The sequence below is a fragment of the Cryptosporangium minutisporangium genome (genome assembly GCF_039536245.1).
Taxonomy (GTDB): Bacteria; Actinomycetota; Actinomycetes; order Mycobacteriales; family Cryptosporangiaceae; genus Cryptosporangium; species Cryptosporangium minutisporangium.
In genome coordinates this window covers 111422-167289 of sequence record NZ_BAAAYN010000011.1, presented here as the reverse complement: position 1 = coordinate 167289, position 55868 = coordinate 111422, and the positions used below count along the sequence as shown (strand labels likewise).

The window sequence follows — 55868 nt, the reverse complement described above, 5'->3', positions numbered from 1 at the left end:
AACACTTCGTGGACGACCGGCAGATCAACGTCACCACGGCGCGGATTCGTGAGAGTGCGCAGCAAGACTTCCTCGAAAGCTACGTCCGGGTGTCGTCGTGGGACGCGATGACGCGCGCGTTCGGCGGCGACGAGCACTTGGTCGTCGTGTACGGGCCGCCGGGAAGCGGGCGGCACGCCACCGCCGTCAACTTGCTGAACACGGTGCAGGTAGGCGGTTGGCTCGGCCTGCTGGAGACCGAGCCAGACGCGCTGGGTGCGCTCTTCTCGCGCAGCCCGGGAGCGGACGCGCCTGATTCCCCGATCGCTCCGGACGATCGGCTCATCATCGATCTGCAGGGCCGACCCCCGACCGAGAACCAGTGGCGCACGATCGCGAACGAAGCGCGCACCAACAAGGCGTATGTCGTCGTGGTCGCTTCGGAGGCGACGGGCCCTTACCCGCTCGACCTGACGGCCTGTGCGAACGTACCTCCAGCGGTCGAGACGGTGTTCGAGAAGAACCTCGCTTACCGGCTGAAGCAGCACCGCGAGTCGTGCACCCGGGAGACGTGTCCCGCGGATTCGGACGACTTCTTCGCCAAGCAGCACACGAATCCGCAGGCGATCCGGTTGGCGCAGCTCGCCGGGGCGCTGCACGAAATCGGGGAACTCGCCCGTGAGCTGGTCAGGTACGTGCACGAGCCCCCGGAGAAGATTACGGACCTACTGGCGCAGTGGCGGGTACGGCTTCGGCGTAGGGCCGCCGATCTACTCGCGGTCCGCTCACCGGCGGTCGGGGTTGAGGCAGGCGGGGCAGCGCAGCGTGGCGAACGCAGTGATCGTCTTCTGTTGCGGCGACAAGTGTTCCGGCTCTCGTTCGCGGTGTTTCAGGAACATCCGCTCAGCGATGTCTTCGCGGCGGGCAGCAGCTTGCTGGCGCACGTCACCCAGGTGCCGCAACGACGGGTGACGCTCGCTGAGATGCCGCTGCTCATCGTTGACGGGGAGGTCCGCGAGCTCCTCGGCGAGGACATGGCGCCGACCGAGGCGGTAGCCGCTGACACCGGACCGCGGCGAGCTCAGCTCATGGAGAGGGAGTTGGTCAACGCCATCCTGGACGTGGCCTGGCACGACTACAGCACCTTTCGCGAGCCGCTGGTTGCTTGGCTGGACGAGCTGGTCCGCTGGCCCAACGTCCGGGTGCGGGTCCGCGCGGCGCAGACCGCCGGGCTGCTGGCCCAACTCGACTACGACGAGGTCCGCCGACGGCTGATTGCCCGATGGGCAGCCGGCCCGGCGTACACCCGCGCAGCCGCGGCGGATGCGTTGGACATCGCGGCGCGGGAGGAGTCGATCGCACCGCGGGTCCGCGATCGGATCGCCGATTGGGCGCAGACGGGCTCACCCCTGCTGCAGGACACCGCGGCCCGTGCGTACGGCAGTGCGTTCGGGGTGGTCGGCACCACCAAAGCCATCGCCGAGCTGCGCGACCTGGGCTCGCGGCGGGCCCTGATCGGGTGGAACTCGGTTGCGCTCGCGCTGGTGCAGCTGTCCATCGCCGGTGCGTCGGACGAGGTGGTCGGGGCGCTCACCGAGTGGATCGGCTCGACGGAGCCCAATTTGCGCAGCCACGCTGTCCGCGCGTTCTTGATGCTCGTTCACCTAGACCTCGAGCTCGGCCGCGATCGGACGCTCGACGAGCTCGCGCATACCCGGGACGGTCGCGAGACGTTGGTCAAGCTGTGGCGGGGGGCGTTGGTGGACGGGCGCACCTCCCGTCGAGCCTGGCTGGACCTCGGCAAATGGCTGAGCACGGTGGACGAACGGCCGGAGCTCGCGGAGTACACCGAGGCTATCGCCGCGGCGGTACTCGCGGACTCGGGCGGCCGGGCTCGGTTCTGGCTGCGGGTATGGGCCGGCCGACATCCACACGCGTCGATCTTCGGTCGCATCACTCTTCCGCGCTGAGCGTCCGCGAGGGTTGCTCCGGTCAGAAAGGAACGTCCCGTGGCGGACACAGGAGGCTTGCGAGGCTGGCTCCGGTCGATCTGGCGTTCACAGGGGCCCTCCGAACCGGTGACTGACACGGTTTGCGACTCGCCCGATCCACTGATCCCGCTGCTGGTGCCGGCGGGCGGTCAGGTCTTTGACTTCTGCCTCTTCGTCTACCTCAGGTGGTCGAGCCCGACCCACACCTACGGTCAGCTGCAGTCGTTTGGCCATCAGCATGCGGCTACCGCCCGTTCCACCGTCCGGCGGTCGGCCTGGGAGATCGGGCGCCGACACGAGCCCACCTCCATCGCCGATGTGGAGCGGGAGATCAACCGTTGTTTCGCCGGTGGCCTGTGCTACGAGGACGACAGGTACGGCACCGTCCGCTGCGAGCCGACCGTACGAGTCCTGATGGACCAGCGGCTCCGCCAGCATCTGGAGCCGCTGGGCCTGTCCCGCGCCGAGGAGGAGGAACGCCACCGCGGTGAGATGGCGCGGGCGGCGTTGGCCGAGGAGCGCACTCGCTTCTGGCTCGACACCCTTCGAACGTTCGAGGGAGCTCCGCCACTCGCTGAGGAAACCGACGCAGATCCCGTCCGGCGGGCGGAACTGGAGAGGAAGCGGGCCCGAGCTGAGATGAGACGACGGCGCTTCCTGTTGCCGTTCGCGGCCCAGCTCGCCGATGAGCGTCTCGCCCAGGTGGCCGATGCGCTCTCCCAGTTCCGATGGCAGCGCGGCGCGGACCTGGTCACGGTGCTGGGGAGCGCGCGGGACGATCACCGGCGCGTCGGACTCTACGAGTTCGCCCAGGCCTACGACCGGGCCATCGAGCTGTTCTGCGAGGAGTTGGGCCTCAGCGTGGATGACGTCTCGGTGCCCGTGCAGCTCGACGCGGCAGCCGACGGATGACCGCCGCGCGATGGTTGGCGGGCGCTGTGCTGCTGGCGGTTTTCGTCGGGACCACCGGCTGCGGGATCGGTGACCTGTCGAAGCAGTCGGAGACCGACCGATGCCGATGGATGAGCTCGCCGACGCCGGCGGCGGGCCGCACGGTCATTCTCGTGGACGCTTCGAACTCGACGCGGGGAAGCGCAGCGGGCAATCCGGAGACGGGCGGTCCAGCTCCGCACTATCGCCAGGCTTTTCAGAAGGTCGTGCAGGACGCCGTCGGGCGGCGCGACGCCGTGTCGGTGGCAAGCTTCAGCGGCACGTCCCGCGACCTCGCCTGGGTGGTGACCGGCCGGTCGACCGATTGGCAGCGGGACGTGGGGAACGAACACAATCAGCAGCGCAGGCGGTCGGACGCCGTCGACTGCCTCACTCGCGAGGCCACGCCGGCGATTGGGGCGACGCCGCTGGCCGCCGGAACCGACGTGCTCCAAGCGATCCGATTCGGAGCCGGTGCGATCGATCGAGGTTCACGCGGAGGGCACCTGGTGATCTTGACCGATGGCCTCTCCACCGCCGGTTGCGCCGATCTGACCGCGATCGACCGGTGGACGGACGCAGAGATCACCGCCATCGGCGAGAGGTGCGCGAGGAAGAAGTCACTGCAGCCCGGAGACCTCTCCAGGATCGACCTCTCGATCATCGGCGTCGGGCACTCGGGCCCCGGCTATCCGATGTCACCGGACGCACGTACGGACTGGCTGACGACGCTGTGGAAGACGCTGTGCGTACGCGGGACCGCCCGGTCGTGCCGAGTCGAGGATCAGCCGGTGTCCGGGACGGGGTCGACGCCGGCACCGAGCCCGACGGTCGACGATCCCGTCGTTGCGCTGGCCGGTCGGGTGAGGGTTTACCCCGTTCCGGGAGCGGCGCTGTTCGACGGTGACTCGGCCACCCTGCGGCGGGACGGTGAAGCCGAACTGACGAGGATCGCCCGATCGATCCGGGCGGCCGATTGGGTGCAGGTCAACGGCTATGCCGCACCGCACGGGGAGCCAGGGTTCCTCCAGCGACTCTCCCAAGGGCGCGCCGAGCGCGTCGGCGATTTCCTCCGGGGTCATGAGGTACCGGTGGTCTCCAGCCGTGGGCTCGGCGTCACCCGGAGCTGTCCGGATGCGGCGCTGTCTCAGCGACTTAGTCCCGACGAGTGCTCCCGGCGGGTCGACATCGTGGTCGGGACCTCCTGAGAGGCGGACGGATGAGCGAAACGGTTACACAGGACGGCTGGCGCACTCGGACGAACACGACGTGGGCTGCTCCGCTGCCGTGCACGAGCCAGGCCCTGAGTGCGCTGCCACCTGAGCCGACCGTCGAGCAGGTCGATGACGCCGAAGCAGCTGAGCTACTCCGTGCCTTCACTCGCGCGAACTCCTCCCTCGCTCGCGCGCATGAAGGGCTACGCGCCACATCGCAGGCCATGTCGGCGACCTACCAGGACGCCGCGCACGCCATCGACGGCGTCACTCGGTACTCGGCCGACTCGGCGATTCGACGCGCCGTCGCCTTGGATGAAAAGGTCGCCCGGCGGCACGCGGCCGACGGACCGGAGAGCCGGCAGCGCCGACGAGTTCCTTCGTGGCTCGTGTGGCCTGCCTTGATCGCCAGCGCCATCTTCGATGGAGCCTTCGTAGGTCTGGTGGTGCAGCAGATTCTCAACGTCGGGTCCGACGACGCGGTCTACTACCTGGCCTACTTGCCGGGCATCGGCATGGCCCTGGCACTTTTCGTCACCGGCACGATGCTGGCCGAGAACCTCTTCCGCCACCGCGAGCGGGTAATCCGACGACCGTTCCGTGGACGCCTCACGCCCTGGACCGCCACGAAGCGGCTGTTCTGGGAGTGGCGCCCGGAGCGCGAGGAGCGGGCTGATGAGGACCTACCCTGGCCCCGACTGGCCGTGCCCTTCCTGCTGACCATCGGGCTGCTCGGGCTGCTCGGCCTGTTCGGCTACATCCGGGCGGCACTTGCGACGCGCGATTTTCCGGAACTCGGCAGGATTATGCCGATTTTCGTTTTGCTGCTGCTGATTCTTAGCGTGGCGACGGTTGCTCTGAAGGTGCTGGCGCACAATCCGTATGCGGACAGCAGAAGGGAGGCCGAACGCCTCATGCGTCGGGTGCACCGTGAGGCGGCGACAGTTCGGAAACGCGCCAACGACGCGGTGGCCGCTCACACCGTCGAGTGGCATACCTATCGGGCCGCCGTGGTCCAGGCCGAGAATGAGGCGCGGCGCATCTTGGACGAGAGTTGCGCAGGCATGCTGGACGAACGTGGACAGCGCGGCTACCGCGGGACCTTGAGACTGCCGCTGGACGGCCCGGAGTGGCCGCCCGATCACTGGTCGGGCCGGGCCGGCCGCGGGCCGAAGCTCGACCTGACGATTCTGGGCCCTGCCCGGGACCTAGTCCGACGTCGCCATCCCAAGCTGCTCGAGCGGCGACTCGCGAAGGCGATCGCGGCGCAGAACGCCCAGTTTGGCCGAGCCGAACAGCGGGCGGGCGTCAGGGCTGGGCAGCGGTCGTGAGGCGGTCGAGGCCGACCAGGATCTCCCGGGACGCCTGGGACGCCGTGTTCAGCTGACGGGTGACCTCCGCGAGCGCCGCGCCCTGCTCGTCGACCGCGCTGGCGATGTCGTCCTGCAGGGTCTTGACCGTTTCCACGACGGCGGCGGTCGAGGTGAAACTCTGCGCCACGGCTTCGGTCTCACCGACGATCGCGGCGATCACCCGGCTCACCTCGCCTGCCGACGACGCGGTCTCGTTGGCCAGCTGCTTGACCTCGCTGGCGACCACGGCGAAGCCCTTGCCGAGGTCCCCGGCGCGGGCGGCCTCGATCGTGGCGTTCAGCGACAGCAGGTTGGTCTGCCCGGCGAGCTGCGCGATCAGCGCGTTGACCTCCGCGATCTCGCCCACCGACCGCTCCAGGTTCTGGACCCGCTCGCTGGCGGCGGCGGCCGTCTCCTGGCCGGCCGCAGCGGTCCCGGACGCGTCGGCGGAGCGCCGGGCGACGTCGTGGACCGTGCCGGACAACCGCTCCAGCTCGGCGCCCACCGCTCCGAGCGCGTCCAGCGCCAGCTGGGCGCCGGCACCGATCTCCGCGGCGTCCGCGGCGAGACGTTCGGAGAGCGCGACCGCCTCCAGGCCGTGTTGCCGGTCGGCCTCCGCCTGGCGGGCGGCGGACTCCTGCGCGGCCAGGTCGCGGTCGCGGCGCTCCTGGTCGGCGACGGCGGCGATCACTTCGACCTCACGCTCGGCCTGCTCGGCGAAGTGCCAGAAGATCACGATGCCGGCGATCTCCAGCACGGCCAGACCGGCGTGGACACCGACCATCAGGACGGCCTCGCCGGTGTGGGTGTGGGCGCCGAACACCCGTTCCGGTGCGAGCAGGCCCAGCGCGCCGTGGTGGATCAGGATGACCAGGACGGACCAGAGCAGCGGCGTCCACTGCTGGTAGAGCGCGACGAAGATCAGGATCGCGTAGAGGTGGATGTGGGCGGCCATCTCGCCGCCGGTGAGCTCGATCGCGACGAACGTGCAGGCGATGAGCCCGACGCTGGTGAGCGCGGCGCGCGTCTTCGGTGCGTCGGCGCTGCCGCCGCCGACCGCGAGTGCCGCGATCGCTGCGGGGAGCGCGAACGCCTCCCAGGTGGCCATCGGCCCGAGGAGGCCGACCAGTACGAGTACCGGTACGTGGCCCCAGAGCAGGCGGAGCAGGATGCGGTGGCGGGCGGCCCACGACTCGTCGGAGAGGCGTCCTCCTCGCGGGAGTTGTCCCAGCAGCGAGGTCATACCCGTGTGATCGGCGTCACCGGGGTGGTGCTGAGCATCCCTGCGCTCCATTCGCCATGGACTGTTCGACGGCGTGTCATACTACGGCAAATAGGTTGAATTGGGTCGTATTTATCCGTCGCATCTCCGGGTGGAGGAACCTCTCGATGGCCGCGCCGCCGCGATCGTCCGACGGGCACGAGTCTCCCGCGACCTCCTACACTCGCCCCGGCACGCTCTACGGGCGATCCGCGACGGTCTACGGGCGCACGGTCACCGATTCCGATCTGCCCTCTACGACCGACCGCGAGACGTCGGACGAACTTTCCGACGAGTCCGGGTTCCTGGGGTTCACCGGTGTGTCCGACACGTCGTCCGGGCGGCACTTCGCGTCCGGCGAGGAGCCCGAGCGGTGGTCCGGAACGACGCCGGCCGGGCTGCCCGCGGTCGCCCTGGGCCTCGCGGTCCTCGCGCTGCTGATCGGCGGCGTCGCGACCGTCGCCGGGGTCGTCGCCGTCGGGCGGGCGAGCACGGCGCAGGTCGCCGCCGAGCGGGCGGCGAGCGAAGCCGCCAGCGCCGCGGCCGACGCCCGCGCGGCACCGACGTCGGGCGCATCGCAGCAGGCAGTGGTGCCTGCCCCGGCCTCCGCCCCACCGTCCGCTCCCGCGGCCGGGTCGACGCTCGACCCGGACCGCCTGGATCCGCGATCCAACTACGAGCTGGCCTACACCGAGCAGCTCGTGCGGGCGCAGCCGAGCAGCTGCGAGGGCACCGACGTCGATCTGGACGAGCCGCGGGTGCTCCCGCCGACCGGCGCCGACGCCGCCTACCGCAACTGCGCCGACGGGTTCCACCTCGACTTCGACGAGTCGTCGCGGTTCGCGGTGGTGACCGACCCGCAGGCATCGGCCGGTGAGTGCGCGAACGCGATCCGAGCCGACCCGGGGGTCGGCTGGGTCTCGCCGACACCCGGCACGACGGTCTGCGTCCTCACCTCGCGGCTCGCCGCTGAGCCGCAGGGCCTCTCGACGAAACTGGTCCGGCTGCACGTCCAGACCGTCGAGGCCGACGGCACGCTGGCTGCCCAGCTCACCGCCTGGGTCGTCCCTTAGCGGTCCGGCGTGCAGGGCGTCCGGTCAGACGTGCAGCGCGTCCCGGGCGCCGACCATGCCACCGAGCATCGCGGCCGCCTTGTTGCAGGCTTCCAACAGCTCCGGCAACTGGCTGTGGCAGGCCAGCAGATCGCCGGTCTCGGCCGCCGCGCCGATCCGCGTGCAGGCACGCGCCACCCGCACCGCACCGACCGTGATGCTCGCCGACCGCAGTGAGTCGGCGGCCGCGACGGTCTGGCGGGTGTTGGACCGCCGGATCGCCGCCTGCAACCGCAGTCGTCGGCCGGGCAGCTCGGTCAGGTACGCGCGGAGCAGCGTCATCGCCGCGTTCCGGTCCCCCTCCAGCTCCTCGGTCAGCCGGGTGATGACGGCGACGTCGACCTCCAGCTGGGCCGGCAGGGGCGTGTTCGGCAACTCGAGCTCGGCCGGTGCGGCGGAACCCTCCGTCCCGGGGGTGACCGCGGCGAGCGCGGCCCGCAGCCGCTCCAGGTCGACCGGTTTCGGCAGGAAGCCGTCCATGCCCGCGGCCAGGCACTCCTGCTGGGTGTCGGACGAGACGTCCGCGGTCACCGCGATCACCCGGACCCGGCGGGGGACCGCCATCTGGTCCTCGGCCGCGCGGATCCGCCGGGTCGTCTCGATCCCGTCGATGTCGGGCAAGTGCCGATCCATCAGGACGACGTCGTAGTCGCCCTGGATCGCGGCGGCGATCCCGGCCGCACCGGTGGTCACCGTGTCCAGCGCGTGCCCGAGCCGGGCGAACTGCCGCTGCGCGAGGATCCGGTTGACGGTGTTGTCCTCGACCAGCAGCACCCGCAGACCCATCCGGCTGGCCACCGCCCGCACCGCCGCCCCCGGCACGGCGGTGTCGGCCGGCTTCAACGCCACCGAAAGGGTGACCGCGGTGCCGCCGGCCGAGCCCCGGGTGGCGGTGACCCGCCCGCCGAGACGGTCCGCGAGCAGCCGGGCGAGGTACAGCCCGAAGCGGCGGCCGTCCGCGGGCGGCGTCGGCCGGGCCGAGTGCAGCCCCGCCCAGACGTGAGCCGGCAGTCCCGGCCCGGCGTCGGTGACCGAGAACCGCATCGGCAGGCCGTCCGGACCGGCGTGCCCGGCCCGCTCCACCGAGATCGCGATCGGCGACCGGCCGTGCGCCACCGCGTTCGTGACCAGCTCGGACAGCGCGTCCGACAGCGCGTCCCGGTCGCCGGAGAGCGCCGACGGGATCCGCGGGTCGATCTGGATCCCCACCCCCGTGGTCGTGCTGACCGCGGCGGTGACCTCGCCCAGGAGTTCCGGCAGATCGAAGGTCCGGGCGGCCGGTGCGGACGTCCCGCGGCCGGTGGAGAGCACCCCGAGCAGCGCGCCGATGCGGTTGCACGCGGCCAGTACCTCTTCGGCGCCGCTGATCACCTGCTCGGCCAGCTGACGCTGGCTCTCGTCGAGACCCGACATGACCAGCAGCTCACCGAAGCCGAGCAGCGAGTGCAGCGGCGTCCGGATGCCGAACGTGAGGCTGTTGGACAGTAGTCGGGCGATCGAATCCGCGGATGATTCCGCGGACGTGTCGGGGTTCATGGGTCCTCGTTCCGGGTGTCGGGCGCCGAGTGGATCAGGCGGCCTGGGTGGCGATCGCCTCGGTGAGCTGGTTCAAGACGTCCGCCTGGTACTGCTCGGTCGGCTGCAGGTAGACCACGCGACGGCGGGATCGCGCTCCGAACCGTGTCTTCTGCAAGTCGGCGCTCATACCCAGCAGCAGCCGCTTGGCGCCGCGACGCTGCGCGCTCCGGAACGTCTGCCAGAGCGTCTGCTGGTAGCTGCGGTGCGACTTCACGTAGGCGTAGTCGAGGCCGACGAACACCGGCGCGAGGTGCTCCGGTCCGACGTACAGCAGCGCGAACGCCACCGGCCGGTCGGTCGGCCCGTCGGCACCGTCGGTGAAGTGCAGCAGGGCCAGCTCCCAGCACGGCGCGGCCAGCACTTCGTCGAACAGCCGCCGCGGCAGCGGGAACACGTTCAACTCGAGGTTACGGGCGTGGACGTTCCGGTAGAGGCGGTAGAGGTGGTCGCGCTCGGCGGTGGTGAGCGCGGCCGCGGCCTCGGTGCCGCCGACCACGTTCGTCACCCGGTACCGGCCCTCCCAGCCCAGCACCGCGGTGCGCTGGTGGTACCGGGCCTTCTTGGCCAGCCCGGCGAGGAACTGCGTGTCGTCGGCGAAGTCGAGCTCACGCTCCCAGGTCGGCATCGTGGGCAGCCGCAGGAAGCCCTCGCCGACCAGGAAGTCGTGCAGCTCCTGCGCCTCGGGCGAACCGTCGTCCTCCAGATCGCGCAGCGCCAGCGCCGAGGCGGCGTTCTTCTCTTCCTCGGTGCGAGCGGCGGTCAGGATCAGCCGGAGGGCCGCCCGCCAGTCCGCGCGACGGTCGAGCCAGAGGTGGTCACCCTCGGTGATCAGGGTACCCATTCCGACCACGGTAGACGTCAGGTACATGGGGAAGTCCGCGCGCCGCCGCTCGACCTCGGTCGAGACCTCGACGGACGAGAGCATGTCGTCCTTCCAGCACGCCGCGGTGAAGAACGTCGCGGCGACCGGGGCGCCCGAGGAGTCCCGCACGATCCAGTAGGTGAATCGCCAGCCGTGCGGGTCGGACGCCGGGTCGCCGTCGAACGCGCGCTCGTACGTCCGCAGCGCCGCCCAGCCGAACGCGCCGCGCCCGGCGAGCATCCGGTCCCACTCGGCCGCCTCGATCGTCTCGATCGTGTCGTGCCGTTCCAGCCGCAGCTCGGCCTCGTCGGACGGCGCGGGCTCCGCGATCTGGAGCAGGACCGGCGGTGCGGCAGGCACCGACCGGAGCCGCACCGGACGCCCGGCCAGCTGCCGGGAGAACACGCTGACCAGCTCCTCCTGGGAGCTGCCCTCGTCGGCCAGCGCGGCCGGCAGCGCGGCCGCGATCGCGTCGACGAGCGCGACGATGTCGGCGTCGGTGTGGTGGTAGGTCAGCGTGACCCGGGCGCCGGAGCGCTTCGCGGCCACCGCCGGGTAGGACGCGGTGTCGACGAAGAACCCGGCCTCCAGCAGCCGGCCGGTGAGGTTGTAGGCGACCGGCGGCCCGCCGGCCGCGATGTACCGGATCGGCGACTCGTCGACCGAGACGAGCGGGAGCTCCTGCTCCTCGGCCAGCTTGTTGAATAGGCGGATCGACGCGGCCAGGCGCTCCTGCCGCTCGGCGAGGGCGGGCGAGAGGTGCCAGCGGGCGGACGCGATCACGGCGCCCAGCATCGGGGGCTGCACCGGGCCGGCGAAGATCATCGGACCGCCGACCGTGCGTACCCGGCGGAGCAGCTCCTCGTTCGGGAACGTGAGCGCGCCACCGGCGGCGGCGAACGACTTGTTCAGCGACGCGGCGACGAGCGTGCGCTCCGCGGCCGCCGGGGTGAGCCGGTCGAGCACGTGGCCGCTGCCGTTCGTGCCCGTCCAGGACGCGCCGTGCGCGTCGTCGAGGTAGAGCCAGAGCTTGGGGAACTCCTCGACCAGCCGGCACAGCGCCGCGACCGGCGCGAAGTCGGCGTACATGCTGTAGAGCCCGTCGCCGGCGTACCAGATCCGGTCGTGGGTGCGGGACAGCTCGGCGACCCGGGCGGCCAGGACCTCCAGGTCGCTGTGCGGGACCAGCTCGACCAGCGTGCCCTGGGCCTGCGCCAGCTTCGCGGCGGTCTGGACGCTGGCGTGGACCTGGTGGTCCAGCAACAGCGCGTCGTTCGCCCCGATCAGCGTCGGCATCGCCGCCAGGTGCCCGAGCGTCGTGCTCGGCGTGATCAGCGTCGGCCGTCCGAACACCTCGCTGAGCAGCGTCTCCGCCTCGGTGTACGCGGGGGAGGAGAGGTAGGCGCGGGACGACGAGAACTGGGTGCCGTACCGCGTGACCGCGTCGGTCACCGCCTCGGCCAGCGCGGGGTGGGTCTCGAGCCCGAGATAACTGCAGGAGCCGAAGTTGATCAGTCGGCGCCCGCGGACGGTGACGATCCGGCCGTCGAGCCGATCGTCCTCGGCGACGTTGTGCAGCATCCCGCGGCGAACGCCGTCGGAGATGACGTCGTCAACGGCGCGCAATACGTCAGCGGCGGTCGGCATGGCGATCTGGCTCCCTTGTCGTCTCGGTGATTGCTTCGGCGCAGATCGGCGGCCCCATTTGGGGATTGAGGGGTATAACCAGGTCGCAACCCGCTCAGCAACCGTGTGCGCTTGCCGATCGGGTGGATGTGACGAACCGGACAACGGAACCGGCTCCTTCGGCTGCGGCGCACGGCGCCGACGACCGAACGGGCGTCGAGCTACTGGTCGAGGTCGGAACGCTGCTCTCCGCGTCCTCGGTGGCCGCGCTCGACAGCGGGCTGGAGCTGTCGGTGGTGGCGGTGGCCGCCTTCGTCGGCGGCCGGAGGGGTGAGCTGGTCGTCCGCCCGGCGACGAACCCCGGTCCGACGGAGCCGTTTCCCCTCGCCGACGCGGAGCCCGCGCCGGAGCCCGCCAGCCTGGCGGACGCACCGGGGCTCACCCCCGGCCTGCCGCCGGTGCCCGCGTCCGGCGTCCACGCTGCGTCGGTTCCTCCGCCGCTCACACCGGCGGCCGGACCGGCTCCGGTTCCCGATCTGCCGGCCGGCTCACCCGGCATCGGCGCCGCGCCGGGCCTGAGTGACAAGCAGTGGCAGCGCCTGGACGAGGGGCGCCCGATCGTCGACGCGACCAGCCTCGGCGGCCCGGCCGTCCTGGTACCGGTAGCGAACGGAGGACTGGTCGTCGCCGCCCTGCGGATCGGTGGCCTGCTCAACGAGAGCGCGGTCGTCGAGAACCTCAACTCCAGCGAGCGGGGGGACATCGTGGTGGGCGCCGGCGCGCTGATGGGCGCCGCGATCGCCCGCCGCCGTACGCTCGCCACGGACGCGACGGCGGAGAGCCAGGCCCGCGCGATCCTGGACCAGATCGGGTCGGTGGTCGTCCAGGTCGACATGCTGGGCCGGATCTCCTACATCAACCAGGCCTGGAGCAAGCTGACCGGCATCCCGGCCGAGGAGATGATCGGCCGGAACGCGATGGACCGGGTGCACCCGGACGACCACCAGGTCGCCGCAGAGCACCTCGTCGAAGGCATGCGCGACCAGGCTCAGCGCACGATCAAGGACGTCCGGTTCCTCGACAAGGACGGCCGTCCGCGCTGGATGGAGGTGCAGGGAAAGGCGATTCTCAACGCGGCCGGCGAGGTGATCGGCTTCGGCGGGACGCTGCACGACGTCACCGAGCGCCACCAGGAGACGTTGAACGCGAACGCCGCCCGCGACCGCGCCGAGCAGGCCCGCGATCGCGCCGAACGCTCGAACCGGGCGAAGAGCGAGTTCCTCTCCCGGATGAGCCACGAGCTGCGCACCCCGCTCAACGCGATCCTCGGATTCGCCCAGCTCCTCGAACTCGTCGAGCTGGAGGATGAGGACGCCGACAACCTCAACCAGATCGTCCGGGCCGGCCGGCACCTGCTCGCGGTGATCAACGACGCGCTCGACGTCGCCCGGATCGAGACCGGGCGGCTCTCCCTCTCGGTCGAGGACGTCCGGGTCGAGGCGGTCGTCGACGAATGCCTCAACCTGATGCGTCCGCAGGCGGACGAGACCGGCGTCGCGCTGGTCCGGCCGACCACGGCCGACGTCGGCATGATCGCCCGCGCCGACCGGCAGCGGCTCCGTCAGGTGCTGATCAACCTGCTCTCCAACGCGGTGAAGTACAACCGGCCCAACGGCCAGGTCACGGTGGAGTACCACCCGGCCGACGACCGCGGGAACCGGGTCGCGCCCGAGCTCGCCGACTGGCTGCGGATCACCGTCGCCGACAGCGGCATCGGTATCCCGGCGGACCGGCTGAACGAGGTCTTCGTGCCGTTCGAGCGGCTGGGCGCCGAGCGGACCGGCGTCGAGGGCACCGGCCTGGGCCTGTCGCTGGCCAAGAGCCTGATGGACGCGATGGGTGCCCGGATCAGCCTCAGCAGCATCGAGGGTATCGGCACGACGTTCTACCTGGACCTGCCCGCGATGGCGGCGGTTCCGGACGGCGACCAGCCGGTCGTCCTCGACGCCGGCCCGAACGGACCGTCGCTCGCCACCACCACCGTGCTCTACGTCGAGGACAATCCGGCGAACGTCACGCTCGTGCAGCGGGTGCTCAGGAAACGCGAGAAGCTCCACCTGGTCGTCGCGCCCGACGGCGCGTCCGGTGTCCGGCTGGTCGAGGAGCTACGACCGGCGCTGGTCCTGCTCGACGTCCACCTGCCGGAGATGAGCGGCGACGAGGTGCTGGCGGCGGTCCGCAACCACGCGGACCCGGTGCTGCGCCGGACCCCGGTCGTCGTGGTCACCGCCGACGTCTCCGGTGGGGCGGAGCGGCGGCTGAAGGCGGCGGGCGCGGACGCGTTCCTCGCCAAGCCGATCGACGTCCACGCGTTGCTCGGCGAGGTCGACCACCACGTCGGCTGAGGTACGTCAGCCGCCGGAGAGACGGGGCGGGGCTGCCTCGGTGGGGGCGGCGCCGTGGGCGTCGTACCAGTCGAGGAGGCCGCGTACGTCGACCCCGTGCGGTGGTGCGTCGGCGTACGGACGCAAGCGGGCCACTCCCCGGGCGAGTAGCCGGGCCGACCCGTCCCGGTTGCCGCGCTGTGCGTGCGTGAGGCCCACGCAGAACTGCGCCAGGCCCTGCCAGAGCTCGCGCTCCGGTTCCGGCGCGGCCTTCCAGGCCGCCTCCAGCACCTCGTGGGCGGAGAACGCACGCCCACTCGTCAGCAGTCGCTGGGCCTCGGCGAGCGCCTGCGGCGGCGGCAACGGCTCCTCCGACACCGGAGGGACGCCCCGCGGGTCGCCGTAGGGGAGGGGACGCCCCAGCGCGTCCCGCGGCCGGGCCTGCCGCGGTCGCCCCAGGTCGTCGCGATCCCGGTCGTCGCTAGTCATGTCACCATCCTGCCGCGCCGCCGGATCCGGCGTTCGCGCGCTGTCCGCGACGACAGCGCGCTCGCGCCGGCGGCCGGTGCGGAGGGGTGGCGCTACGCCTCGGGCTGGGACGCCGATCGGGGCGGCACCCCCGCCACGCCGGACGCGCCGGTCGCGGAGTCGGAGCGCAGCTTCTCGTAACCGGGTGCGACCCGCGTCGGGTCGAACTCCACCACGGTGTAGTCGGCCAGGCAGTTCTCCGCGAACGGGTCCAGGGCGAGGCGCCGGTTCAGCTCCTCCCGCTCGACGCCGACCGCGAGGATCACGCCGCCGTGGCGCGGCACCCGGCGACCGGACGCGACAAAAACCCCATCGGCGAACTGACTGTCGAGCCATTCCAGGTGGGCGTCCATCTGGGCGTCCACTTCGGAGACATCAGCGACGTACGTAAGTGTCACAACGAACATTCGCGCACCCTATCGGCTGTCCGCCACCCACCCGACCGCGATCGGCGAATCCTGGTCGCCGCTACCCCCGGTTGGGCGGAAGCCGTCATCGTCCGCGGGTGAGCTCGGCGACGCCGAGCAGGAGCCGATCGACGTGGTCCTCGGTGCTGCCGAGACCGACGCTGGCCCGCACCGCGGACGCTCCCAGGCCCGCGCCGACCCGCACGGACGCGTCGGCGAGCAGCCGCTGCGACAGCGGGTGAGCGCAGAACAGCCCGTCCCGGACGCCGATGCCGTGCCGGGTCGCCAGTTGCGCCGAGACGTCGGCGGCCGGCACTCCGGCGACCGCGAAGCTGACGATGCCGACGCGGTCGTGCCCAGCCGGGAACGTCCGCAGCTCGCCCACGCCGGGTAGCGCGTCCAGCCCTTCGCGGAGACGCCGCACCAGCGCGTCCTCGTGGGCGGTCAATGCATCCCGGTCGGCCTCGCCCAGCGCTTCGCAGACCGCGGCGATCGCGACCGCTCCGAGCAGGTTGGGGGTGCCCGCCTCGTGCCGCGCGGGCCCGGTGTTCCAGTCCACGGCGAAGGATCCGTCGGCGTCGGCCGCGACGAACGCGGTGGCGCCGCCCCCGGCGAGGTACGGGTCGGCGGCGTCCAGCCAGTCGGCGCGGCCGACCAGCACACCTGCGCCGAACGGTGCGTACAGCTTGTGGCCGGAGAGTGCCAGGTAGTCGACGCCGGACTCGGCCAGAAGGACGGGGCGGTGCGGTGCGAGCTGGGCGGCGTCCACGGCGATGCGAGCACCGTGCCGGTGCGCCACGTCGGTCAGCTCGGCGAGCGGCCAGACCTCGCCGGTGACGTTCGAGGCGCCGGTCACCGTGACCAGCACCGGACCGGACAGCCCGGTCAGGGCGGCGTCCAGGCCGTCGACCGCCTCGCCGGCCGTCCGCGGCACCGGCAGCGACCGCGCCGTGCCCCGCGCCGTGCCCCACGGCAGCAGGTTCGCGTGGTGCTCGCCCGCCCACCCGACCACCGTCGTCCCGGTCGGCAGCGCGCGAGCCAGCAGGTTCAAGGCGTCGGTGGTGTTGCGGGTGAAGATCACGTGATCGTCCGGGCGGGCGCCGAGAAAGTCGCCGATCGTCTGGCGGGCCCGCTCGTAGGCCAGCGTGCAGCGTTGCGAGGCCGCACCTGCGCCGCGGTGCACGCTCGCGTACCAGGGCAGGAGCTGGTTCACCGCGTCCGCGGCGGCGGCCAGGCAGGGTGCGGTGGCCGCGTAGTCGAGGTTGACGTGCTGGGTGACGGTGCCGTCGGTGAGCGTTACCGGCAGGTCGTCACCCAGGACGCGAAGTGCCTGGGGGTGGGGGGCGAGAGTCACCGTGGCGAGCATAGGCGTCACTCCGAGTACAGGGGACCCCGCAAGGTCCGCGCTTGCCCGCCGCAGGAACGCGGCCGGGCCAGGTCTTCACCCGGGGCACCCCACCGCGAACCGAGGAGGGTTGCCGGCCAGCGAGCCGGGGCTTGGCGCTGGCGCTCATGACCTGCCCGGACTGTACCCGACGGCGATCAGGAGTCCCGCTCCAGCAGGAAGTAGTAGTGCCGGCTCCGGTGGAAGACCAGCGGCGACTTGCCGTTCATGATGCCCATCAGCGTGCGGTCGTCGACCCACTTGAAGTGGTCGAACACCGGCTGGTTGTCGTAGACCATCGTGGCGGTGACCTCGCCGCGGAACTCCACCTCCCACAGCGACGCCTCGCCGCCGCGCCCGAGGGCGGTGTTCGAGTAGAGCCGCCCGTTCTCGTCGCGACACATCAGTGGTTTGGCGTCCATCGGGCTGACGAACGTCTTGCCGTACCAGCGGGCGTCGATCAGGCCCTGGTGCAGGGGGTGCCCGGTGGCGAAGTCGGCGCCCTTCCAGGTGCCGAGGACGTCGTCGACGCGCGCGGTCGGTAGCGCCGCCCAGATCTCGTCGAGGTCGTCCGGCTGGACGCCTTCGGTCTGCCTGCGCAGCGCGGCGAAGCGGGCTCGTGCATCGGTCAGCAGCATGGCCGCGATGTTAACGACGATTCACATTGACAACCAGAGGGCGTCGTACGTACAACGTACGTGGGACGTACACAGTACGTCTGCTGCGGAGAACCGAGGCCCGGGAGGCCCGATGACGCTAACCAGCGACCAGCCCGCGGTGCGGACCGACCGCACGCCCGGACGCGTGCGGTCGGAACTGCTCGCAGCCGGTACGTGGTCGGCGCGGCACGGCGTCGCCCGGGTGGCGATGAAGCGCGCCCGCAAGCAGGGTGACCTGCAGGCCCAGCTGTTCTCCGACCCGGCGGTGCGCGCCGATCCGTTCCCGCTCTACGCTCGGATCCGCGAACGGGGTCCGGTGGTCAAGGGCTCGTTCCTGGCCGCGACCGCCAGCCATGCGGTGGCCGGGGCCACCCTGCGTAGCGACGCGTTCGGCGTGGTGTCGGACCCGGAGGCACTCCCACCGCTGGCCCGCTGGTTGATGACCCGGCCCAACCGGACGATCGGTCCGGTGACGCCGCCCTCGATGCTGGCCGTCGACCCGCCCGACCACACCCGCTACCGGCGGCTGGTCTCGAAGGTGTTCACCGCCAGGGCGATGGCCGCGATGCGCGGGCGGGTCGGCGACCTCGCCGACGAGCTGCTCGACCGGGCCGAGCGGGAGAGCCGTGCCGATCGGGCGCGTGGAGGCGCGCCGGTCGACCTGGTCAGTCGGTACGCGAGCCTGCTGCCGGTGACGATCATCGCCGAGATCCTCGGGGTGCCCACCGAGATGCGATCGACGTTCATCGCGTGGGGTGGCACCGCGGCGCCGGTGCTCGACATCGGGCTGTCCTACCGTGAGTACCGCCGGGTGGACCGGGCGATCCGTGAGCTCAACGAGTGGATGGCCGGCCACTTCACCCGGCTGCGGCGGGACCCCGGCGACGACCTGCTCAGCCAGCTCGTCCGGGCCGAGCACGAACTCACCGAGACCGAACTGCTCGCGATCGCCGGGCTGCTGCTGGCGGCCGGCTTCGAGACCACCGTGAACCTGATCGGAAACGGTGCCGCGCTGTTGCTGAAGCACCCCGACCAGCTGGCCGACCTCCGCGCGGACCCGGCCGGGTGGGGCAACGCGGTGGAGGAGATCCTCCGGTACGAGTCGCCGGTGCAGAACACCGCCCGGCGGGCCCTGCGCGACACCGAGGTCGCCGGGGTCAGGGTGCGGGAGAACACGTTCCTCTCGGTCCTGATCGGCGGCGCCAACCGCGACCCCGAGGTCTTCGACGACCCGGACCGCTTCGACGTCCACCGGGCGAACGCGCGGGAACACCTGGCGTTCTCCAGCGGCGTGCACTACTGCCTGGGTGCAGCGCTGGCCAGGATCGAGGGGGAGGAGGCGCTGCGACGGCTGTTCGAGCGCTATCCGAACCTCGCGGCGGCGGGGACTCCGCGCCGACGTCCCACCCGGACGCTGCGCGGCTACGACGAGCTGCCCGTGCGCCTCGGATAACGTCATCTCCGTGCGGAAGACCCCGGAGCCCGTGGTGCGGCTGGTGCTCACCCGGGAGCGGATCGTGCACGCCGCGGTCGAGCTGATCGAGCGGCACGGCGCCGAAGCGCTGTCGATGCGTGCGGTCGCGGCCGAGCTCGGCGTCGCGGTGATGTCGCTCTACAACCACGTCCCGAACAAGGCCGCGCTGATGGAGGGCGTGGCCGAGTACGTGGTGGCCGGCCTCGACACGGTGCCGTCCGGCACCGGCGACTGGCGGGAGGAGACCCGGGCGCTGGTGCGCGCCTTCCGGGCGGCGGCCCAGGATTACCCCCAGGCCATCCGGGTGGTGCTCACCCACTCGATCGACAGCACCGCCGCCTCCCGGCTCGCCGAGCGGGCCCTGTCGCTCGCGGCGAAGGCCGGGTTCGAGGGAGCCACCGCGGTCCGGATCGTGCACGCGCTGATGGCCTACGCGGTCGGCTCCCAGCTCCAGGCGCTCTGGCTGGGCCAGCTCATCGACCGGGTCTCCGAGGGCTCCGCGCCGGCCCTGGCGCGGGTCGACCCGGCGGAGTTCCCGCACGTGGTGGCTTCGGCGCCGGCGCTGCTCGCGCACGACCCCGAGGCCGACTTCGAGTTCGGCCTCGACCTCCTCGTCGCCGCGATCGACGCGCTGCCCCGTAAGTAGTCCCCGGAACGGCACGCGGACGAGCGTCGCCATACTGGTTGAACCAGTGAACCAGCAGACGTAGTCTGCTCGCATGCTGGAATACGTTCTGGTCTTCGCCGTACCGGTGTTCGTGCTGTTCGTCGCACTGGAGATCGCGTCCTACCGGTTCCTGAGCGACGAGAGCGAACTCGGGTACACCGCCTGGGACACCGTGACCAGCCTGTCGATGGGCCTCGGTTTCCTGATCGTGGAGGCCGGGTGGAAGCTCGTCACGCTCGGCGCGCTCACCGGCGTCTACCTGCTCACCCCGTTACGGCTGGACCCCACCTCGGTCTGGACCTGGGTGCTGCTGTTCTTCGCCGACGACTTCGTCTACTACTGGTATCACCGGTCGCACCACGAGGTCCGGATCCTCTGGGCGTCGCACGTCGTGCACCACTCCAGCCAGCGGTACAACTTCTCGACCGCGCTGCGCCAGCCCTGGACGCCGTTCACCGCGCTGCCGTTCTGGCTGCCGCTGGCCGCGATCGGCATTCCGCCGTGGATGATCTTCTTCCAGCTGTCGGTCAACCTGATCTACCAGTTCTTCCTGCACACCGAGCGGATCGGCACGATGCCGCGGTGGTTCGAAGCGGTGTTCAACACCCCGTCGCACCACCGGGTGCACCACGGCAGCCAGCAGGTGTACCTGGACCGCAACTACGGCGGCATCCTGATCCTCTGGGACCGGCTGTTCGGCACGTTCGAGCCGGAGGGCGAGCGGGTCGTCTACGGCCTGACCAAGAACATCAACACGTACAACCCGGTGAAGGTCGCGTTCGGCGAGTACGTGGCGATCGGACGGGCGCTGCGGACGGCGTCCGGCTGGCGCGACCGGGCCGGTCACCTGCTCCGCGGCCCGGGATGGGTGCCCGCACCGAAGCCGTAGAGTCGGGGCCGTGGCAGAACCGGTGGTCTTCGGTCCGATCGCCCGGAGCGGCGTCTCCGACGCCGTGTACCGGCAGTTGCGCGACGCGATCCTGACCGGCGCCCTGGCGGCCGGGACCTCGTTGCCGGGTGAGCGGGCGTTGGCCGAGCAGTTCGGGGTGGCAAGGCACGGGTTGCGTGAGGCGATCCGCCGGCTCCAGCAGGCTCGGCTGGTCGAGGTCAGCCACGGAGGCGCCACCCGGGTGCTGGACTGGCGGACGCACGCCGGTCTGGAGGTGCTCGGCGACCTCGCGGCCTCGGGTGAGCTGCCGGGCGGGGTGATCCTGCGGTCCGCGCTGGAGATGCGGCTCGCGATCGGGGTGGACGCCGCACGGCTCGCCGCGCTGCGAGCGGGACCCGTGGCCGCCGCCGAGATCGAGGAGTTCGTCACCGGGTCGGTGGGCGTGTCCGATCCGGTGGTCCTCGCCGAGCGCTACGAGCAGTTCTGGCGCTTGATCGTCGTCGCCGGGGAGAACCTCGCCTACCAGCTCGCGTACAACAGCCTGGTCACCGCCATGAACCAGAACGTGGCGGCGACCCGCGAGCTGAGCGCGCCGGAGGCGGCCGACCTGGCGACCCAGCGCGTGCTCGCGTCGGCGATCGCCGCCGCCGACGCCGAGGGTGCGGCATCGGCGGCGCGGCGGCTCACGTCGGTCATGCTCGAACGGCTCGGCGCCGACGGCACCGTCGGCACGGCGGTCGGCTGACGTCGCGTCAGCGGCGGACGCGGTTCGGGTCGGCGAGCGGGACGAGGCGACGCTCGCCGACGCGGGTGAGGAGCGCCAGCGGCGCCGTCGCGGCCTGAACCACGCGGGCGAGCCCCGGCCGGCCCTGTCGCCGGAGCAACAGCGGTCCGATGTCGCCCATCACCCGGGTCAGGGCGGGTAACGGCCGCCCGAACAGGGTGAGCTCGGTGATCCGGCCGTGCGCGTCGAAGCGCAGCAGCTGAGCCTCCTCGAACTGCTCACGCCCGGCGCGGCCGGTGAGGAACAGCGCGCGCGTGTGCTCGTCCCCGACCTCGGTGTGGTAGCGGAGATCGGAGAAGACCGCGGTCGCGGCGATCAGCATCTCGCGGACCTGATCCCGGCCGGTGAAGCGGAACGCCGCGGTGAGCGGGGAGATCGCCACGGCGTCCTCGGCCAGGCAGGCGGCGGCGGCCTCCGCGTCGCCGCGCTCGCCGGCCGCACGCCACGCGGCGGTCGTGGTCTCGGCGTTCGTCGGGACATCGGCGGAACTCGGAGCGTCGGGCTGGATCATCGCTGCCTCCCGGGCGTCGGTTGTGTTCACGGTAACGCTGTCGTCTACGCCGTGTCGACGTTTTGCGACCGATGTCGTCGGCTAGCGTCGGGCGGTGCGGGTATCGGGGCGGCTGCTGGCCGACGTACGTCCACTGCAGATCTCACCGGAGTTCCGCCGGCTCTGGTTCGGCCACGCGGTATCCACGATCGGCACCTGGATGACCGGGGTGGCCGTCGCCGTGCAGGTCTACGACCTCACGTCGTCGTCGTTCGCGGTCGGCGCCGTCGGGCTGGCCACGATGGTGCCCACCCTGCTGATGGGGCTGCTCGGCGGGTCGATCGCCGATGCGGTCGATCGGCGGCGTCTCGTCGTCGGCACCAGCTCCGGTCTCGCGCTGGTCGTGCTGCTGCTGGCCGCCCAGGCCGCTCTCGACCTCCGGCAGCTCTGGCTGCTCTACGCGCTGACCGCCGCGCAGTCGGCGCTGGCCGCGATCGACGCGCCGGCCCGCCGGACGTTCCTGCCCCGCTTGCTGCCCGCAGAGCTCCTCCCCGCGGCCGGCACGCTGATGCACTCCTCCTGGCAGGTCAGCGCCTTCATCGGCCCGCTGCTGGCGGGGGCGCTGGCAGCGTCGGCCGGAGTGTTCGCCGTCTACGCGGTGGATGCGCTGACCTACGTCCTCGCGGCCTGGATGACGACCCGAATCCGGCCGATGCCCCCGGAGGGCGGTGGCACCACCGCCGGCCTGCGGTCGGTGGTGGAGGGGCTGCGGTTCGCCCGGCGGCACCCGCTGGTCGCGGCGGTGCTGCTCGCCGACCTGAACGCCACCGTGCTCGCGATGCCGCACGCGCTCTTCCCCGAGCTGGCCGACACTCGCTTCGGTGGCGGCGCGCTCGCCACCGGCCTGCTCTACGCGGCGCCCGGCATCGGTGGCCTGGTCATCGCGGTCCTGTCCGGGCCGCTCGGCGGCGTCCGCAGGCAGGGTGTGGCGCTGATGCTCGCGGTGGGCTGCTGGGGTGTGGGCATGATCGGCCTCGGACTCAGCCCGACGCTCTGGCTGGCGCTCGGATTCCTGGCCGTGGCCGGGGCCGCCGACGTTGTCACGGTCGTCTACCGGGGTGCGATCCTCCAGCTCACCACCCCGGACGCGTACCGGGGGCGGATCAGCGGCCTGGACTTCGTGGTCGGCTCCGGCGGGCCACAGCTCGGCAACGCGCGGGCCGGCACGGTCGCGTCGGTGTCCGGACCGGCGACCGCCGCCGTGCTGGGCGGCGCCGCATGCGTGCTCGGCGCGTTCGCGCTGGCGGCGGCCGCCCCGGCGCTGGCCCGGTACCACCCGGCCGCCGCTGCCGTTCCGGAATAGCTCCGCGTAACCTGCGGTTGCGCTGAGCGAACCGAAGCGAGAGGGGCATTCGTGGCCGAGATCGATTCGCCGCCCGAGAGCATCGCCGAAGCCGCGCCCGCGCCGACGCCCGAGCGCCGACGCCGGGCCGGCGCCTTCCTCGGCGTCGTCCTGGTGATCTCCCTGCTCCTGTTCGGCGTGCCGTGGTGGACGCTGCTCGGCCCGTCCAACGACTGGCCGCTGCCGGTGGTCGTCGTCGGCTCGCTGGTCTTCCTCGCCGCGCTGGTCGGTCTGCCGCTCGCGATGATCCGGGGGCACGGGCAGCACGACGACCGCCTGTCCCGGATCGGCGACACGCTGCTCGGCGTCGTCTGGGTGCTCTTCGTCTGGTCGTTGATCGGCGACGTGCTGGGGCTCGCGCTCGCGCTGGGCGGCGTCGAGAACCCCGCGCGGTCCCGGATCGTCACCGCGTTCACGCTGGTCGTGAGCGTGGTCCTGCTGCTCTGGGGCCACTACGAGGCGATGCGGGTCTCCCGGGTCCGCGAGCTCGACGTGACGCTGCCGCGGCTCGGCGCCGGGCTGGACGGCACCCGGGTCGTGCTGATCGCCGACACCCACTACGGGCCGATCGACCGGGCCGAGTGGTCACGGAAGGTCACGGCAGTGATCAACACACTCGACGCGGACGTCGTCGCGCACGCCGGCGACATCGCCGACGGCACACCGGTGCAGCGGCGGGAGCAGTCCGCGCCGCTCGGCACGGTGACCGCGCGGTTGGCCAAGGTCTACGTCACCGGTAACCACGAGTACTTCAGCGAGGCGCAAGGCTGGCTCGACCGGATGGCCGAGCTGGGCTGGGAGCCGCTGCACAACCGGCACCTGGTCGTGGAGCGCGGCGGCGACCGGCTGGTGCTCGCCGGCGTCGACGACGTCACCGCCCGGTCGTCCGGACTGCCCGGCCACCGCACGGACCTGGCGGCCGCGCTCGCCGGGTCCGACCCGGACCTGCCGGTGCTGCTGCTGGCGCATCAGCCGAAGTTCATCCGGCGCGCCGCCGAAGCGGGCATCGATCTGCAGGTCTCCGGCCACACCCACGGCGGGCAGATGTGGCCGTTCAACTTCCTCGTGCGGCTGGACCAGCCGGTCGTCCGCGGCCTCTCGCGTCACGGCGAGCGCACCCAGCTCTACACCAGCCGCGGCACCGGCTTCTGGGGCCCGCCGTTCCGGATCTTCGCGCCGAGCGAGATCACGGTGCTGACGCTGCGGAGCGCGGCTTAACGCTGCTCGACGTTGTCCAGGAGCAGGTGCACGGTGAGCTCCAGGCGGGCCGCGACGTCGCTCACCGAGGCCCGGCGGGTCACCCAGGCCACCAGGTTGGAGAGCCAGACGTCGCCGATCACCCGGGCGATCGCGCGGTCGTCGGCGTTCGGCTCGGCGTGCATCGCCCGCCCGAACATCTCTTCCATCAACCGGGCCACGGTGTCGACCTCGGCCGAGACGCTGGCGTCCGCGAACATGAACGCGCGGGTCATCGCCTCGGTGAGCTGCGGGAACCGCTGCAGCTTGCGGGTGACCCGCCCGAGCACGAACAGCACTCGCTCGCTCTGCGTCTCGCCGGGGATCTCGATCCGGTCGAGCTTCTCCAGCGCCTGCTCGAACTCCCGGGCCAGGCCGGTGACCAACAGGTGGTTCTTCGAGGGGAAGTACCGGTAGAGCGTGCCGAGCGCGACGTCGGCGTTCTCCGCGACCGCCCGCATCTGCACGGCCTCGTAGCCGCCCTTGGTCGCGAGTGCGATCGTGGCGTCGAGCATTCGCTTGCGGCGGTCGCGCTGGGCGGCCGAGCCCAGGTCGTCCTCGGTCAGCGAGTTGAGCGCGTTCAGGACGCCCTGGCCGCCACCGCGCGCACGAGATGGGCTCGCCATCGGGTCTACCCCCTGGATCGATCGACCCGGCCGTAGACACGATCGGGGTACTTTCCGTGCGGACGGCGGTTGCCGGCCGCGCACGCCTTAGAGTACCCCGGCCGAAGAGTCACACGTTCTAGTGCCATCGGGTGTTGACGTTCCCGTAACACCCCCATCGTCCGGAGCTGATGGGGCAGAAAACCTCATCTCCACCCAGGAAGCTGACGCGAATCCGATAGAACCTGTTCTAGTATCCGGCCGTGGACTTCACTCCCGACCCGCCGCTGCGGGACGCCGCCGAGCTGGCCGCGCTGGTGGTCGAGCGGTCCGCGCAGGACGAGCTCTGGGCGGCGCTGGTCGACGCCGGCCTGGTCGAGCTGGCGCTGCCCGCCGAGGTCGGCGGCGACGATCTGGGGCCGGCCGGTGCCGCGGTCGTGCTCACCGAGCTGGGGCGTCGGGCGGTCTCCACCCCGCTCTACGCCACGCTGGCCCTGGGCGCGCTGACGCTGTCCCGGTGCGGCGCGGGCGCATCGCTTCTCCGCCGGGTGGTGGACGACGGCGCGGTGCTGAGCGCGGCGTTGCACGAACCGTCGACGCCGTTCCCCGACGAGCCGCGCACGCTGGCCGTTCCCGGCGCGGACGGCTACCGGGTGAGCGGCGTCAAGCTCGGTGTACCGGACGCGGACGCGGCCGAACGGATCCTGGTGCCGGTGACCCGTAGCCCGGGTGGCCCGGCGTTGCTGCTCGTCGATCCGTCCGCGCCGGGGGTCCAGGTGTCCCGGGTGCCGGGAGCCGGGCCGAACGCCCCGTTCCGGCTCGGGCTGGACGCGGTGGCCGTTCCGGCCGACGCTCTGGTCGGCGGCCCGGCCGCGATCGCGGAGCTGTACCGGCTCGCGGTCGCCGGGGCGGTCAGCTACGGCGACGGACTGCTGGCCGGCGCGCTGGCGCTCACCACCGCCCACGTCGCGTCCCGGCAGCAGTTCGGCCGGCCGCTCGCGACGTTCCAGGCGGTCGCCCAGCAGATCGCCGACGTCTACCTGGCCTCCCGGACGATGCACCTGCTCGCCCAGTCCACGGTCTGGCGGCTGCAGACCGGTGCCGATCCGGGCACCGACGCGGAGGTAGCCGCCTACTGGGTCGCGACCGCTCTCCCGGCCGCGCTCGGCACCTGCCACCACCTGCACGGTGGACTCGGCCTCGACCGGGACTACCCGCTGCACCGGTTCTCGGCGGCGGCGAGCGACCTGGCCCGGTTGGTCGGCGGTTCGGACGCCACGCTGGACCTCCTCGGCGCGCGGTACCTGGAGAGCAAATGCTGATCGACCTGACACCGGAGCAGCGCGCGCTGCGCGACGAGTTACGCGCCTACTTCGCCGGCGTGCTGTCGCCCGACGAGCGGGACGCGATGCGGGTCGACCGGCACGGACCGGTCTACCGGGAGCTGATCCGGCGGCTCGGCCGGGACGGCTGGCTGGGGCTGGGCTGGCCGACCGAGTACGGCGGGCGCGGGCTCGGACCGGTCGAGCAGCAGCTGTTCGTGAACGAGGCGGCGCGGGCGGACGTCCCGCTGCCGTCGGTCACCCTGGAGACGGTCGGCCCGACGCTGCAGCGGTACGGCACCGACGAGCAGAAGGCCCGGTTCCTGCCGCTGATCCTGCGCGGTGAAGTCCACTTCGCGATCGGCTACACCGAGCCGGAAGCCGGTACCGACCTGGCGTCGCTGCGCACCAAGGCGGTCCGCGACGGTGACACCTACGTCGTCGACGGCCAGAAGATCTTCACCACCGGCGGCCACGACGCCGACTTCATCTGGCTGGCCTGCCGCACTGACCCGGACGCCCCGAAGCACCGGGGCATCTCGATCCTGATCGTCGACACCACCGACCCCGGGTACTCCTGGACGCCGATCATCACCTCCGACGGCGCCCACCACGTCAACGCGACGTATTACCGCGGCGTCCGGGTGCCGGTGAGCATGCGGGTGGGGGACGAGAACCGCGGGTGGCGGCTGATCACCACCCAGCTCAACCACGAACGCGTGATGCTCGGTCCGGCCGGGCGGATCGCCGGGCTGCTCGACCGCGTGCGGGACTGGGCGGCGACCCGGTCCGGCCCGGACGGTGTGCCGCTGCTCGACCGCCCGGACGTGCGCCGCGTGCTGGCTCGGGCACACGCCACCCAGCGGGCCAACGAGCTGCTGAACTGGCAGGTTGCGGCGTCCGCTGGGCGCGATCTGGGCGCCGCCGAGATCGCCGACGCGTCCGCGACCAAGGTGTTCTCCGCGCAGGCCGCGCAGTGGGTCGGGCGGGAGCTGGAGGACGTGGTGGCCCGGCACGGTGATCCGGCCGACCCGGAGACCGCGGCGCTGCTGCGCTGGCTGGACGTCCAGCGCAAACGCAACACCGTGCTGACGTTCGGCGGCGGCGTCGACGAGATCCAGCGGGAACTGATCGCCACGGCGGGCCTCGGCCTGGAGAGGGTGCCCCGATGAGTGCGACCGACATCCTCGCCGCCGCCGAGCGAATCCGCGCACGAGGGGAGAGCGAGCCGTCCACGGCGCGCGACCCCGTGAACGAAGCGACGCTGCACGCGTGGCTGGACGCCCTGGGCGAGACGAACCCCGTCTACACCGACGACGACGCCGCGCGCGCCGCCGGACACCCCGGCGTCGTCGTGCCGCCGGCGATGATCCAGGTCTGGACGATGCCAGGGCTGGGCCGGGTGCGCCCCGCCGACGACCCGCTCTGGGCGATGCTCAACGTGCTCAGCGACGCCGGGTATCCGTCGATCGTCGCCACCGACTGCGACCAGACCTACCACCGCTACCTGCGCCCCGGTGAGCTGTTGACGGTGCGCTCCCGGCTGGGCGATGTCAGGGGTCCGAAGCAGACCGCGCTCGGCGAGGGCTGGTTCGTGACCACGCACAACACCTGGTACGTCGGGGACGAGCCGGTGGCCGAGATGGAGTGGCGGGTCCTGAAGTTCCGGCCTCGGGAGAAGAAACCGGATCGCTCGGCGGTCCTGCGCCCCGTGGTCAGCCGGGACACCGAGTTCTTCTGGGAGGGGACGTCCGCGCGAGAGCTCCGGATCCAGCGCTGCGAGAAGTGCGGGGCGCTGCGGCACCCGCCGGGGCCGATGTGCGTGGCGTGCGGCGCGGACGCGTCCGGCTACGTGGTGGCATCCGGGCTCGGCACGGTCTTCAGCTACGTCGTCCACCACCACCCTCCGGTGCCCGGTCGGGAGACGCCGTACGTGGTCGCGCTGGTGGAGCTGGACGAGGGGGTCCGGATGCTCGGCGAGGTGCTGGACGTCGACCCGGACGTCGTCCGGATCGGAACACCGGTGGAAGTGACCTGGGACCGGATCGACGACGAACTCACGTTGCCCGCCTGGAGGGTGCGATGAAGATCGGCGAAGCCCTTCCGGAGCTGAGCCTCGACGCCACCCCGACGTTCGTGGTGAGCACCGCACTGGCCACCCGGGACTTCCAGGAGGTGCACCACGACCGTGATCTCGCCGTGGCGCGTGGCTCGCAGGACATCTTCCTCAACATCCTGACGACGACCGGGCTGGTGCAGCGGTACGTCACCGACTGGGCCGGTCCGGCGGCACGGGTCGGGCGGGTCGCAATCCGCCTCGGCGTGCCCTGTTACGCCTACGACCGGCTGACGTTCTCCGGTGAGGTGACCGCGGTGGACGGCTCGGCGCTCACGGTCTCCGTGGTCGGCCGGGTGAGCCGGGGGAACCACGTGACCGGAACCGTGGAGGTGACGGTGTGACCGGGTTGTCCGGGTCGGCCGCGATCGCCGGGATCGGCGCGACCGACTTCTCCAAGGACTCCGGGCGGAGCGAGCTGAAGCTCGCCGTCCAGGCCGTCCGGGCCGCGCTGGACGACGCCGGGCTGTCCCCGGCGGACGTCGACGGAATGGTCAGCTTCACCCAGGACACGAACACCGAGATCGCGGTCGCTCGCGAGTTGGGCGTTCCGGAGCTCTCGTTCTTCAGCCGGATCCACTACGGCGGCGGCGCGGCGTGCGCCACCGTCCAGCAGGCCGCGATGGCGGTGGCGACCGGCGTCGCGGAGGTCGTCGTCTGCTACCGGGCGTTCAACGAGCGCTCCGGGCACCGGTTCGGGCAGGTGCAGCCCGGGCTGGCGGGTGCGCCGACGTCGTCGGGCGTGGACGCCGGCTGGTCGTATCCGTTCGGCCTCGGTACCCCGGCGAGCTGGGTCGCGATGTTCGCCCAGCGGTACCTGCACACCTACGGTGCGTCCTCGCAGGATCTGGGGCGGGTGGCGGTGACGATGCGGGCGCACGCGGCGTCCAACCCGGCCGCGTGGTTCTACGAACGGCCGATCACGCTCGCCGACCACCAGGCCTCCCGCTGGATCTGCGAGCCGCTGCGCTTGTTCGACTGCTGCCAGGAGAGCGACGGGGCGGTGGCGGTCGTCGTGACGTCGGTGTCCCGGGCGCGGGACCTCCGCCGGCCGCCGGCGGTCATCCGGGCCGCGGCGCAGGGGAGCGGCTCCGACCAGTTCGTGATGACCAGCTACTACCGCGACGACCTGACCGGGCTACCCGAGCTGGGCGTCGTCGCCCGGCAGCTGTGGGGACAGGCCGGAATCGGGCCCGCCGACGTGGACGTCGCCGTGCTCTACGACCACTTCACGCCGTTCGTCCTCGTGCAGTTGGAGGAGCTGGGTTTCTGCGGCCGCGGGGAGGCGCCGGGGTTCGTCGCGTCGGGCGCGCTGGGGCTGGACGGTGCGTTGCCGACCAACCCGCACGGCGGACAACTCGGTGAGGCGTACATCCACGGCATGAACGGCATCGCCGAGGCGGTGCGGCAGGTGCGCGGCACCGCGGTGAACCAGGTGGCGGGAGCGTCCACGGTGCTGGTCACCGCCGGCACCGGCGTCCCCACCAGCGGCCTGGTCCTGAGCGGTGCGTGACTACTGCCGGATTGCTCCAGCCATTGCTGCAGTGATCCGGTAGTTCACAGCTTGTGGGCCAGTGCGCCGTAGCAGGACACCTCTTCGGGGGTGGGGCGGGGCGCCGGCTCGCCCTCGGCCCGCCACTCGCTGATCGGAACGATGCCCGGCTCCACGATCTCCAGGCCGGTGAAGAAGCGCGCGATCTCGTCCTTCGACCGCACCTGCGACGGGTTGGGGGTCTTCGCGTCCGCCGCCGCCACCTTGGCTCTGGTCTCGGCGGAGACGAAGTCGGCCGTGCCGTGTGAGATCGTCAGGCAGCTCCCGGGCGCGCACGCGTCGACCAGCGTCGCGACGTGGGCGTACGGGGTGTCCTCGTCCCGGACCAGGTGTAACAGCGCGACCAGCATCAGCCCGACCGGCTGCCGGAAGTCGAGGCTCTTCGCGGCCCGCTCCAGGATGTCCTCGGGCTGCCGGAAGTCCCCGTCCAGGTAGTCCGTGGCGCCCCCGCGCAGCAGCGCGCGGGCGTGCACCAGCACGATCGGGTCGTTGTCGACGTAGACGACGCGCGACTCCGGCGCCACCGACTGCGCGACCTCGTGGGTGTTGTTCGCGCTCGGAATGCCGGTGCCGATGTCGAGGAACTGTCGGATCCCGCACTCCACCGCCAGGAATCGGACGGCCCGGCGGAGGAAGCGGCGGTTCTCGATCGCGAGCGTCCGGATGCTCGGGTACGCCGCGGCGATCGCGTCACCGGCGGCCCGGTCGGCGGCGAAGTTGTCCTTGCCGCCGAGCCAGTAGTCGTACCGACGGGCCGGGTGCGCGACCGACGTGTCGATGCCCGGAGGAGCCACTTCATCGTTCACGGCGTCAGGATACGGGCGATGTCTACAGTGCACCGGCGGCATCGAGTGCCGCGAGGTAGCCGGAGGTCATCGCGGGGCCGAGCGTCGCACCGGGGCCCGCGTACGTGCGCCCCATCACCAGTGCGCTGGTGTTGCCCGCCGCGTACAGGCCCGGGATCACCGAGCCGTCCGCGCGGAGCACGCGGGACCGCTCGTCGGTGACCAGCCCGCCCTTCGTGCCGAGGTCGCCGGGCACGATCTTCACCGCGTGGAACGGCGGCTTCGTCAGCGGCGCCAGGCACGGGTTCGGCTTCACCCGCGGGTCGCCGTAGTACCGGTCGTAGGCCGACTCTCCCCGGCCGAAGTCGAGGTCGCGGCCGTTCTCGGCGAAGCCGTTGAACCGGGCGATGGTCGCCTCGAGCGCCGAGGAGGGCACCCCGATCTTGGTCGCCAGCCCGGCGAGGGTCGACGACTTCGCCGCGACTCCGGCCCGGTACCATGAGCTCGGCAGCGGCTGGCGCGGCCCACGGGCGGTGAACAGGTACCGGTCGCGGTACCGCTGGTCGAACACCAACCAGGTCGGCACCCGCGGCGTCTCGCCGTCGTACATCGCGTGCACGGCGTCGACGTAGGGCGCGGCCTCGTTGACGAACCGCTCGCCGTCGACGTCGACCAGGACGCAGCCCGGCAGCGACCGCTCGGCGAGCAGGAAGTACGGCCCGCGCGGCAGCGGCACCGAGGGCCCCCACCAGGCGTCGTCCATCAGCCGGACCGCGGCGCCGAGATCCTGCGCGGCACGGATGCCGTCGCCGGTGTTCGCTTCGGCGCCGACCGTCCACTCGGTGCCGATCGGCTCCCGCTGGTACCGCTTGCGCAGCGTGTCGTCCCGCTCGAAACCCCCAGCGGTGAGCACGACACCCCGCTCGGCCAGCACCTGCTCCGGTTCGGTACCGCGCAGCGCGACCTCGACCCCGACCACCCGGCCGTCCCGCACCACGAGCTCGATCAGCGGCGTCGACAGCCAGACCGGCACGTCCCGGCGGACCAGGCCCGCTCGCAGCCCGGCGGCGAGCGCCTGGCCCATCGTGAGCAGTTCGCGGCGGCGGAGCCGGCTGACCCACGCCCGGCCACCGACGCGGGCGGCGGTGGTCAGGCCGCGCGGATGGCGGGCGACCAGGTTGAGCCAGCGGAACTCGGCCTGGGTGATCGCCAGCCCGGCCTTGGCCGCCAAGTACGGCGGTTCGAGCGTCGACCGCAGCCCTCCGAGCACCGACGACGGCAGCGGGCGCGGTTCGATCGAGCGCCCGGTCGGCCGGCCGCCTGGTGCCTCGGGGTAGTAGTCGGGATAGCCGCGCACCCACCCCAGGCGGAGCGGCGTCTCCTTCTCGAGGAGCTGCAGCATGTCCGGGCCGTGGCGGAGGAACGCGTCCTGCAACACGGCGGGATCCTCGTCACCGGGGCGGGCCGCGGCCGCGACGATGTGGGCGAGGTAGGTACGCGCCGCCTCCTGGTCGTCGACGACCCCGTCCCGCTGCAGGACGTGGTTGTTCGGTATCCAGACGCCGCCACCGGACCGGGCGGTCGACCCGCCGTAGCGCGACGTCTTCTCCAGCACGATCGCGCGCAGGCCCGACGCGGCGGCGGTGAGTGCCGCGGTCATACCGGCGCCCCCGGCACCGACGACGACCAGGTCGAACTTCTGGGCAGCGGACATCGACGCTCCTCGCGGTCATGGCCAGATCTGTAACACGTTATAGACACAACCGGCCGCACCGCTATGGTGTGAGGAGGCTTCGTTAGAACGCGTTCTAGCTCGGAGGTGCACCGGTGCTCGACCTCTCCACGCTCGCGGCGGCGGCCGACGCGCTCCGCGCCGCCGAACGGGATCGGACGCCGATACCCCCGTTGATCACCACGTACCCCGGCATCGACGTGGGCGACGCGTACCGGATCCAGCTGCGGAACATCGAGCGGCGGCTGTCCGGCGGCGGCCGGGTCGTCGGACACAAGGTGGGGCTCTCGTCCAAGGCCATGCAGCAGATGATGGGCGTGGACGAACCGGACTACGGGCACCTGCTCGCCGACATGGCGCACACCGAGGACGTCCCGGTGGACACCGGGCGCTATCTCCTGCCTCGGGTAGAGCCGGAGGTCGGGTTCATCCTCGGCGACGACCTTCCCGAGGACTGCACGGAGGAACAGGCCCTGGCGGCCACCGAGGCGATCGCGCCGGCGCTGGAGCTGATCGACAGCCGGATCGTCGACTGGAAGATCGCGCTGCCCGACACGATCGCCGACAACGCCTCGTCCGCCGGTTTCGTGCTGGGGTCGACCCGGCTCGACCCGCGGAGCGTCGACCTCACCGCGCTGCCGGTGCGGATGTTCCGCAACGACGAAGAGGTCGGCGTCGGGGCGTCGTCGGCGGTGCTGGGTAACCCGTTGGTCGCGGTCGCCTGGCTGGCCCGCACCGTCGCGCGGTTCGGCGTCCGACTGGAGGCCGGGCACGTCGTGCTGCCCGGCTCCTGCACACGGGCGGTCGACGCTCGCCCCGGCGACGTGTTCCGCGCCGAGTTCGGCGTGCTCGGAGCGGTCCAGCTCGCCTTCCAGCCTGCTGCGGACGAGTCGCAGCTGCGCAACGTCGGACAGATTCCTACCCAGCGAGGTGGTGTGTGAGTACCGCACGAGCAGCGATCGTCGGATCCGGCAACATCGGCACCGACCTGATGTACAAGCTGTTGCGCTCGGAGCACATCGAGCCGCGGTGGATGATCGGGATCGACCCGGCCAGCGAAGGGCTCCGGCTCGCGTCCGAGGCCGGGCTGGAGGTGAGCGCCCAGGGCATCGACTGGCTATTGGCGCAGGACGAGCGGCCGGATCTGGTGTTCGAGGCGACGTCGGCGTACGTGCACCGGGCGAACGCGCCGCGCTACGCCGAGGCGGGTATCACCGCCATCGACCTCACTCCGGCGGCGATCGGCCCGGCCGTCGTCCCGCCGGTGAACCTCGGCGACGAGCTGGGCGCCACGAATGTCAATCTGATCACCTGCGGTGGCCAGGCGACGATTCCGATGGTGGCCGCGGTGTCCCGGGCGACGCCGGTCCACTACGCGGAGATCGTCGCCACGGTGGCGTCGAAATCCGCCGGGCCGGGTACCCGGGCGAACATCGACGAGTTCACCCGGGCGACCAGCCGTGGCCTCGAAGTGATCGGGGGAGCACGAAGGGGCAAGGCGATCATCGTGCTCAACCCGGCCGATCCGCCGATGATCATGCGCGACACGATCTTCTGCGCAGTGGACCTCGACGCCGATACGGACGCGATCGCCGCCTCGGTGAACCAGATGGTCGCCGATGTGGCGACGTACGTGCCCGGATACCGCCTGCTCAACGACGTCCAGTTCGACGAGGCGGATGGGCAGGCACGGGTGAGCATCTTCATCGAGGTGGAGGGCGCAGGTGACTTCCTGCCGCCCTACGCGGGCAACCTCGACATCATGACCGCGGCCGCGGCGCGGGTCGGCGCCGAGCTGGCGACGGCTACTCAGGAGGTGTCGTTGTGACCGACATTCGCATCACCGACACGTCGCTGCGGGACGGCTCGCACGCGAAGCGGCACCAGTTCACGGTCGACGAGGTCCGCGCGGTCGTCGGGGCACTCGATGCGGCAGGCGTCCCGGTGATCGAGGTGACGCACGGCGACGGGCTGGGTGGCTCCTCGTTCACGTACGGATTCAGCCACACGCCCGAGCAGGAGCTGATCCGGACCGCGGTGGCCACCGCACAGCGCGCGAAGATCGCGTTCCTGATGCTGCCCGGCGTCGGGGTGAAGGACGACATCCGTGCGTCGGCTGAGAACGGGGCGTCGATCTGCCGGGTCGCCACGCACTGCACCGAGGCCGACGTCTCGATCCAGCACTTCGGGCTCGCTCGCGACCTCGGCCTGGAGACCGTCGGGTTCCTGATGATGTCCCACTCCCAGCCGCCCGAGGCGCTGGCGAAGCAGGCCCGGATCATGGCCGACGCCGGCTGCCAGTGCGTCTACGTCGTCGACTCCGCCGGAGCGCTGGTGATGGACCAGGTCGGCGACCGGGTGTCCGCGCTCGTCGCCGAGCTGGGCGACGACGCCCAGGTGGGCTTCCACGGCCACGAGAACCTGGGGTTGGGCGTCGCCAACTCGGTGCTGGCCGTCCGCGCCGGTGCGAAACAGATCGACGGCTCGACGCGGCGGTTCGGCGCCGGCGCGGGCAACACGCCGGTCGAGGCGTTCGTCGGCGTCTGCGACAAGCTCGGCATCGAGACCGGGATCGACTTCTTCGCGATCGTCGACGCCGCCGAGGACGTGGTGCTGCCGACGATGCCGGAGGAGTGCAAGCTCGACCGGATGGCGCTGATCATGGGGTACGCCGGGGTGTACTCCAGCTTCCTGAAGCACGCGTTCCGGCAGGCCGAGCGGTACAACGTCTCGGGGGCGGAGATCCTGGTGCGCGCCGGGGCGCGGAAGCTGGTGGGTGGTCAGGAGGACCAGCTGATCGACATCGCGCTGGAACTTCAGCGGGAAGCGGCCGCCGCGACGAACCAGTCCCCGGTCAAGACCGGCTGACCGCCGATCTCGGCGGCGAGCTGGTCGGCGGTGAGGAACCGCTTGAACACGTGGTGCCGGGAGCCGTCGTTGAGGATCCGTTCCTGCTGCTGCTCAGGGGTGCCCCCGGGGCGGAGTGCGGTGTCCACGACGACGAGCTCCCGGGCGACCCGCCGGGCCTCGGCGAGGAATGCGGCACGCTCCGCGGGCGGCAGGTGCCCGTAGAAGTGGCCGGTGAACACCCGGTCGAAGCTGTCGTCGGCGAACGGCAGGTCCAGGGCGTCACCGCGCAGGGCGACGCCGTCCGGCAACCGCCGCTGGGCCAGCGCCACCATCGCCGGACTCTGGTCGACGGCCACCACGTACCCACGCAGATGCTGGGTGAGGAACCCGCTGCCACAGGCGACGTCGAGCGTGCGGGCGGGCGGCAACGCGTGCACGAACCGGCAGAGTTCGTCGACCTCGGCGGCCCACCCCGGCCTCGGCCGGGCGGCGAACCGGCCGAGGCTCGCGTACCACTCGTCGTACTCCGCGGCGCGCTGCTCGTAGTAGGCCGCCGTCCCGGGATCTCGCGCGAACGCTGGCATACGTCCACGATGCCTCAGAACCAGGCCGGCGCGCTGTCGGGATTATGCTCCCGCGGACAACTAGCCGATGAGCTTGTCGACGTCGGCGGCGTACACGACCATCCAGTGCGGCTGCAGCCGGTAGTAGACCACCTCGTTGTCCCAGTCGAAGGCGGTGCTGCCGTAGAAGTCCTTGAAGTAGGCCAACAGGTCCGGCCAGTCCGCGGCGGGCTCACCGTCCGCGGGGTTGAGGATCTCGACCGTGCCGTGGGTGAACACGCCCAGGTCCTCACCGCGCAGGTGCGCGACGCTGGCGGCCGGACGGGCGGCGAGGTGACGGGCCTTCGCGGCGGTGCGCGCCGTACCGAAGTACCACTTGCCGCGGAGGAAGTGTCCGTCCACGCCACTGATCCGCGGCTCACCCTTCGCCGTCACCGTGGACAGCGCGAGGGTGCACATGCCGGTGAGTACCCGGGTGAGCTGCTCGGCGGTGATGGTGCGCTCGGTGACGATCGAGCGCAGGTGCGAGGTGGAGCGGGCGAGGGAGGCGTCCAGGAGGTCCTGGATCGCCCGGAGATCTGCTGGTGTTTCGCGCATCGAGGTCCTTCGCTGGCGGTTGGGCCGGTCACTCTCGTCGATGACATCGACCGGCGAAGCCAGGTTTCCTCCAAACCCTGACACCCTGTGTCGGGGTTTCGGCGCGCTCAGCGGGATTCGAGGACGATCAGTGGGATCTCGCGGGACGCCCAGGATTGGTACGTGTCGAAGTCGGCGTACGCCTCGACCGCCACCTGCCACCGCCGCGCCCGCTCCGCTCCCTCGGCGACCCGGGCGCGCACCGACCGCCGCGAGCCCCGGATCTGCACGGACGTCTCGGGCGACGCGCACAGGTTCAGGTACCACTGCGGGTGCGCCTCCAGCCCACCCTGCGACGCGACCACCAGCAGGTCGTCCCCGTCCACCGCGTAGAGGACCGGGGTCGTGAACGGCCGTCCGGACTTCCGGCCCCGATGATCGAGCAGGAGAACCGGCACCGGCTTGCGGAACCCGGCCCCCACCCGCCACTTCCCGCCGATCCGCCCGCGGGTGCGCCGGTAGAGCCATACCTGGGTCTTCGCCAGGTACTTGAAGATCTTCGGGAGCAGCGGCGAGTCCAGCTGGGACGGCCGGGGCGGGGCGGCCATCAGTCGTAGCTGACCGTGTACGGGCCGCCGCGGGGGAGCGACTGGCACGCCAGCACGAACCCCTCGGCGAGGTCCTGCTCGTCGAGCACCTCGTTGTTCACCATCTCGACCTCGCCGCTGACCAGCCGGCAGGTGCACGCACCGCAGCGCCCCTCGCGGCAGGACGACGGGGCGGCGAGCCCGTGGTCGACGAGAACGTCGAGCATCCGTCGCCCGTCCGGCCACGCCAGCGCGTGCGTCGCCCCGTCGATCTCCACCGACAGCGGTTCGCCCTCGGTCGCCGCCGTCGCGTCGGGAACCTTCCCCGTGACGAACGGATCTTCGGCGAGCGACTGGAACCGCTCCACGTGGACGCGCGCCACGTCCAGGTCGCGTAGCGCGACGTCCGCAGCGGCCATGAACTCGGTCGGCCCGCACAGGAACACCTCGGCGCCGGACGCCCAGGGTGCCAAGATCGCGCCGAGCGCGGACGGCGTCGGCAACCCGCTGACGCTCTCCAGCCAGTGCACCACGGTGAGCCGATCCGGGTACTTCGCGACGAGTTTCCGGAGCGCGTCGGCGAAGATCACCGAACGCTCGTCACGGTTGGCGTAGACCAGGGTGGCGTGCCCGTTGCCGGACGCCAGCACCGTTCGCACGATCCCCAGCACCGGAGTGATCCCGCTGCCGGCGGCGACCAGCAGGAACGAACCGTCCAGCGATCGTGGCGTGAAGCGGCCCGCGGGCGGCAGCACCTCCAGGACGTCGCCCGCCGTGACGTGCGAGCACAGCCAGACCGAGCCGAACCCGTCGGCCGTGCGCTTCACCGTGATCGTCAGCGGGTCCCCCGGCGCGTTGCAGAGCGAGTAGCACCTGGCCACCGCCGCCGGGTCCACCGGCACCCGCACGGTGAGGAACTGGCCGGGCTTGTGCGCGAACACCTCGGCGAGGTCCGGTGGCACGTCGAGGACGAACGACCGCGCGTCGTCGGTCTCGGCGACCACCTCGGCCACCCGCAGCTGGTACGCGGTCATGAGGCGTCCTCTGGAGTGAGCATCGCAGGGAGTCCTGGCGACCGAGGAGCGGAGCGGAGGAGGGCGCCGGGGTACGACGTCACTGAGCCTCCGCGGCCCGGATCGCTGCGGCCAGGCGTCCGCACGCCCGGACCGGCGTCCCGGCGGCGCCCCGGTCGAGCAACTCGGGGCACGCCGCGTCGGCCGGCCACTGGATCGACGTCTGCTGGGCGCTCGCCCGGCGCACCAGCACGGTCGTGGCGCACGAGCCGCAGGTCACCGGGTGGAAGTCGCCGTGCAGCTGCTCCTCCCGGTGACCGTCCCGCATGAGAGAACGGGTCACGAGTCCGCCACCTTTGCGGCCCGCGCCAGGTTGTCCGCCACCTCTTGTTCCCAGCTCTCCACGGCGCGCGTGGTGTCCACCTCGAACTCGAACCGGGCCACCATGTCGCCGCTCACGTCGGCGGCGTCCACGTAGAACTGGTCGTACCAGCGACGCAGCTGGTAGACCGGCCCGTCCTCCTCGCAGAGCAGCGGGTTCTCGATCGGTGCCTTGTTCCGCCAGATCTCGACGTCCTGCAGGAAACCGACGCCGTAGCTCTTCGAGAGTTTCTTCGCGATCTTGTTCGACGTGACCTCGTCGACCCCCGGAATGTTCTTCACCATGAGGCCCCACTGCAGCAGGAACGACGTCGGCGAGACCGGGTAGTGGCAGTTGATCAGCACGGTCTCCAACGTGAAACCGTTGGCCATGTCGTTCCACAGGTAGTCGATCATGTACGACGGCCCGTAGTAGGACGCCTCCGAGCGGAGCATGTCCTCCGGGCTGGCGTTCTGGGCCAGCCCGACGTCCGGCCGGGACCGCGAGTGCAGGTACTGGCTCGCGACGTGGCCCTCGAACACGTTCTTGAAGTACACCGGGAACGCGTGGTGGATGTAGAAGAAGTGGGCCATGTCGACCACGTTGTCGATGATCTCGCGGCAGTTGGAGCCCTCGACCAGGAGGCTGTCCCACACCCAGGCGCTGTACTGGTCGCGATTCGCGATCTCCGGGATGTCGACGCCGGGAGGCGGGGGATTGCCCTCGGGATCGTTGTAGACGAAGAGCTGATCGTTGCGCTCGAGCGTCAGCCACGACTTCGTCCGCGCCCGCGGCGGCACCCGCCTTGCGTACGGAATCGCCGCGCACTTCCCGTTCCCCGACCACCTCCAGTCGTGGAATGGGCAGGCGACCGCGTCGCCCTTGATCGTGCCTTGCGTCAGATCACCGCCCATGTGGCGGCAGTACCCGTCGAGCACGTGCAGGGTGCCTGCGGAGTCGGCGAACACCACGAGCTTGGTGCCGAACGCGTGCACCGCGTGCGGCGCGCCGTCGCGGAACTGCTCCGCCAACCCGAGGCAGTGCCAGCCGCGCGCGTAGCGGGTCTGTGGCTTACCCCAGTCGATCGTGCGAACCGATCCGTGGTCACCGTCGGAGCTCGTCAGCGTCATGCTGAACCTCCCGATCTGTCGGGCCCTGACGTAGAACAGGTTATAGTTTGAGGGCATGGGAGCGCCACCCGGCTCTGACATGGGGCTCCTCGACACAAAAAAGAACGTGTTCTAGGGTAGGCCGCACTTCGAAGGCCAGCAGACCGCCGCGGCCGACGCGCACGGCGTACGCGCCAACTTCAGGGACGGAGAGCGCAGCAATGGAGCAAAGCCTCGAGAGCGTCGGCGAAAAGGTGCTGGATCAGGTCCGCGACCTGTTGCCGGTGCTCCGTGATCGGGCGCCCGAGGCGGAGGCGGAGCGCCGGATACCGGCCGCCTCGATCCAGGCACTGCAGGAGACCGGCGTCCTGCGGCTGTTGCAGCCGCGCCGCTACGGCGGGCACGAGGCGCACCCCACCGTGTTCTACCGGGCGGTCCGGCTGATCGCGAGCGCGTGCGGATCCACCGGCTGGGTGACGTCCGTGCTCGGGGTCCACCCGTGGCACGTCGGGCTGTTCGCCGAGGAGGCGCAGCGCGAGGTCTGGGCCGAGGACCTCGACACCCGTATCTCGTCGTCGTACGCGCCGCAGGGCAAGGCCACTGCGGTCGACGGCGGCTTCCGGTTCAGCGGCAAGTGGAGCTTCTCGTCCGGCTCCGATCACTCGACCTGGGTGCTGCTCGGCGGCCTGGTGATCGGCCCGGACGGCCGGCCGACCGACTTCCGGACGTTCCTACTGCCCCGCACCGACTACACGATCGACGACGTCTGGGACACCGTCGGTCTGCGCGGAACCGGCAGCAACGACATCCTGGTCGACGACGTGTTCGTGCCGGAGCACCGCACGCTCTCGTTCCAGAACACCGCCAAGTGCGTCTGCCCGGGCCAGGAACTCAACGACGGCCCGCTGTTCCGGATGCCGTACGGCACCATCCACCCGTTCGCGATCACCGCGCCGCTGATCGGCATGGCCGACGGCGCCTACGAGGCCTACGCCGGCCACACCAAGGCCCGCGTCCGGGCGTCCTACCTGGGCGAGAAGGCCAAGGACGACCCGTTCGCCCAGGTCCGGGTCGCGCGCGCGGCGGGCGAGATCGACGCTGCGTGGCTGCAGTTGGAGCGCGACGTCAACGAGGAGTACGCGCTCGCGGCCGAGGGCACACGCATCCCGGTCGACCTGCGGCTCCGCGCTCGACGCGACCAGGTGCTCGGCAGCGCGCGAGCGATCGACGCGACCGACCGGCTCTACGAGAGCGCGGGCGGCAAGGCGATCAACGCGCCCTCGGTGATCGCCCGGTTCTGGCGCGACGCCCACGCCGCACGCGTGCACGCCGCGAACGACGTCGAGCGGGCACTGGTGATGTACGGCCGGTCCGAGCTCGGACTCCCGGTCACCGACGGGATGTTCTGATGAGCGCGCCCACCCTCGAGAGCACGAGCCACACGCTGACCGTCGCATCCGGGTTGGAAGTGCACTACCACGACGCAGGCGAGCAGTCGGCCGACAGGCCGCCCGTCGTGCTTCTGCACGGCGGGGGTCCCGGCGCGAACGCCTGGAGCAACTTCGGCGCGAACCTCGCGGTCCTGTCCCGGTCCGCACGGGTCCTCGCCATGGACATGCCAGGCTTTGGACGCTCCGGCAAGCGGTCCGAGCACCCGCAGTACTTCACCTACGCCGCCGGCGTTCTCGCGGAGCTGCTCGACGAACTGGGGATCGACACCGTTGACCTCGTCGGTAATTCGCTCGGCGGCGGCGTGTCGACTCGATTCGCATTGAACTACCCGAATCGGGCGCGGCGGCTCGTACTGATGGCGCCCGGCGGCCTCGGTCTGAACGTGTTCGCACCGGATCCGACCGAGGGCGTGCAGCGGCTGGGGCGGTTCGGCGCGCCACCGGGGCCGACTCCGGAGAAGCTGAAGGCGTTCCTGCGCACGCTCGTGTACGACCAGAAGCTGATCACCGACGAGTTGGTCGCGGAGCGCTTCGCGGCCGCGAGTGCGCCCGATTCGCTGCAGGCCATGGTGGCGATGGGCATGTCGTTCTTCCAGCACGCGGAGGAAGGGCAGCTCTGGCGGGAGGCCCACCGGGTCACGCAGCCGACGTTGATGATCTGGGGCCGCGAGGACCGGGTCAACCCGCTCGACGGCGCGCTGGTCGCGCTCAAGCAACTGCCCGACGTCCAGCTGCACGTGTTCAGCCGGTGTGGGCACTGGGCGCAGGTCGAGAAGTTCGACGAGTTCAACCGGCTGACCGAGGACTTCCTAGGGGGTCACCGATGAGCATCAAATCGCTCGGGTACCTGCGGATCGAGTGCACCGACCTCGACGCCTGGCGGACGTTCGGGCTGAAGGTGCTCGGCATGATCGAGGGCAAGGACGCCCCACCCGGCGAACTGCACCTGCGGATGGACGACTTCCCCGCCCGCGTGGTGATCATCGCCGGTGAGGCCGACCGGCTCTCGGCGACCGGCTGGGAGGCGCCGAACGAGGAGGCGCTGCGGGAGGTCACGGCCCGGCTGGACGCGGCCGGCGTGCCGTGGAAGGAGGGCACACCCGAGCAGAAGGCCGCCCGCAAGGTGACCGGCCTGGTGCTGTTCGAGGACCCGTCCGGGAACACCCAAGAGGTCTTCAGCGGTGTGGCGCTGCAGCACCGCCGGGTGGTCAGCCCGTACGGGCACCGGTTCGTCACCGGCGAGCAGGGGCTCGGGCACGTCGTCCTCTCCACCAGCGACGACGCCGAGGCGCTGCACTTCTACCGGGACGTGCTGGGCTTCAAGCTGCGCGACTCGATGCGGTTCCCGCCGGAGGTGGTCGGGCGTCCGCCGGGCGGCGAGCCGGCCTGGTTGCGGTTCTTCGGCTGCAACCCCCGCCACCACAGCCTGGCGTTCCTGCCGTTCCCTACCGAGTCGGGGATCGTGCACCTGATGGTCGAGGTCGAGGACACCGACGACGTCGGGCTCGCGCTCGACCGCGCGCTCCGCCACAAGGTGCCGATGTCGGCGACGCTGGGGCGGCACGTCAACGACCTGATGCTGTCGTTCTACATGAAGACGCCGGGCGGATTCGACGTCGAGTTCGGCACCGGCGGACGGCAGGTCGACGACGCGGACTGGGTCGCGCGGGAGAGCACCGCGGTGAGCCTCTGGGGACACGACTTCAGCGTGGGCGCGCAGTAGTGTCGGTGCCTCGTAGCGACATCGACCCGGCGACGTTCCGGGCGGTACTCGGGCAGTTCTGCACCGGCGTCACGGTGGTGACCGCCAGTCTGGACGGCGAGCCGGTGGGGTTCGCGTGCCAGTCGTTCTCGGCCCTCTCGCTGGACCCGCCGCTCGTCGTGTTCTGCCCGAGCGCGACGTCGCGGAGCTGGCCGGTGATCTCGCGCGCGGGGACGTTCTGCGTCAACGTGCTCGCCGGTGACCAGGCCGAGGTGAGTGCCGTGTTCGGGGCCCGCCGGGAAGACAAGTTCGACGTCGTGAAGTGGAGCTGGTCGCCGGCGGGCGCCCCGGTACTCGACGGCGTCCTCGCCTGGGTCGACTGCACGGTCGACGCGGTCTACCCCGGCGGCGACCACCACATCGTCGTCGGGCGGGTGGACACGCTGGAAGCACCCGGCGCCGGACGGCCGCCGCTGCTGTTCCACCGCGGCCGGTACACGGCGACGTCCGATCCCGAGCCGTGGTTCGGCTGGTCCCAGCCGGACGACTGGATCTGAACGCTGCCCGCCGGCGGGCGTGTGCATTCACTTGAGTGATGGGTGACGCGAGTGCGCACGCGCCAACGGCCGCGCCGTACGATCGCCGCATCATGGCCGGGATTGCACTGCAAAACGTGTCTTTGCGGTTCGGTCGGCGCGCCCCGTGGGTCCTTCGTGGAGTCAACGGTGTGCTGCCGTCCGGCACCGTCACCGCGGTCACCGGACGGAACGGCGCCGGCAAAACGACGCTGCTCCGGGTGCTGGCGGGCGTACTTCCGGCCAGCCGCGGCACGGTGGTCGGGCGTCCGGCCGTGGTCGGGTGGGTACCGGAGCGGTTCCCGGCCGATCAGATCTGGACCGTGCGCCAGTACCTCGACGCGGTCGGACGCGTCCGCGGGCTGCCGACCGGTGCCGCCGCGATCGCGGCGTGGTCCGAACGCCTGTACCTGACGCCGTTCCTCGACGCCGGGCTGTCGACGCTCTCCAAGGGCACCGCGCAGAAGGTGGGGCTGGTGCAGGCGTTGCTGGTGCGGCCGGGGCTGTTGGTACTGGACGAACCCTGGGAAGGGCTGGACGCGGCGACCAGGGAGGAGCTGCCCGCGCTGGTCGCCGAGGTCACCACCGCGGGCGGCGTCTGCGTGGTCTCCGACCACCGGGGTGAGATCGCGGGCCTGCGGCCGGACGCCGAGTGGCGGCTGGAGCAGGGCCAGCTCTCCGAGGTGGCGGCACCCGTGATCGGGCGGCAGGTGCTCGAAGTGGTGGTGGACGGCACGGAGGTCGCGGACGTCGTGGCGTCGCTGCGCGCGGCCGGGCACGTGGTGCGGTCGGTGCGGCCGGCGGAGGTGCCGCAATGAACACGGCCGCTCCGTCGCACCGCGTCGTCGCGCTGACCCGGGTCCGGGTCCGTGGGTACACCCGGTCACGCCGGGCGCTGGCCCCGCTGATCGCGACGCTCGGCCTGCTCGCGGTCGTGCACGCCGGGGGCGCCGCGCCGATCGTCGAGGCGTACGGGATCTCGGCGTTGGTGTTGCTGCCGGTCCTGGCCTGGCAGGCGAAGCTCGCGCTGGACCTGGAGCCGGACGCGCAGCGGCTGCTGGCGGCCACGGCCGTCGGCGGAGCCGGCCGGGAGGTCGTGGCCGGTTTGGTCGCCGCGGCCGTGCCCGCGACGGTCACCGTGCTCGTCGCGCTCGCCGTGCCCTGGGTGTTCGGGGCGATCGCGCCGCCGGAGTCGGGTGGCGCGCTCGTGGCCGGGCTGGCCTTCGGGCTCTGGGTCCACCTGCTCGCGGTGGCCACCGGGTTGGCGATCGGGGCCTGGGCGTCCCGCGCGGTCGGCCCGGACCTGGGGCGGGCGACGCTGACGCTGGTCGGGGGAGTCGTGCTGGTGCTCGCACTCGGCTCGGGCGCGGCGGATCCGCTCGGCTGGCTGGTGCCCCGGCTGACCGCGACGGTGCGGGCCGCCAGCGCTGCCCGCTCGGCGGACATCGTGCTGCTGAGCGTCCACACCGTGCTCTGGGCGGCCGTAGTACTGGCCGCCTACGCCCGCACCCGGCTCACCCGGCGGCCCTGACCCGGTTGCCGCTCCGGTGCGACCGGGTACACGGTGGGCCCACACCAGCGAGCCGCCCACTACGGCATGGTGTGGGCCCGCATCGACGCGCTACCCGTCGCGAACCTGCGCGGGGTGGAGACCCGGTACAGCGTCGGGGGAAGCACGCGCTGGGTCCGCTCGGACGTCGAGTACGGGGCCGAGGCGGACGGCTGATCAGCGGCGGGCTCAGACCCGGGTGAGGATCGTCGCGGTGGCGAGTGCACCGCCCGCGCACATGGTGACCAGCGCGGTCTCGGCGTCCCGGCGTTCGAGCTCGTGGAGTGCGGTGGTGAGTAGGCGGGCGCCCGTCGACCCGACCGGGTGGCCGAGTGCGATCGCCCCGCCGTTGACGTTCACCCGGTCGGCGTCCGGCTCGTGCACGGCCATCCAGGACAGCGGCACCGAGGCGAACGCCTCGTTGACCTCGAACACGTCGATGTCGCCGATCTTCATCCCGGCGTTCGCCAGCACCCGGGCGGTGGCCTGCACCGGTCCATCGAGGTGGTAGAACGTCTCGGCGCCGACCAGGCACTGCGCGACGATCCGGGCGCGGGGCCGCAGCCCTCGATCGGCCGCGGCGGCGGCGTCCATCAGCAGCAGCGCGGCAGCGCCGTCGGAGATCTGGGACGACGTCCCGGCCGTGTGCACCCCGCCCTCCAGCACCGGTTTCAGGCCCCCCAGCCCGTCGAGCGTGGTGTCGCGGAGGCCCTCGTCCTTACGGATCACGGTGCCGTCGGGCAGCTCCACCGGCACGATCTCGCGCTCGAACCGTCCCTCCGCCCAGGCGGCAGCCGCGAGGGTCTGCGACCGCAGGCCGAACGCGTCGGTCTCGGCACGGGTGAGGCCGCGGCGGACCGCGATCCGCTCGGCCGCGTCGTACTGGTTCGGCAGGTCGATGTCCCACGAGTCGGGCTTCGGTTTCCGGTCGGGTAGCACGTTGCTGCCGAGCGGGGCACGGGACATCGCCTCCACGCCGCACCCGATGCCCGCGGTGATCACGTCGGCGGCGATCAGCGCGGCGATCAGGTGCGTGGCCTGCTGGGCCGACCCGCACTGGGCGTCGATCGTCGTACAGCCGGCGCCTTCGGGCAGACCAGCGTGCAACCACGCCGTCCGGGTGACGTTGCCTGCCTGCTCGCCGGCCTGGGTCACGCACCCGCCGATCACCTGACCCACCTCGTCGGCGGGGACGCCGGCCCGGTCGACGGCCGCACGCTGGGCGATCCCCAGTAACTCGGCCGGGTGCAGCCCGGAGAGCCAGCCGCGACGCCGTCCGATCGGCGTCCGGACCGCCGAGACGATCACCGGACTTCCCATGCTGCTGCTCCCTCGTCGCCGCCGTCCACCGTCAGCACCGATACTAGAACAGGTTTCATTTGAAAGGGCGATGATCCTTTCGAGCGGCAGGCCGCTGTGCTTCAATCCGATGAAACGTGTTCCAAGCGGATCCGCCGCCGGCCACCCACCTCGGAGGTCACCGCAATGACCGCACCCAACATCCCCGCCGGTATCGACTTCACCGATCCCGACCTGTACATGCAGGAGGGGATACCGCTGGAGAAGTTCGCCGAGCTGCGGCGGACCGCGCCGGTCTGGTGGAACTCGCAGCCGCACAACATCGCGGGTTTCGACGACGACGGGTACTGGGTGGTCACCCGGCACGCCGACATGATCGAGATCTCGCGGAACCCCGCGGTGTTCTCCAGCACGACGAACACCGCGATCGTCCGGTTCGGCCCGGACATGACCCGCGACCGCATCGACATGCAGTCGCTGATCCTGCTCAACATGGATCCTCCGAAGCACACGTCGCAGCGGGCGATCGTCTCGCGGATGTTCACGCCCCGGGCGGTGAACAGCCTCCGCGAGGAGCTGACCGCGCGCGCCCGGAAGATCGTCGACGAGGCGGCCGCGAAGGGCGAGGGCGATTTCGTCAACGACATCGCGGTCGAGCTGCCGCTCCAGGCGATCGCCGGGCTCATGGGTGTTCCGCAGGAGGACCGGCACAAGGTCTTCGAGTGGTCGAACCAGATGATCGGCTCCGACGACGACGAGCTCGCGACGGAAAACTCCGACCTGGCGTCCGCGAACATGCTCGGGTACGCGATGGGCATGGCCGAGGAGCGGCGGAAGTGTCCGGCCGACGACCTCGTCACGACGCTGCTCCACGCCCAGGAGGGCGAGAGCGCGCTGAGCGACGACGAGTTCGGCTTCTTCGTCCTGATCCTCGCGGTGGCGGGCAACGAGACGACCCGCAACGCGATCACGCACGGGATGAACGCGTTTCTCGACCACCCCGACCAGTGGGAACTGTTCAAGAAGGAGCGGCCGAAGACCGCGGCGGACGAAATCGTCCGGTGGGCGACGCCGATCATCGCGTTCCAGCGCACGGCGACGCAGGACACGCAGCTCGGCGGCGTGGACATCAAGGCGGGCCAGCGGGTCGCGATGTTCTACAGCTCGGCGAACTGGGACACCGACGTGTTCGACAGCCCGGAGCGGTTCGACATCCTGCGCAGCCCGAACCCGCACCTCGGTTTCGGCGGCACCGGCACGCACTACTGCATCGGTGCGAACCTGGCCCGGCTGGAGATCGACCTCATCTTCAACGCGATCGCCGACGTCATGCCGAACATCCAGAAGCTGGGGGAGCCCGCCCGCCTGCGCTCGGGCTGGATCAACGGCATCAAGCACCTCCCCGTCCGATACTCCTGACCCACCGACGAAAGCCCCGTCACGCTTCGCGTGGCGGGGCTTTCGTTCGTGTTCTGACTGTCGCGGAGCCCGCCCAGGACGAGGCTGGCAGTCGAGCGCGCCGCCAAGCTCAGTCGTGACCGGTCGCGGACAGGCGCGCGCACGCGGCTGGATCCGTTTGCGTCGTGACATTTGCCTTGCGTCATAGGGAGGCGCGCTCGCCTGTCAGGATCGCTCTGGGCGGGCCGTGCACTACGGCTTCGTGGAGCGGACTACCCACATCGCGAAGAACTGGGAGCCGCCGCCGTACGCGTGGCCGAGCGCGGTGCGCGCGCCGTCCACCTGGTGATCGCCTGCCCGCCCCATCACCTGCATCGCGGCCTCGGCGAAGCGCAGCATGCCGGACGCCCCGATCGGGTTCGACGACAGCACCCCGCCGGACGGGTTGACCGGCAGGCGTCCGCCGATCGCGGTGTCACCGGCCTCGGTCATCTTCCAGCCGTCGCCGACGTCGGCGAACCCGAGATTCTCCAGCCACATCGGTTCGAACCAGGAGAACGGCACGTAGATCTCGGCGGCGTCCACCTCGGCGGCCGGGTCGGTGATCCCGGCCTCCTTCCACAGTGCAGCGGCGGCGTCCCGTCCGGCCTGCGGGTTCACGTGATCGCGCCCGGCGAACATCGTCGGCTCGGTACGCATGGCGGTCGCGTGGATCCACGCGGCGTTCCGCCCGCCCGCCGTCGACGCGTCGCCGATCACCATCGCGCACGCGCCGTCGGACGAAGGGCAGGTCTCGTCGTAGCGCACCGGGTCCCAGAGCATCGCCGAGGCCTGCACCGACTCCAGCGTGATGTCGGACTGACGCAGGTGCGCGTACTGGTTGAGCGCCCCGTTGCGACGGTCTTTCACCGCGACCATCGCACCCACGTGCTCGGGCGCCCCGGACCGCCGGATGTACGAGCGGATGTGCGGGGCGAAGTAGCCGCCCGCGCCGGCGTGCACCGGCATGCTGAACGGGATCCCGATCGAGAGCGCCCACATCGCGTTCGACTCGGACTGCTTCTCGAACGCCACCGCGAGGACGCGGCGGTGGACGCCCGCCTGCACCAGCGACGCGGCGACCAGCGCGGTCGAGCCGCCGACCGATCCGGCGGTGTGCACCCGCAGCAACGGCTTGCCGGTCGCGCCGAGCGCGTCGGCCAGGGCCAGTTCGGGCATCATCACGCCCTCGAACAGGTCCGGCGCCTTGCCCAGCACCACCGCGTCGATGTCGGACCAGTCGACCTCGGCGTCCGCGAGTGCCCGATCGATCGCCTCCCGGCACAGGCCACCCATCGAGACGTCGAGCCGCTTGCTGCGGTGGTGCGTCTGCCCGGTCCCCAACACTGCCGCAGGCTGCTTCACCGCGCACCCTCCAGGACGCAGACGAGGTTGTGTTGCAAGAGCGGGCCGCTGGTGGCGTGCGCGAGCACTCGTCCCGCGGAGCCATCGAAGACCCGACCGGCGGCCTCCCCGATCCGCACCAACCCGGCCGCGAACATCGGGTTACCGGTGAGCACCCCACCGGACGGGTTGATCCGGACGGAGGAGCCCAGCCCCAGCGCCTGGCGCAACAGCAGCTCCTGGTGGGTGAAGGGCGCGTGCAACTCGGCGACCTCCACGCCGTCGACGCCGCCCGCCGCCTCCGCCGACGCCGTCGTCGACACCGACGTGGTGAGGTCGCGGACGCCGAGCGACCCGGACTCGACCCGGTGGGCGATGCCGGAGATCCACGCCGGCCGCCCCACCAGCTCCCGGGCCCGGTCGCCGGCGGCGAGAACCACCGCGGCGGCGCCGTCGGTCACCGGTGCGCAGTCGTGGACGCGGAGCGGATCGGCCACGTACTCGGTGCCGAGCAGCTCCTCGACGTCGACCTTGCCGGAGAGCTGCGCCAGCGGGTTCGTGGTCGCGTCCGCGCGGCTGCGGGCGGCCACCTCGGCCATGTCGCGTTCGCTCCAGAGACCGGCGTCCAAGCCGAGCCGGGCCTGCAGCGCGGCGAGGCTCACCGCGTCCGGCCAGAGCGGCGCGACCGTGTAGGGATCGGTCTGCAGGGCCAGCACCCGGCGCAGTTCGCCGGCGGACGACTTGCCGAAGCCGTAGACCAGCGCGGTGTCGGCCTCGCCGGTGCGCAGCTTGAGCCAGGCTTCGTAGAGCGCCCAGGCAGCGTCACCCTCGATGTGGGACTCGTGGATCGGCGGGAACGCGCCGATCGCGTCGACCGCGGCGACGAACGAGAACGCTCGTCCGGCCAGGTAGTCCGAGGAGCCGGAGCACCAGAAGCCGACGTCGGACTTGGGCAGACCGGCCTGGGCCAGCGCTCGTTCGAAGACCGGCACCAGCATCTCGACCCCGTTCGTGGTGCCGTCGGTGACCGGTACGGACGGCGACTGCGCGAACCCGATGACCGCGACGTCGTTAACCATCGGACCTTCCCTCACAGGTGCTGCGCATAGACGTCGTAGGGGGCGTCGGGCTCCCCGGTGGGGCGGAAGTGGTCGATGTTCTCCAGCGTCGGCCCCCACTCCTCGCGGGGACGCCAGACCGCCTCCACCCGCATGCCCATCCGCACCTCGTCGGCGGGGCACTCCAGGATCAGGTGCTGGAACGCGATGTCCGCCCCGTCGAGGAGCACGTACGCGGCGACGTAGGGCGGTGTCAGCCGCTGGCCCAGATACGGGACGTTGACCACGCAGAACGTCGTTACCGTGCCCCGGTCGGGCAGCGCGACCTCGTCGGTGGTGGGAACGCCGTCGACGGGGCAGGCGCCGCGCGGCGGGATGTAGACCTTGCCGCAGACCGGGCAGCGCTGTCCGAGCAGCCTGCCCTCGGTGATGCCGCGCAGGAAGCGGCTCTCCTCCGGTGACGCGGTGTGCCAGTACGCCAGCTCGATCGGCGTGGTGATCATCGTGACCTCGGCCGGGTCCGGCGTCGGCGACGCACCGGCGGACTCCTCCGGTTCGAAGCAGGCGATGTCGCGGATGCCGCCGGTCGGCTCGGGTGACCAGCGCACCCGGACCCGCATGCCGGTGCGCATCGCCTCGCGGGGGGCGTCGACCGCGTGCAGCATCGGGGTGTCGGCACCGTCCAGCCGGATCAGCGCCCAGGCGAACGGACGGGTCAGCGGCTGACCGTCCAGCGGCTTCGGCTGCCACGACCACGTCACGACCTCACCGCCCGGCCCGACGTCCACGAAGTCGGTCAGCAGCGCTGCGGTCACCGGGTCGTACTCCGGCGGCGGCGTGTGCACCCGCCCGTCGGAGCCACGCACCCCGAGCACGCGGTGCTCACGCAGAGCGGTAGCGAATCGGCTGAGGGACGGGCCGAGGGAGCGCGTGTAGTCGAACGCGATTCGAAGCGGGGCACCCAACGGCTCGGTGTCGGAAACCTGGGTCACTCGCGAAGTAGAACACGTTCTGGAATAGTGCGGCAAGAGGTGCTCAAACGCCACGGAGGTTCGCATGCAACTCGGTCTCCAACTCGGCTACTGGGGCGCCGCTCCGCCCGCCGACGCACCGGCATTGGTCGCCGCCGCGGAGGAATCCGGCTTCGCGGCCGTGTACACCGCCGAGGCCTGGGGATCGGACGCGTTCACCCCGCTGGCCTGGTGGGGCGCGGCGACGGAACGGGTTCGCCTGGGCACCGCGGTCGTCCAGATCTCGGCCCGGACGCCGGCCGCGTGCGCGATGCACGCGCTGACGCTCGACCATCTGTCCGGCGGTCGGTTCGCGCTCGGGCTCGGGGTGTCCGGGCCGCAGGTGGTCGAGGGCTGGTACGGCGAGCCGTTCGCCAAGCCGCTGGCCCGGACCAGGGAGTACGTCCGCATCGTGCGGCAGGTGCTGGCCAGGGAGGCGCCGGTCGTCAACGACGGGCCGCACCACCCGCTGCCCTACCGCGGGCCCGGCGCGCTCGGGCTGGGCAAGCCGCTCCGCCCGATCACTCATCCGCTCCGCGCTGACCTGCCGATTCTGCTCGGCGCCGAGGGGCCGAAGAACGTCGCGCTGGCGGGGGAGATCGCCGATGGGTGGATCGCGGTGTTCTACTCGCCCCGGGTCGGACCGGTTTACGCCGAGTGGCTCGCCGAAGGGCTCGCCCGACCGGGGGCGCGCCGGACCCAGGAGACGTTCGAGGTCGTGGCGAACTGCCAGATCGTGCTCACCGACGACCGTCGTCCCGCGCTCGACGCGCTCAAGCCCAGCCTCGCGCACTACATCGGTGGCATGGGCGCGCCCGGCATGAACTTCCACGCCGACCTGTTCACCCGCGCCGGGTTCGGTGACGCGGTCGCCGAGATCGGCGCGCTGTTCCAGTCCGGACAGCGCGCCGAGGCGGTGGCTGCCGTCCCGGACGCGCTGGTCGACGAGGTGTCGATCGTCGGCGACGCGGACCACGTGCGAGCCGAGGTCGCACGCCGCGAGGAGGCGGGCGTCACGATGCTGCTGACCGGCTGCCGGACGGTGGCCGAGGTCCGTGCGCTCGGTTCCCTCCTCGGTGCGGACGCCAGGGTGTAACGCGTTCTCACTGCCGCAGCGTTCGCGGCGGGGCCGTGGGGCTTGCTCGCGCGATCGAACGGCACCTCGCGGAGGCGGCTTAGGGCGGAGGCGGCTTAGGGCGGAGGCGGCTTAGGAGTACTGGCGGCGCAGTTCACGCTTGAGCACCTTGCCGGTGGGGCCGAGCGGTAACGCGTCGACGAACTCCACCGACTTCGGCAGCTTGTAGCCGGCCAGCCGTTCCCGGGCGAACCCGATCAGGTCGGCGGCGTCCGGGGCACTGCCCGGGCGGGGCACCACGATCGCGGCCACGGCCTCGCCCCAGGTCGGGTCCGGCCGTCCGACCACGGCGACCCCCGCCACGTCCGGGTGGTCGGCGAGCACGGCCTCGACCTCGGCCGGGAAGACGTTCTCCCCGCCGGTGATGATCATGTCCTTCAGTCGGTCGCTGATCGTCAGGTAGCCCTCCTCGTCCAGGCTGCCGATGTCGCCGGTGTGCAGCCAGCCCTCGGCGTCGAGCAGCGCGGCCGTCGTCTCCGGCTGGTTGTGGTAGCCGGGGGTGTTCACCACGCTGCGGCAGAGGATCTCGCCCGGCGTCCCGGCGGGCACCGGCTCGCCGGTGACCGGGTCGGCGATCTTCAGCTCCACCCAGGGATAGGGCTTGCCTGCCGCCCGCAGCAGATGCGCCCGCGGGCCGTCCGGGTCGTGGTCGCCGGCGTCCAACTGGACGATCGCGCCCTGGGTTTCGGTGAGCCCGTAGAGCTGGAACAGCGGGCGGCCGAACGTCGTGAGTGCCTGGCGGAGCAGTGCCGGGGTGATCGGGGACGCGCCGTACGCGATCGAGCGCAGCGCCGAGTAGTCCCGCTCCGCCGCGCCGGGCAGCGCGACGAGCATGCCGATCACCGACGGGACGAGGAAGACGTTGGTGACCCGCTTCTCGACGACCAGGTCGAGCAACTGCGGTGGCACCAGCTCGCGGACGATCACGTTGTGAGCGCCGAAGACGAGCCCCACCAGCAGGTAGCCCAGGCCTCCGATGTGGAACATCGGCATCGCGACCAGGCTCACCGAGTCGGCGTCGATGCCCCACGACTCGGCGGGCCCGCTCTCCGCGACCGACAGCGTGCGGTTGGTGGTCAGCACGCCCTTCGGCCGGCCGGTGGTGCCGGACGTGTAGAGCTGGAAGACCACCGTGTCGAGATCACCGCGGAACCCGTCGTCCTCGGCGTCGGCCGCACCCAGCCACTTCTCGTAATCGTCCCCGAGCTGCACGGTCTTGGTGACCGTGCCGACCGACACCGCAACCTGTTCGGCGGTGGGGCCGAACTCCGGGTGGGCGAACAGCACGGTCGCGCCGGCGTCGGTGAGGACGGCGGACAGCTCCGGCGCGGTCAGCCGCCAGTTCAGCGGGATCAGCACGGCGCCTGCCTTGACCGCGCCGAGGAACAGCTCCGCGATCTCCACCGAATTCTTGTCCAGCACCGCGATCCGGTCGCCGGGTTGCACCCCGTCGGCGCGCAGCGCGTTCGCGATCCGCGTGCTACGTGCGTCGAGCTCGGCGTAGGTGACGGTTCGGTCGCCGGCGCTGAGGGCCGGATGGTCGCCGCGTTCGTGCGCGTGTCGTCGGGGAAGGTCCGCTACCCGGAACTCGAGATCCATCGGGCCACCTCACTGTCGCCGCGTCCGGAGTTCCACGGTACGGGCGCGAGGTTCCGGCGATCAACGATCGATGGAAATCGCCGTTCACTTTTGTCCCCCGGCGGAGTGGCGCGCCACCGGGTCGAGGCTCGGTGGCGCGGAAACGACGCCCGATCGAGCATTGTGGCGAACGATAACATGTTCTAATTTGGCTCCATGGTCCTCACCGTGGCAGACCTCGTCGAACATGCCGTCGATCTCGTGCCCGACCGCGTCGCCCTGGTGTTCGGGGGCCGTCGGGTCACCTACGCCCAGTTCGAGGCACGGGCCAACCAATTAGCCCACCACCTGGCCCGACATGGCGTCGGGCCGGGTGACCACGTTGCTCTCTACGCGTCCAACGCGATGGAGGCCGCCGAGACGATGTTCGCCGTGTGCAAGCTCCGCGCCGCGACCATCAACGTCAACTTCCGGAGCACCGAGAACGAGTTACGGTACGTCCTCCGCGACTCGGACGCGGTAGCGCTCGTCCACCAGCGTGGCCTGTCGGCGAACGTCGAAGCGGTACGCGGTGACTGCCCCGATCTCCGGCACGTCGTGGCGTTCGAGGGTTCGCCGCCCGGCATCGACTTGCCGGCACCGGCCACCACCGGGAACACCGCCGACTACGAGGAAGGGTTGGCCGCCGAGTCGCCCGACCGGGACTTCCCCGAGCGCGACCCGAACGACATCTTCATCATCTACACCGGAGGGACGACCGGTCGTCCCAAGGGCGTGATGTGGCGGCACGAGGACATCTGGCGGGTGCTCGGGGGCGGCGTCGACTTCATGACCGGCGAGCCCATCGAGGACGAGTGGCAGCAAGCCCGCTCGGGTGTCGACTCGCCGCTGATCCGGCTCGTCGCGGCGCCGCTCATCCACGGCCAGGCGCAGTGGGTGATGTTCGGCGGCTTCTTCATGGGCGGCACGATCGTGCTGATGCCGAAGTTCGACGCGCACGACATCTGGCGCGCGATCACCGAAGAGCGGGTCAACGTGCTCGCGATCGTCGGCGACGCGATGGCGCGGCCACTGATCGAGGCCTACCGGGAGGGCCCGCCGGACGGCGGCAAGTACGACGCGTCGTCGCTGTTCGCGATCTCGAGCACCGCGGCCCTCATGTCGCCGGCGGTCAAGCGGGAGTACCTCGAGGAGTTCCCGAACGCTCTGCTGACCGAGGCCGTCGGGTCGTCGGAGACCGGCTTCAGCGGGATCGGCATCATCAGCAAGGACGCGATCGAGCCGCGCGGTCCCCGGGTGAACTCCGCCCGCGAGGCGATCGTCATCGACGAGTACAACCGGCCGATCACGCCGGGCTCCGGCCAGGTCGGCCGGCTCGCCCGTGGCGGCTACCTCCCGCGCGGCTACTACAAGGACCCGGAGAAGACCGCGCAGCTGTTCGTCGACGTCGAGGGGAAGCGGTACACGGTCCCCGGCGACTTCGCGATCCCCGAGGCGGACGGCACGTTCCTCCTGCTGGGCCGCGGCAACACCTGCATCAACACCGGCGGGGAGAAGGTCTACCCGGAAGAGGTGGAGGGTGTGCTGAAGTCGCATCCGGGGGTCTTCGACGCGCTGGTCGTCGGTGTTCCGGACGAGCGGCTCGGATCCCGCGTCGGCGCGATCGTGCAGTGGCGTGAGGGCCACCAGCCCGACATCGCGGCGCTGGACACCCTGGGCCGCACCGAGCTGGCCGGTTACAAGATGCCGCGGTCCTACTGGTGGGTCGACCAGATGCCGCGGCTGGCGACCGGCAAGGCCGACTACACCGGAGCCCGACGCCACACCGAGGAGCACTCGCCGTCGGCGCAGCTGCCGACGACCGCGAGTCGTTGAACTCCACGAAGGAGAACCCGCTTGCGTACCGACCTCTGCGACCGGCTCGGCATCGAGCACCCGATCGTCGGCTTCACGCCCTCCGAGCACGTGGCGGCGGCGATCAGCCGAGCCGGTGGCCTGGGGGTCCTCGGCGCTGTCCGCTACAACGACCCGAACGACCTCGCGGCGGCGCTGGACTGGATGGACAAGAACACCGACGGCCGCCCGTACGGGGTCGACGTGGTGATGCCGATGAAGGCGCCGACCGAGGGGTCGATCGGCGACCTGTCCGCCCTGGTCCCGCCGGCGCACCGGGACTTCGTCGAGAAGACTCTGCACGAGCTCGGCGTCCCGCCGCTGCCGGCGAGCGAGGACGATCAGGACGGGGTGCTGGGGTGGCTGCACTCGGTGGCCCGGGCGCACGTCGAGATCGCGCTGGAGCACCGTCCCGCGCTGATCGCGAACGCGCTCGGATCCCCGCCGGCCGACGTGA

General features: G+C 71.4%; 52 protein-coding genes, 1 pseudogene and 1 riboswitch (2 of these 54 running past the window's edge). Of the genes and pseudogenes, 31 read left to right on the top strand and 22 right to left on the bottom strand.

The genetic code is table 11. From position 1 onward, the window contains the following. From ABEB28_RS09035 to ABEB28_RS09020, 4 genes are all read left to right on the top strand, one after another. Nucleotides 1–1949: the 3' portion of a hypothetical protein gene (locus ABEB28_RS09035; RefSeq protein ID WP_345727528.1), read on the top strand. 382 nt of this gene lie to the left of the window's left edge; only the last 1949 of its 2331 coding nucleotides appear in the window; its start codon lies beyond the left edge, outside the window; its stop codon occupies nucleotides 1947–1949. A 108-nt stretch (nucleotides 1950–2057) separates the two neighbouring features. Further along, nucleotides 2058–2882 carry a hypothetical protein gene (locus ABEB28_RS09030; RefSeq protein ID WP_345727527.1) on the top strand — a complete coding sequence of 275 codons (825 nt, stop codon included), beginning with the start codon at nucleotides 2058–2060 and terminating at the stop codon, nucleotides 2880–2882. Then, a complete protein-coding gene (locus tag ABEB28_RS09025) occupies nucleotides 2879–4108 on the top strand; it encodes a hypothetical protein (protein ID WP_345727526.1) in 1230 nt (409 codons plus the stop codon). The genes ABEB28_RS09030 and ABEB28_RS09025 overlap by 4 nt, the downstream gene beginning before the upstream one ends. Before the next feature lie 11 nt (nucleotides 4109–4119). Next, complete coding sequence (locus ABEB28_RS09020) at nucleotides 4120–5445, top strand: hypothetical protein (protein WP_345727525.1); 1326 nt, start codon at nucleotides 4120–4122, stop codon at nucleotides 5443–5445. On the opposite strand, the gene ABEB28_RS09015 is transcribed toward ABEB28_RS09020, so the two are convergent. Next, complete coding sequence (locus ABEB28_RS09015) at nucleotides 5423–6709, bottom strand: methyl-accepting chemotaxis protein (RefSeq protein ID WP_345727524.1); 1287 nt, start codon at nucleotides 6707–6709, stop codon at nucleotides 5423–5425. The two genes, ABEB28_RS09020 and ABEB28_RS09015, sit on opposite strands and share 23 nt — an antisense overlap. 146 nt (nucleotides 6710–6855) lie before the next feature. Here ABEB28_RS09015 and ABEB28_RS09010 point away from each other — a divergent pair, with 146 nt between their 5' ends. Beyond that, nucleotides 6856–7800 (top strand): hypothetical protein, encoded by a 945-nt coding sequence (locus tag ABEB28_RS09010; protein WP_345727523.1) that lies wholly within the window; start codon nucleotides 6856–6858, stop codon nucleotides 7798–7800. Between the two features lie 24 nt (nucleotides 7801–7824). Here ABEB28_RS09010 and ABEB28_RS09005 read toward each other — a convergent pair whose 3' ends face one another. Continuing rightward, complete coding sequence (locus tag ABEB28_RS09005; RefSeq protein ID WP_345727522.1) at nucleotides 7825–9375, bottom strand: response regulator; 1551 nt, start codon at nucleotides 9373–9375, stop codon at nucleotides 7825–7827. Nucleotides 9376–9409: 34 nt separating this feature from the next. Then, nucleotides 9410–11926, bottom strand: a complete 2517-nt coding sequence (locus ABEB28_RS09000; protein WP_345727521.1) for an aminotransferase class I/II-fold pyridoxal phosphate-dependent enzyme — start codon at nucleotides 11924–11926, stop codon at nucleotides 9410–9412. A gap of 128 nt (nucleotides 11927–12054) precedes the next feature. Here ABEB28_RS09000 and ABEB28_RS08995 point away from each other — a divergent pair, with 128 nt between their 5' ends. Next, nucleotides 12055–14310, top strand: coding sequence for an ATP-binding protein (locus ABEB28_RS08995; protein ID WP_345727520.1), 2256 nt, complete (start codon nucleotides 12055–12057; stop codon nucleotides 14308–14310). 6 nt (nucleotides 14311–14316) lie between these two features. Here the strand turns inward: ABEB28_RS08995 and ABEB28_RS08990 are convergent, their stop codons facing one another. From ABEB28_RS08990 to ABEB28_RS08975, 4 genes are all read right to left on the bottom strand, one after another. Continuing rightward, a complete protein-coding gene (locus tag ABEB28_RS08990; RefSeq protein WP_345727519.1) occupies nucleotides 14317–14778 on the bottom strand; it encodes a DUF309 domain-containing protein in 462 nt (153 codons plus the stop codon). A gap of 92 nt (nucleotides 14779–14870) precedes the next feature. Then, complete coding sequence (locus ABEB28_RS08985; RefSeq protein ID WP_345727518.1) at nucleotides 14871–15224, bottom strand: YciI family protein; 354 nt, start codon at nucleotides 15222–15224, stop codon at nucleotides 14871–14873. Nucleotides 15225–15309: 85 nt separating this feature from the next. Beyond that, nucleotides 15310–16590: an aminotransferase class V-fold PLP-dependent enzyme gene (locus tag ABEB28_RS08980; RefSeq protein WP_376981407.1), complete on the bottom strand. Its 1281-nt coding sequence runs from the start codon at nucleotides 16588–16590 to the stop codon at nucleotides 15310–15312. A gap of 32 nt (nucleotides 16591–16622) precedes the next feature. Next, nucleotides 16623–16742: riboswitch (SAM riboswitch) on the bottom strand. A gap of 24 nt (nucleotides 16743–16766) precedes the next feature. After that, nucleotides 16767–17246 (bottom strand): DUF4334 domain-containing protein, encoded by a 480-nt coding sequence (locus ABEB28_RS08975; protein ID WP_345727517.1) that lies wholly within the window; start codon nucleotides 17244–17246, stop codon nucleotides 16767–16769. Between the two features lie 112 nt (nucleotides 17247–17358). Here ABEB28_RS08975 and ABEB28_RS08970 point away from each other — a divergent pair, with 112 nt between their 5' ends. The 4 genes from ABEB28_RS08970 to ABEB28_RS08955 all read left to right on the top strand — a co-directional run bounded on the left by ABEB28_RS08970 (nucleotide 17359) and on the right by ABEB28_RS08955 (nucleotide 21042). Further along, complete coding sequence (locus ABEB28_RS08970; protein ID WP_345727516.1) at nucleotides 17359–18720, top strand: cytochrome P450; 1362 nt, start codon at nucleotides 17359–17361, stop codon at nucleotides 18718–18720. Nucleotides 18721–18730: 10 nt separating this feature from the next. Then, nucleotides 18731–19387, top strand: coding sequence for a TetR/AcrR family transcriptional regulator (locus ABEB28_RS08965; RefSeq protein ID WP_345727515.1), 657 nt, complete (start codon nucleotides 18731–18733; stop codon nucleotides 19385–19387). Between the two features lie 73 nt (nucleotides 19388–19460). Then, complete coding sequence (locus ABEB28_RS08960) at nucleotides 19461–20297, top strand: sterol desaturase family protein (protein ID WP_345727514.1); 837 nt, start codon at nucleotides 19461–19463, stop codon at nucleotides 20295–20297. A gap of 10 nt (nucleotides 20298–20307) precedes the next feature. Further along, nucleotides 20308–21042, top strand: coding sequence for a FadR/GntR family transcriptional regulator (locus ABEB28_RS08955; RefSeq protein WP_345727513.1), 735 nt, complete (start codon nucleotides 20308–20310; stop codon nucleotides 21040–21042). Nucleotides 21043–21049: 7 nt separating this feature from the next. Here ABEB28_RS08955 and ABEB28_RS08950 read toward each other — a convergent pair whose 3' ends face one another. Beyond that, entirely contained in the window at nucleotides 21050–21622 is a 573-nt protein-coding gene (locus ABEB28_RS08950; RefSeq protein WP_345727512.1) for a nuclear transport factor 2 family protein, read from the bottom strand. A gap of 64 nt (nucleotides 21623–21686) precedes the next feature. Here ABEB28_RS08950 and ABEB28_RS08945 point away from each other — a divergent pair, with 64 nt between their 5' ends. Both ABEB28_RS08945 and ABEB28_RS08940 read left to right on the top strand, forming a co-directional pair. Continuing rightward, the gene (locus ABEB28_RS08945; RefSeq protein WP_345727511.1) at nucleotides 21687–22934 is read left to right on the top strand and encodes an MFS transporter; all 1248 of its coding nucleotides are present in this window, start codon (nucleotides 21687–21689) and stop codon (nucleotides 22932–22934) included. Between the two features lie 51 nt (nucleotides 22935–22985). Next, nucleotides 22986–24191, top strand: a complete 1206-nt coding sequence (locus tag ABEB28_RS08940; RefSeq protein WP_345727510.1) for a metallophosphoesterase — start codon at nucleotides 22986–22988, stop codon at nucleotides 24189–24191. On the opposite strand, the gene kstR is transcribed toward ABEB28_RS08940, so the two are convergent. Beyond that, entirely contained in the window at nucleotides 24188–24835 is a 648-nt protein-coding gene (gene kstR / locus ABEB28_RS08935; RefSeq protein WP_345727509.1) for a cholesterol catabolism transcriptional regulator KstR, read from the bottom strand. The two genes, ABEB28_RS08940 and kstR, sit on opposite strands and share 4 nt — an antisense overlap. A 242-nt stretch (nucleotides 24836–25077) precedes the next feature. Between kstR and ABEB28_RS08930 the strand changes: the two genes are divergently transcribed. The 5 genes from ABEB28_RS08930 to ABEB28_RS08910 are packed head-to-tail and all read left to right on the top strand — an operon-like array spanning nucleotide 25078 to nucleotide 29765. Beyond that, nucleotides 25078–26136: an acyl-CoA dehydrogenase family protein gene (locus tag ABEB28_RS08930; protein ID WP_345727508.1), complete on the top strand. Its 1059-nt coding sequence runs from the start codon at nucleotides 25078–25080 to the stop codon at nucleotides 26134–26136. After that, on the top strand, nucleotides 26130–27308 hold the full coding sequence (locus ABEB28_RS08925; protein WP_345727507.1) for an acyl-CoA dehydrogenase family protein: 1179 nt from the start codon (nucleotides 26130–26132) through the stop codon (nucleotides 27306–27308). The genes ABEB28_RS08930 and ABEB28_RS08925 overlap by 7 nt, the downstream gene beginning before the upstream one ends. Next, entirely contained in the window at nucleotides 27305–28222 is a 918-nt protein-coding gene (locus ABEB28_RS08920; protein ID WP_345727506.1) for a bifunctional MaoC family dehydratase N-terminal/OB-fold nucleic acid binding domain-containing protein, read from the top strand. Before ABEB28_RS08925 ends, ABEB28_RS08920 begins: the two co-directional genes overlap by 4 nt. Then, nucleotides 28219–28596, top strand: a complete 378-nt coding sequence (locus ABEB28_RS08915; protein WP_345727505.1) for a MaoC family dehydratase — start codon at nucleotides 28219–28221, stop codon at nucleotides 28594–28596. Before ABEB28_RS08920 ends, ABEB28_RS08915 begins: the two co-directional genes overlap by 4 nt. Continuing rightward, nucleotides 28593–29765 carry a lipid-transfer protein gene (locus ABEB28_RS08910; protein ID WP_345727504.1) on the top strand — a complete coding sequence of 391 codons (1173 nt, stop codon included), beginning with the start codon at nucleotides 28593–28595 and terminating at the stop codon, nucleotides 29763–29765. The genes ABEB28_RS08915 and ABEB28_RS08910 overlap by 4 nt, the downstream gene beginning before the upstream one ends. 44 nt (nucleotides 29766–29809) lie before the next feature. Here ABEB28_RS08910 and ABEB28_RS08905 read toward each other — a convergent pair whose 3' ends face one another. Together ABEB28_RS08905 and kstD are read right to left on the bottom strand one after the other, a co-directional pair. Then, nucleotides 29810–30610 carry an SAM-dependent methyltransferase gene (locus ABEB28_RS08905; protein WP_345727503.1) on the bottom strand — a complete coding sequence of 267 codons (801 nt, stop codon included), beginning with the start codon at nucleotides 30608–30610 and terminating at the stop codon, nucleotides 29810–29812. 22 nt (nucleotides 30611–30632) lie between these two features. Next, nucleotides 30633–32303 carry a 3-oxosteroid 1-dehydrogenase gene (gene kstD, locus ABEB28_RS08900; protein WP_345727502.1) on the bottom strand — a complete coding sequence of 557 codons (1671 nt, stop codon included), beginning with the start codon at nucleotides 32301–32303 and terminating at the stop codon, nucleotides 30633–30635. Between the two features lie 113 nt (nucleotides 32304–32416). Here kstD and ABEB28_RS08895 point away from each other — a divergent pair. The 3 genes and pseudogenes from ABEB28_RS08895 to dmpG form a co-directional block, all read left to right on the top strand. After that, nucleotides 32417–33193 (top strand): annotated as a pseudogene (locus ABEB28_RS08895) (2-keto-4-pentenoate hydratase); the annotation flags it as partial. A gap of 65 nt (nucleotides 33194–33258) precedes the next feature. Continuing rightward, nucleotides 33259–34149 (top strand): acetaldehyde dehydrogenase (acetylating), encoded by an 891-nt coding sequence (locus tag ABEB28_RS08890; protein ID WP_345727500.1) that lies wholly within the window; start codon nucleotides 33259–33261, stop codon nucleotides 34147–34149. Further along, nucleotides 34146–35189, top strand: a complete 1044-nt coding sequence (dmpG, locus tag ABEB28_RS08885) for a 4-hydroxy-2-oxovalerate aldolase (RefSeq protein WP_345727499.1) — start codon at nucleotides 34146–34148, stop codon at nucleotides 35187–35189. The genes ABEB28_RS08890 and dmpG overlap by 4 nt, the downstream gene beginning before the upstream one ends. Here dmpG and ABEB28_RS08880 read toward each other — a convergent pair. The 6 genes from ABEB28_RS08880 to ABEB28_RS08855 form a co-directional block, all read right to left on the bottom strand. After that, nucleotides 35138–35755 carry a class I SAM-dependent methyltransferase gene (locus ABEB28_RS08880; protein ID WP_345727498.1) on the bottom strand — a complete coding sequence of 206 codons (618 nt, stop codon included), beginning with the start codon at nucleotides 35753–35755 and terminating at the stop codon, nucleotides 35138–35140. The genes dmpG and ABEB28_RS08880 overlap by 52 nt on opposite strands. Nucleotides 35756–35815: 60 nt before the next feature. Next, complete coding sequence (locus ABEB28_RS08875) at nucleotides 35816–36331, bottom strand: pyridoxamine 5'-phosphate oxidase family protein (RefSeq protein ID WP_345727497.1); 516 nt, start codon at nucleotides 36329–36331, stop codon at nucleotides 35816–35818. A gap of 107 nt (nucleotides 36332–36438) precedes the next feature. Continuing rightward, nucleotides 36439–36918 (bottom strand): nitroreductase family deazaflavin-dependent oxidoreductase, encoded by a 480-nt coding sequence (locus ABEB28_RS08870; RefSeq protein WP_345727496.1) that lies wholly within the window; start codon nucleotides 36916–36918, stop codon nucleotides 36439–36441. After that, the gene (locus ABEB28_RS08865) at nucleotides 36918–37931 is read right to left on the bottom strand and encodes a 2Fe-2S iron-sulfur cluster-binding protein (protein ID WP_345727495.1); all 1014 of its coding nucleotides are present in this window, start codon (nucleotides 37929–37931) and stop codon (nucleotides 36918–36920) included. The genes ABEB28_RS08870 and ABEB28_RS08865 overlap by 1 nt, the downstream gene beginning before the upstream one ends. 79 nt (nucleotides 37932–38010) lie before the next feature. After that, nucleotides 38011–38253 (bottom strand): hypothetical protein, encoded by a 243-nt coding sequence (locus ABEB28_RS08860; protein WP_345727494.1) that lies wholly within the window; start codon nucleotides 38251–38253, stop codon nucleotides 38011–38013. Then, nucleotides 38250–39401, bottom strand: a complete 1152-nt coding sequence (locus ABEB28_RS08855; RefSeq protein WP_345727493.1) for a 3-ketosteroid-9-alpha-monooxygenase, oxygenase component — start codon at nucleotides 39399–39401, stop codon at nucleotides 38250–38252. The genes ABEB28_RS08860 and ABEB28_RS08855 overlap by 4 nt, the downstream gene beginning before the upstream one ends. 200 nt (nucleotides 39402–39601) lie before the next feature. Here ABEB28_RS08855 and hsaA point away from each other — a divergent pair, with 200 nt between their 5' ends. The 7 genes from hsaA to ABEB28_RS08820 all read left to right on the top strand — a co-directional run bounded on the left by hsaA (nucleotide 39602) and on the right by ABEB28_RS08820 (nucleotide 44834). Next, the gene (gene hsaA, locus ABEB28_RS08850) at nucleotides 39602–40789 is read left to right on the top strand and encodes a 3-hydroxy-9,10-secoandrosta-1,3,5(10)-triene-9,17-dione monooxygenase oxygenase subunit (protein ID WP_345727492.1); all 1188 of its coding nucleotides are present in this window, start codon (nucleotides 39602–39604) and stop codon (nucleotides 40787–40789) included. Continuing rightward, on the top strand, nucleotides 40789–41658 hold the full coding sequence (gene hsaD, locus ABEB28_RS08845; RefSeq protein WP_345727491.1) for a 4,5:9,10-diseco-3-hydroxy-5,9,17-trioxoandrosta-1(10),2-diene-4-oate hydrolase: 870 nt from the start codon (nucleotides 40789–40791) through the stop codon (nucleotides 41656–41658). Before hsaA ends, hsaD begins: the two co-directional genes overlap by 1 nt. After that, on the top strand, nucleotides 41655–42554 hold the full coding sequence (gene hsaC, locus ABEB28_RS08840; protein WP_345727490.1) for an iron-dependent extradiol dioxygenase HsaC: 900 nt from the start codon (nucleotides 41655–41657) through the stop codon (nucleotides 42552–42554). The genes hsaD and hsaC overlap by 4 nt, the downstream gene beginning before the upstream one ends. A gap of 5 nt (nucleotides 42555–42559) precedes the next feature. Beyond that, a complete protein-coding gene (gene hsaB, locus ABEB28_RS08835) occupies nucleotides 42560–43090 on the top strand; it encodes a 3-hydroxy-9,10-secoandrosta-1,3,5(10)-triene-9,17-dione monooxygenase reductase subunit (protein WP_345727489.1) in 531 nt (176 codons plus the stop codon). A 116-nt stretch (nucleotides 43091–43206) separates the two neighbouring features. Further along, on the top strand, nucleotides 43207–43926 hold the full coding sequence (locus ABEB28_RS08830; protein WP_345727488.1) for an ABC transporter ATP-binding protein: 720 nt from the start codon (nucleotides 43207–43209) through the stop codon (nucleotides 43924–43926). Then, the gene (locus ABEB28_RS08825) at nucleotides 43923–44639 is read left to right on the top strand and encodes a hypothetical protein (RefSeq protein WP_345727487.1); all 717 of its coding nucleotides are present in this window, start codon (nucleotides 43923–43925) and stop codon (nucleotides 44637–44639) included. The genes ABEB28_RS08830 and ABEB28_RS08825 overlap by 4 nt, the downstream gene beginning before the upstream one ends. Nucleotides 44640–44672: 33 nt before the next feature. After that, complete coding sequence (locus ABEB28_RS08820) at nucleotides 44673–44834, top strand: hypothetical protein (RefSeq protein ID WP_345727486.1); 162 nt, start codon at nucleotides 44673–44675, stop codon at nucleotides 44832–44834. Between the two features lie 12 nt (nucleotides 44835–44846). On the opposite strand, the gene ABEB28_RS08815 is transcribed toward ABEB28_RS08820, so the two are convergent. Beyond that, a complete protein-coding gene (locus ABEB28_RS08815; RefSeq protein WP_345727485.1) occupies nucleotides 44847–45977 on the bottom strand; it encodes a steroid 3-ketoacyl-CoA thiolase in 1131 nt (376 codons plus the stop codon). Nucleotides 45978–46142: 165 nt separating this feature from the next. Here ABEB28_RS08815 and ABEB28_RS08810 point away from each other — a divergent pair, with 165 nt between their 5' ends. After that, nucleotides 46143–47375 carry a cytochrome P450 gene (locus tag ABEB28_RS08810; protein ID WP_345727484.1) on the top strand — a complete coding sequence of 411 codons (1233 nt, stop codon included), beginning with the start codon at nucleotides 46143–46145 and terminating at the stop codon, nucleotides 47373–47375. A 231-nt stretch (nucleotides 47376–47606) separates the two neighbouring features. Here the strand turns inward: ABEB28_RS08810 and ABEB28_RS08805 are convergent, their stop codons facing one another. The 3 genes from ABEB28_RS08805 to ABEB28_RS08795 are packed head-to-tail and all read right to left on the bottom strand — an operon-like array spanning nucleotide 47607 to nucleotide 50787. Then, nucleotides 47607–48758 (bottom strand): thiolase domain-containing protein, encoded by a 1152-nt coding sequence (locus ABEB28_RS08805; RefSeq protein WP_345727483.1) that lies wholly within the window; start codon nucleotides 48756–48758, stop codon nucleotides 47607–47609. Next, a complete protein-coding gene (locus ABEB28_RS08800) occupies nucleotides 48755–49816 on the bottom strand; it encodes a thiolase domain-containing protein (protein WP_345727482.1) in 1062 nt (353 codons plus the stop codon). Before ABEB28_RS08800 ends, ABEB28_RS08805 begins: the two co-directional genes overlap by 4 nt. A gap of 11 nt (nucleotides 49817–49827) precedes the next feature. Next, nucleotides 49828–50787 carry a Zn-ribbon domain-containing OB-fold protein gene (locus ABEB28_RS08795; protein WP_345727481.1) on the bottom strand — a complete coding sequence of 320 codons (960 nt, stop codon included), beginning with the start codon at nucleotides 50785–50787 and terminating at the stop codon, nucleotides 49828–49830. A gap of 64 nt (nucleotides 50788–50851) precedes the next feature. On the opposite strand from ABEB28_RS08795, the gene ABEB28_RS08790 reads away from it, so the two are divergent. Then, the gene (locus ABEB28_RS08790; protein ID WP_345727480.1) at nucleotides 50852–51901 is read left to right on the top strand and encodes an LLM class F420-dependent oxidoreductase; all 1050 of its coding nucleotides are present in this window, start codon (nucleotides 50852–50854) and stop codon (nucleotides 51899–51901) included. A 111-nt stretch (nucleotides 51902–52012) separates the two neighbouring features. Here the strand turns inward: ABEB28_RS08790 and ABEB28_RS08785 are convergent, their stop codons facing one another. Continuing rightward, entirely contained in the window at nucleotides 52013–53539 is a 1527-nt protein-coding gene (locus ABEB28_RS08785; protein ID WP_345727479.1) for a long-chain-fatty-acid--CoA ligase, read from the bottom strand. A 195-nt stretch (nucleotides 53540–53734) separates the two neighbouring features. Here ABEB28_RS08785 and ABEB28_RS08780 point away from each other — a divergent pair, with 195 nt between their 5' ends. Together ABEB28_RS08780 and ABEB28_RS08775 are read left to right on the top strand one after the other, a co-directional pair. Continuing rightward, the gene (locus ABEB28_RS08780; RefSeq protein ID WP_345727478.1) at nucleotides 53735–55393 is read left to right on the top strand and encodes an acyl-CoA synthetase; all 1659 of its coding nucleotides are present in this window, start codon (nucleotides 53735–53737) and stop codon (nucleotides 55391–55393) included. Between the two features lie 21 nt (nucleotides 55394–55414). Next, on the top strand, nucleotides 55415–55868 hold the beginning of the coding sequence (locus ABEB28_RS08775) for an NAD(P)H-dependent flavin oxidoreductase (RefSeq protein WP_345727477.1). It continues 656 nt past the right edge of the window; only the first 454 of its 1110 coding nucleotides appear in the window; it begins with the start codon at nucleotides 55415–55417; the stop codon falls past the right edge of the window.

What these genes read in the sequence shown, in the direction of transcription:
- ABEB28_RS09025 (WP_345727526.1), top strand. Translation starts at nt 2,879, where the DNA reads ATGACCGCCGCGCGATGGTTGGCGGGCGCTGTGCTGCTGGCGGTTTTC.
- ABEB28_RS09020 (WP_345727525.1), top strand. Translation starts at nt 4,120, where the DNA reads ATGAGCGAAACGGTTACACAGGACGGCTGGCGCACTCGGACGAACACG.
- ABEB28_RS09015 (WP_345727524.1), bottom strand. Translation starts at nt 6,709, where the DNA reads ATGACCTCGCTGCTGGGACAACTCCCGCGAGGAGGACGCCTCTCCGAC.
- ABEB28_RS09010 (WP_345727523.1), top strand. Translation starts at nt 6,856, where the DNA reads ATGGCCGCGCCGCCGCGATCGTCCGACGGGCACGAGTCTCCCGCGACC.
- ABEB28_RS09005 (WP_345727522.1), bottom strand. Translation starts at nt 9,375, where the DNA reads ATGAACCCCGACACGTCCGCGGAATCATCCGCGGATTCGATCGCCCGA.
- ABEB28_RS09000 (WP_345727521.1), bottom strand. Translation starts at nt 11,926, where the DNA reads ATGCCGACCGCCGCTGACGTATTGCGCGCCGTTGACGACGTCATCTCC.
- ABEB28_RS08990 (WP_345727519.1), bottom strand. Translation starts at nt 14,778, where the DNA reads ATGACTAGCGACGACCGGGATCGCGACGACCTGGGGCGACCGCGGCAG.
- ABEB28_RS08985 (WP_345727518.1), bottom strand. Translation starts at nt 15,224, where the DNA reads ATGTTCGTTGTGACACTTACGTACGTCGCTGATGTCTCCGAAGTGGAC.
- ABEB28_RS08980 (WP_376981407.1), bottom strand. Translation starts at nt 16,590, where the DNA reads ATGCTCGCCACGGTGACTCTCGCCCCCCACCCCCAGGCACTTCGCGTC.
- ABEB28_RS08975 (WP_345727517.1), bottom strand. Translation starts at nt 17,246, where the DNA reads ATGCTGCTGACCGATGCACGAGCCCGCTTCGCCGCGCTGCGCAGGCAG.
- ABEB28_RS08970 (WP_345727516.1), top strand. Translation starts at nt 17,359, where the DNA reads ATGACGCTAACCAGCGACCAGCCCGCGGTGCGGACCGACCGCACGCCC.
- ABEB28_RS08960 (WP_345727514.1), top strand. Translation starts at nt 19,461, where the DNA reads ATGCTGGAATACGTTCTGGTCTTCGCCGTACCGGTGTTCGTGCTGTTC.
- kstR (WP_345727509.1), bottom strand. Translation starts at nt 24,835, where the DNA reads ATGGCGAGCCCATCTCGTGCGCGCGGTGGCGGCCAGGGCGTCCTGAAC.
- ABEB28_RS08925 (WP_345727507.1), top strand. Translation starts at nt 26,130, where the DNA reads ATGCTGATCGACCTGACACCGGAGCAGCGCGCGCTGCGCGACGAGTTA.
- ABEB28_RS08920 (WP_345727506.1), top strand. Translation starts at nt 27,305, where the DNA reads ATGAGTGCGACCGACATCCTCGCCGCCGCCGAGCGAATCCGCGCACGA.
- ABEB28_RS08915 (WP_345727505.1), top strand. Translation starts at nt 28,219, where the DNA reads ATGAAGATCGGCGAAGCCCTTCCGGAGCTGAGCCTCGACGCCACCCCG.
- kstD (WP_345727502.1), bottom strand. Translation starts at nt 32,303, where the DNA reads ATGTCCGCTGCCCAGAAGTTCGACCTGGTCGTCGTCGGTGCCGGGGGC.
- ABEB28_RS08880 (WP_345727498.1), bottom strand. Translation starts at nt 35,755, where the DNA reads ATGCCAGCGTTCGCGCGAGATCCCGGGACGGCGGCCTACTACGAGCAG.
- ABEB28_RS08875 (WP_345727497.1), bottom strand. Translation starts at nt 36,331, where the DNA reads ATGCGCGAAACACCAGCAGATCTCCGGGCGATCCAGGACCTCCTGGAC.
- ABEB28_RS08870 (WP_345727496.1), bottom strand. Translation starts at nt 36,918, where the DNA reads ATGGCCGCCCCGCCCCGGCCGTCCCAGCTGGACTCGCCGCTGCTCCCG.
- ABEB28_RS08865 (WP_345727495.1), bottom strand. Translation starts at nt 37,931, where the DNA reads ATGACCGCGTACCAGCTGCGGGTGGCCGAGGTGGTCGCCGAGACCGAC.
- ABEB28_RS08855 (WP_345727493.1), bottom strand. Translation starts at nt 39,401, where the DNA reads ATGACGCTGACGAGCTCCGACGGTGACCACGGATCGGTTCGCACGATC.
- hsaA (WP_345727492.1), top strand. Translation starts at nt 39,602, where the DNA reads ATGGAGCAAAGCCTCGAGAGCGTCGGCGAAAAGGTGCTGGATCAGGTC.
- hsaD (WP_345727491.1), top strand. Translation starts at nt 40,789, where the DNA reads ATGAGCGCGCCCACCCTCGAGAGCACGAGCCACACGCTGACCGTCGCA.
- hsaC (WP_345727490.1), top strand. Translation starts at nt 41,655, where the DNA reads ATGAGCATCAAATCGCTCGGGTACCTGCGGATCGAGTGCACCGACCTC.
- ABEB28_RS08825 (WP_345727487.1), top strand. Translation starts at nt 43,923, where the DNA reads ATGAACACGGCCGCTCCGTCGCACCGCGTCGTCGCGCTGACCCGGGTC.
- ABEB28_RS08815 (WP_345727485.1), bottom strand. Translation starts at nt 45,977, where the DNA reads ATGGGAAGTCCGGTGATCGTCTCGGCGGTCCGGACGCCGATCGGACGG.
- ABEB28_RS08810 (WP_345727484.1), top strand. Translation starts at nt 46,143, where the DNA reads ATGACCGCACCCAACATCCCCGCCGGTATCGACTTCACCGATCCCGAC.
- ABEB28_RS08800 (WP_345727482.1), bottom strand. Translation starts at nt 49,816, where the DNA reads ATGGTTAACGACGTCGCGGTCATCGGGTTCGCGCAGTCGCCGTCCGTA.
- ABEB28_RS08790 (WP_345727480.1), top strand. Translation starts at nt 50,852, where the DNA reads ATGCAACTCGGTCTCCAACTCGGCTACTGGGGCGCCGCTCCGCCCGCC.
- ABEB28_RS08785 (WP_345727479.1), bottom strand. Translation starts at nt 53,539, where the DNA reads ATGGATCTCGAGTTCCGGGTAGCGGACCTTCCCCGACGACACGCGCAC.
- ABEB28_RS08780 (WP_345727478.1), top strand. Translation starts at nt 53,735, where the DNA reads ATGGTCCTCACCGTGGCAGACCTCGTCGAACATGCCGTCGATCTCGTG.